Raw genomic sequence first — 52215 nt, 5'->3', positions numbered from 1 at the left:
CGCCGGCGCGCTGGATGCCCATGTCGCGCGCAAGGCAGCGGCGGCAGGCGTGGACCTGACCTTTTTGCGCACCATTCCCGGCGCGATCGGCGGTGCGGTCACGATGAATGCGGGGTGCTACGGGTCTTACGTGGCTGACCACCTGATCGAAGTCGATGTGATCTTGCGCGATGGGCGCCGCCAGACGCTGTCGGCTGCGTCTTTGTCGCTGGCCTATCGGTCGTCGGATCTGCCCGAGGGGGCGGTGGTTGTGTCGGCGCTTTTCCAAGGCGCGTCGGCAGATCCCGACGTGCTTGGCGCGCGGATGGCCGACCAACTGGCCAAGCGCGATGCCACCCAGCCCACCAAGGATCGCAGCGCGGGCAGCACCTTTCGCAATCCGGCCGGTTTTTCCAGCACCGGAAAGGCCGACGATGTGCATGACCTGAAGGCGTGGAAGGTGATTGACGATGCCGGCTTGCGCGGTTTTTCAATCGGCGGCGCCCAGATGAGCGAAAAGCACCCCAACTTCATGATCAACACTGGCACCGCCACCGCCGCCGATCTGGAAAAACTGGGCGAGGAAGTGCGAAAAAGGGTTTTCCAGAACGCTGGCATAAGGTTAGAGTGGGAAATCAAACGGGTCGGCGAACCGGCACCGGATAAATAGCCGCAAAAGCACGCGTCAAAGCGGGTCAAAGCGGTAGACAACCAAAGCGAAAGAGCCCCGATAACGGGGCCGAACGAGGCACACCGAGTGGGCATGTCAGCCAAGACATCCCCGAAAGTGGCGGTAATCATGGGTGGCCCCTCGGCTGAGCGCGAGGTGTCGTTATCCAGTGGGCGCGAATGCGCTGACGCCCTTCGCGGGGAAGGTTTCGAAGTGGTCGAGCTGGACGCCGACCGCTCTCTTGCCGTGCGCCTTGCCGACGTGATGCCAGACGTGGTGTTCAACGCACTTCATGGTCGCTGGGGCGAAGATGGCTGCGTGCAGGGCCTGCTGGAATGGCTGGGCATTCCCTATACCCATTCGGGCGTTCTGGCCTCGGCGCTGGCGATGGACAAGGAACGTTCGAAGATCACCTTTCGCCGCGCTGGCCTGCCGGTCGTGGAAAGCGTTCTGGCGCGCAAGTCCGACGTGGCGGCGCGCCATGTGATGGCGCCGCCCTATGTGGTCAAGCCGAACAACGAAGGCTCGTCGGTGGGGGTCTACCTTGTGCACGAGGCCGCGAACGGGCCGCCGAAGCTGTCAGGCGACATGCCACAGACGGTGATGGTCGAAACCTATGTGCCTGGGCGCGAATTGACGACCACGGTGATGGGGGATCGCGCGCTGGAGGTGACGGACATCATCACCGACGGCTGGTACGATTATGATGCCAAGTACACGCCCGGCGGATCGCGCCACGAGGTGCCCGCCAATATTCCCGCCGAAATTCGTGCCGCCTGCCTGGATTATGCCCTGCGCGCGCACAAGGCGCTTGGCTGTCGCGGTGTCAGTCGCACCGATTTTCGTTGGGACGAGACGCGCGGTCTCGACGGGCTTGTCCTGCTTGAGGTCAACACCCAACCCGGCATGGCCCCAACGTCCCTGTCGCCTGAACAGGCGCGGGCCGTGGGCATGACGCTTGGGCAGTTCTGTCGCTGGATGGTCGAGGACGCATCATGCAACAGGTGAGCGGTGACAAACGCGCCCGCCGCCGCGATCCCGCGCCCTCGCGTCTGGCCTATCGGGCCAACCGGCTGTGGCTGACGCCGGGCTTTCGGTTTTTGTTGCGCGCAGGTTTGCCCGCCGCCCTGACGTTTGGCGCGGCCGCCTTTTGGTTCGCGCAAGAAACCAACCGTCAGAACGTCATCGATACCATCGCCGAGGTGCGGCGCTCGGTCGAAGAACGCCCCGAATTCATGGTCAAGCTCATGGCGATCGATGGCGCAAGCGAAACGGTTGCCGCCGATATCCGCGCGCTGGTCCCCATCGAATTCCCGATCACATCGTTCGATCTGGACCTGCCCGAAATCCAGAACACAATCGAAGAGCTGGACGCCGTGTCGCGCGCCGATCTTCGGATCAAACCGGGCGGCATCCTGCAGATCGATGTCGCCGAACGGCTTCCCGCGCTGGTCTGGCGGCGGGCGGATGGGGTCGAAATGCTCGACCGGACAGGGCATCGCGTCGCGGTGCTGAATGCGCGCTCTGACCGCCCGGACCTGCCGCTGGTTGCGGGGGACGGGGCCCAATTCGCGGTCGCCGAGGCATTGGATATTCTGAACGCCGCCGGTCCGATAAAGCGGCGGTTGCGCGGCTTGGTTCGGGTGGGCGAACGCCGCTGGGACGTGGTGCTGGACCGGGGTCAGCGGATCCAGCTGCCCGAAGTCCAACCCGTGCGCGCCCTTGAACAGGTGATCGCACTGGACCGGGCGCAAGAACTTCTGGAACGCGACCTGACGGTCGTTGATCTACGCAACCCCCGACGTCCGACTCTTCGCATGGCCCCCGCGGCCAACGAAGAAATTCGGCGTATTCGGGCCATCGAATTCGGAACGGAGGATTGATGAAAGATCTATATGCCACGCAACGTGCCATGCGCAATATCCGCCAAGCCGCCATGCAGCGCGGGGTGATTGCCATTCTTGACGTGGGCACGTCGAAAATCGCGTGCCTGATCCTGCGGTTCGACGGCCCCGACCGGCTGCGCGAAAGCGATGGGGTCGGATCGCTGGCGGGGCAGTCGCGGTTTCGCGTCATCGGGGCTGCGACCACGCGTTCGCGCGGGATGCGCTTTGGCGAGGTCGAGGCCATGGGCGAGACCGAGCGCGCCATTCGCACCGCCGTTCAGGCCGCCCAGAAAATGGCGGCGACGCGGGTTGATCATGTCATTGCTTGTTTTTCGGGGGGTGGATCGCGCTCCTACGGGCTGGATGGCAGTGTCGAAGTGGCGGGCGAACAGGTCACAGAACAGGATGTCGCGCGCGTGCTTGCGGCGTGCGAGGTGCCCGATTACGGCGCCGAGCGCGATGTGCTGCACGCTCAGCCGGTGAATTTCGCGCTCGACCACCGGTCAGGCATGGGCGATCCGCGCGGACAGATCGGCAATGTTCTGACAACCGACATGCACATGGTCACGGTGGACCGGCCCACGATCCAGAACCTGCTGCATTGCATCAAGCGCTGCGATCTGGAAGTCGCGGGCCTGGCCAGTTCCAGCTATGTGTCGGGCATTTCGGCGCTGGTCGAAGACGAACAGGAACTGGGCGCGGCCTGCATCGATCTGGGCGGCGGGACCACGGGCGTGTCGATCTTCATGAAGAAGCACATGATTTACGCTGACAGCGTGCGGATGGGCGGCGATCATGTCACGGGCGACATTTCCATGGGGCTTTCGGTGCCCTTTGCCACGGCCGAGCGGCTCAAGACCTTTTACGGCGGGCTGGTTGCCACCGGCATGGACGATCGCGAAATGATCGAAATCGGCGGGCAAACCGGCGATTGGGAACATGATCGCCGGGCGGTCAGCCGGGCCGAATTGATTGCCATCATGCGGCCGCGGGTCGAAGAAATTCTGGAAGAAGTGCGCAGCTGTCTGGATGCGGCCGGCTTCGATCACCTGCCCAGCCAGCAAATCGTGCTGACCGGTGGGGGCAGCCAGATACCGGGGCTGGACACCCTTGCGCCCAAGATCCTGGGGCAGCAAGTGCGGATCGGCCGCCCGTTGCGCGTGCAGGGCCTGCCCCAAGCGGCAACTGGTGGGGCCTTTGCCAGCGCCGTCGGTCTGTGTTTGTTTGCCGCCCACCCGCAGGACGAATGGTGGGATTTCGAAATCCCGGCCGAACGGTATCCGGCGCGGTCGCTGAAGCGCGCCGTGCGGTGGTTCAAAGACAATTGGTGAGCGTGAACACGTGACTGCGCGGGCCGAGTTATCCACAAGAATCACTGGCGTTGCGAATATGCTGTGATATGATTCCCGTAACGACGGCAAACAAGCCGCGATCCGTGGGCGCGAGCAGTGTCCCAACAAAGTGAAAGCCGAAGCGCGCAACTTGTGCGCGAGGCGTAATTCTGACCTCTACGCCAGCTTGTGGTTGCGCGTGGCCTGTTGCTGCGTGAGCTCAGCCCACTAAATGTTGGAATTTGCGCAAAATCCCGCTGGTCCCAGGTCAATTGTCCACAACATTTTGTGGCTGCACTGTGTTTTTAGAGTGACGGCGAAGGGCAAAACACCTAGTATTCCAAGGAAATGGTGAATCTGGGCCTTGGCGGGCCCCTGGATAACAATCAGGCGGACTGGAAACATGACTTTGAATCTGACCATGCCCGAAAGGGACGAGTTGAAACCGCGTATTACGGTGTTCGGCGTGGGTGGTGCTGGCGGCAACGCGGTCAACAACATGATCGAAAAACAGCTCGCCGGGGTCGAATTTGTCGTCGCAAATACCGACGCGCAGGCCCTGCAACAGAGCCAGGCGCCCGCCCGCATCCAGATGGGTGTGAAGGTCACAGAAGGTCTGGGCGCGGGGGCGCGCCCCTCGGTTGGCGCCGCCGCCGCCGAAGAAACGATCGAAGACATCGTCGATCATTTGGCAGGCGCACATATGTGCTTTATCACCGCAGGTATGGGGGGCGGCACCGGGACAGGCGCCGCGCCGATCATTGCTCAGGCCGCGCGTGAACTTGGCGTGTTGACCGTCGGTGTTGTCACCAAGCCGTTCCAGTTCGAAGGCGCCAAGCGGATGCGTCAGGCGGAAGAGGGTGTCGAAGCCCTGCAGAAAATGGTCGACACGCTGATCATCATTCCAAACCAGAACCTGTTCCGTCTTGCCAACGAAAAGACCACCTTTACCGAAGCCTTTTCGATGGCGGACGACGTGCTGTACCAGGGCGTCAAAGGGGTCACCGACCTGATGGTTCGCCCCGGTCTGATCAACCTCGACTTTGCTGACGTTCGCGCCGTGATGGACGAAATGGGCAAGGCGATGATGGGAACGGGCGAGGCCGCAGGCGAAGATCGTGCGGTTCAGGCGGCCGAGAAGGCGATCGCGAACCCGCTGCTCGACGAGATTTCGCTGAAAGGCGCCAATGGCGTGCTGATCAACATCACCGGCGGCTACGATCTGACCCTGTTCGAACTGGACGAAGCGGCCAACCGGATCCGCGAAGAAGTCGATCCGGATGCCAACATCATCGTCGGCTCGACCCTGGATACCGACATGGAAGGCGAAATGCGCGTGTCGGTGGTGGCCACCGGTATCGATGCGGCCGAACGCCCCAAGGATGTGCCGATGCCGCGTTACACAACGGGCGCAACGGCGCAAGAGGCCCCGGCGCAGCAGGCCGAACCGGACGTCGCGCAACCCGAAGACCGCGTCGCTGCCAGTGCGTCGAGCGAGCCCAACCTGTTCGAAGAGTTCGACGCGTCGCACGCTGCCCGCCAAGAGCAGGCCGAGGATGTGTTTGAAGAGGCCGCAGATGAAATGCCGGCGCCGCTGTATCGGCCGCGTCAGGTGAGCGAAGAAGTGCAGCAACCGGCGCAACAGCCAGCTGACTATGCCGCACCGCGCCCTGCCGAAGGGGCGCCGGACCAGCAAGTCCTGTCCCGTTTGCAGGCGGCGGTTCAAAATCAACCGCGCGTTGCAACGCAGCAGCGCCCCGCGCCCGCAGCATCGGCCGAGCAGCAAGCGGAAAAGCCGCGTTTTGGCATTAATTCGTTGATCGGCCGCATGACCGGCGGCGAAGAAAAGCGCGCTGGCGAAGCGCCCGCGCCGCGTCACCAGCCGCAGGTTCAGGCCCGTCCGGCGGCCCAGCCCGCCCATGACGAGACGGATCCGGAACAGGACAAGATCGAAATTCCTGCCTTCCTGCGCCGTCAGGCCAACTGACATTTCGTCACAAAGTCGTATGGACAAGGCCGGGTGCACCCCGGCCTTTTCCTTTTGTTCCAATGCGTTAGAAGCCTGCGCGCCGGCGTGTTGCGGATAACCGCCAACCGGCGGGTGAAACATTTCAACCGGTTACAAAGATTGAGTTGAGATGCTGCGGGTGCAGCGTTACTTCATTCTTAACACGCGAGGCACCCGCCGACAGGTGTCGTATTCGCGCGAAAATCATGTGAGGTCACGTGCAGACAACGCTGAAAACATCTGTCCGCTTCGATGGGATTGGTTTGCATTCGGGCAAACCAGTCACAATGGTTGTGCGCCCGGCGCCGTCTGGGCGCGGGATCACGTTTCGTCGCACGGATATCGAAGTGGGCAACGCTCTGGTTCCGGCACGCTGGAATGCCGTCGTACCCTCCAAGCTGTGCACTTTGCTGCGAAACGACGCGGGGGCCGAAGTGTCCACGGTCGAACACATCATGGCGGCCCTGGCAGGGTGCGGCGTCACCAACGCACTGATTGACATAGATGGGCCGGAAGCGCCGATCATGGATGGCTCGTCCGCACCGTTCGTAGACGGTATCCTGTCGGTCGGTCTGGTCGATCAAGACGGGCCGACGGTTGTGCTGGAAATCCTTGAGACGGTCGAGGTCCGCGACGGCGATGTGGTTGCGCGGCTTTCACCGTCCAATGAAATGCGGATCGATTTCGACATCGATTTCGCGGATGCCGCGATCGGCCGCCAGTCGATGAGCCTGAACATGGCCAACGGCAGCTTTGTGCGCGAGTTGTCGCACTGCCGGACGTTCTGCCGTCAGTCTGACGTCGATGCGATGCGCGACAATGGCTTGGCCTTGGGGGGCACCCTGGAAAACGCGGTTGTGATCGACGGCGATACTGTGGTTTCACCCGGCGGTTTCAGGACTGCGGATGAAGCGGTGCGTCATAAAATGCTGGATGCCTTGGGGGATCTTGCGCTGGCCGGCGCCCCGATCCTGGGGCGCTACACAGGCATTCGCGCCGGGCACGCAATGACCAACAAGCTGTTGCGCAAGCTCTTTGCAACTGATGGTGCGTGGCGCTTTGTTCAATGCGATGCGTCGACGGCGCGCCGGTTGCCCGGCGTTGGGGTGCGCGCGCGTGATATTCCGGTTTATGCCTGAACCAATCATGGGGTGGCTGTCGCATCAGTCTGCCTGATATTTCAGTGAAATTGCGATCAGCATTTTGCACCGGATTTTTCTGTGCTAGAGAACCGGGACGAGAGGGGGGTTGACCCCTTGTAGCGGAGCGAGGTGGTGATTGTGGGATCCCGTCTGACAGGATATCGCAAGATCGTGGTCACGTGTGTCGTGGCCGGATTTCTGGCTGGTTGCGCGGGCGGCGATGAGCCTGCTTCGCTGGACACATTTTCCGCCGAAGAAATTTACACACGCGGCGAATACGAACTGGCGCAGGACAACCCCGAAGACGCGTTGCGCTATTTTTCGGAAGTCGAACGCCTGTACCCCTACACCCAATGGGCCAAGCGCGCCTTGATCATGCAGGCCTATGCGGCGCACCTGGATCGCAACTACGAAGATGCGCGCGCAGCGGCGCAGCGGTATCTGGATTTCTATCCCGGTGAAGAAGACGCGGCTTATGCGCAGTACCTGATGGCGCTGAGCTATTATGATCAGATCGATTTTGTCGGTCGCGATCAGGGCATTACCTATCAGGCGTTGCAAGCGCTGCGAAAAGTCATCGAAACTTATCCCGACACCGAATACGCCCGGTCTTCGGTGCTCAAGTTCGATCTGGCATTCAACCACCTTGCGGCCAAGGAAATGGAAATCGGGCGCTATTACCTCAAGCGCAAGCATTATACCGCAGCGATCAACCGCTTCCGGGTGGTGGTTGAGGATTTCCAGACCACGACGCACACGCCCGAAGCGTTGTTGCGGCTGGTCGAGGCGTACACAGCGCTTGGCCTGACAGACGAAGCGCAGACCGCCGGCGCCATTCTGGGCTACAACTACCAGTCGACCGACTGGTACGAGGACGCTTATGCCTTGCTCACGGGGCAGGGGCTTGAGGCCCGGTCCGCAGGTGACAACTGGCTGACCGCGATTTACCGGCAGGTCATTCAGGGCAAATGGCTCTGAGGCGCCGATGCTGACCCGTCTCGACATCCGGGACATGTTGATTATCGACCATCTCGGGTTGGACTTTCAACCTGGGCTGAATGTTCTGACCGGGGAAACAGGTGCGGGCAAATCGATCCTGTTGGATTCGCTGGGATTCGCGCTTGGCTGGCGCGGGCGCGCCGATCTGGTGCGCGAAGGGGCAGAGCAGGGCGAGGTGACGGCCGTTTTCGTCTTGCCGCCCGATCACCCTGGATGGACGGTTCTGGCCGATGCCGGTTTGGCGGTTGACCCCGACGAGGATCTGATCCTGCGCCGGGTCAATGCGCGCGACGGGCGCAAAACATCGTATATCAATGACCGGCGCGTGTCAGGTGACGTGCTTCGCCGCCTGTCTGACACGCTGGTCGAATTGCACGGGCAGCACGACGACCGTGGTTTGTTGAACCCGCGCGGGCACCGCGCCCTGCTGGACGTTTTTGGCCGTCTTGGTGACGATTTGGCCAAGGTACGCACCGCGTGGCGGCAGGTGGCCAAGGTGCAGTCAGAACTGGACGCGGCAGAAGCAGCGTTGGCCGAAATTCGTGCGGAAGAGGATTTCTTGCGCCACGCGGTAGAAGAGCTGGACGCGCTGTCGCCGGAGCCCGGCGAAGAGGCCACGTTGGACGCGCACCGCCGTCTGATGCAGGGCGCCGCAAAGATCCGCGAAGATGTCGCGCGGGCCTATCAGGCGATTTCGAACGAAGGGGCCGAAGGGCTGACGGCCGATGCCATCCGCTGGTTGGACGGGGCTGCGGGCAAAGCCGACACGGTGTCACTGGACCCGGGATTGGCGGCGTTGGCGCGGGCCTTGAACGAATTGGCCGAAGCGCAGGCGGCGATCGAAGACAGCCTGGAGGCGCTTGAATTCGACCCGCTGGAATTGGAACGCACCGAAGAACGGTTGTTCGCCATCCGCGGTCTGGCACGAAAGCACGCGGTGCAGCCCGACGATCTTGCCGGGTTCGCGCAGCAATTGCGCGACAGGTTGGCCGCGCTGGATGCGGGGCAGGACAACATTGACGCGCTGCGATCTGCGCTGTCCAAGGCCAAGGCGCGCTATGAGGACGCAGCCGCAAATCTGAGCGACAAGCGCAAGACCGCCGCCGCCAGGTTGGATGCGGCCATGGCAGATGAACTTGCCCCGCTTAAAATGGAGCGGGCGGCATTTTCCACACAGATCACCAAAGCAAACGCCGGTCCGGATGGCACGGACGACGTGTCGTTCACGGTGGCCACCAATCCGGGGGCGCCAGCGGGGCCTTTGGCCAAAATTGCATCGGGCGGCGAGCTGTCACGCTTTTTGCTGGCGCTCAAGGTCTGTCTGCGCAGCGATCAAAGCAGCGCCACGATGATTTTCGACGAGATTGACCGGGGCGTTGGCGGCGCGACAGCGGATGCAGTCGGGCGCCGGCTGGCCGCGCTGGCGCGCGAGTCGCAGGTGCTTGTCGTCACCCATTCGCCGCAGGTCGCTGCGCGCGGCGCGCATCACTGGCAAGTTGCCAAGACCGTGCAAGATGGCAAGACGCTCAGCCGCATCACCGCGCTGGATGCCCCGGCCCGCGTGGATGAGATTGCGCGCATGCTGTCCGGTGACACGATCACCGATCCGGCGCGCGCGGCGGCCGAGGCGCTGTTGGCGGGTTAGCCTGAGTGTGTTCCCCGCGGATCGGTTGACAGATGACCGCCTTGATTGCAGGCGAAATGCAGTTCAGCCCGTTCGGTGACATCAGTTTTCAGGCCAGTATTCAGGCCAGTATCCAGGGCGCGCACGCGATGGCAGACGCCTGTCCGCAGGCCAGCCCTAATTGCCGCGCACCAGTTTTCCGGGGTTCATGATTCCGTCAGGATCGAGCGCGCGCTTGAGGTCCCCCATCACATCCCAGGCCGCACCGTGTTCAGCCTCCATCAAGTCGGTTTTGCCCATGCCGATCCCGTGTTCACCAGTGATCGTGCCGCCCAGGCGCAGCGCCCGCTGGGCCATGTTCCTGGACAGGCGTTTGACCTCGGCCATTTCTTCGGGGCGGTCAGGTTCGAACAGCAGACAGGCGTGAAAGTTGCCATCGCCGACATGGCCCAGAATCGGCCCTTCAAGAAAGCTCTCATCGATTTCCGCGCGGGTTTCTTCCACCGCTTCGGCCAAACGCGAGATCGGGACGCACACGTCCGTCGTCAGCGCCTTGGCGCCGGGTCTCAACGCCAGTGCCGCATAATAGCCGTTGTGCCGCATCGCCCAGAGCGCGGTGCGATCTTCGGGTTTCTGGGCCACTTCGAACCCGTCGCCGTTGAAATCGGCGATGATTTCGGCAAAGCGGGCGCTGTCGTCTTTGACCCCCGCGTCCGAGCCGTGGAATTCCACCATCAGGTGCGGGTCTTCGGGAAAGCTCGCCCCGGCATAATCATTGAACGCCTTGGCCATGGTCGCATCGACAAATTCGATCCGCGCCATCGGGATGCCCATCTGAATCGTGGCAATCACCGCATCCACGGCATCGTTGAATTTGGAAAAGCGGCAGATGCCGGACAGGATCGTCTCGGGCTGGGCGACCAGGCGCAGGGTGATTTGCGTGATCAGACCCAGCGTGCCTTCGGCACCGACAAAAAGCCCGGTCAGATCGTAGCCAGCCGAGGATTTGCGCGCCCGTGTGCCTGTGTGGATCACACGCCCATCGGCCAGAACGACCTCTAGCCCCAGAACGTTGTCGCGCATGGTGCCGTAGCGCACTGCGGTGGTTCCCGATGCGCGCGTCGACGTCATGCCCCCCAAAGACGCATTCGCCCCCGGGTCGATCGGGAAAAACAGCCCCGTCGTGCGCAGTTCGTGGTTTAGCTCTTCGCGGGTAATGCCAGGCTGGACAACCGCGTCCAGATCCGCATCGTTGATGGCAACGATATTATTCATGTGTGAGAAGTCGACAACAACTCCGCCCCGCACCGCCAGCGCATGACCTTCCAGCGACGTGCCTGCGCCCCATCCAATCACCGGGACGCCGTGCGCGTGGCAAATTCGAACCAGCTGCGATACTTCTTCGGTGCTTTCCGGGTAGGCCACAGCGTCGGGCGGGGATGGGGGAAACCAGGCTTCGGATTGACCGTGATGGGCCAAATCGACCTTTGCACGGCTCAAACGATTGCCTAGTAAGGAAGAAATCTCGCTCAGTGCGGTGTCGATGCCCATCAGGCCCCTCTCGGTTTGGTGCTCCGCTCGTAACTCTATCGGTTAGGTCGGGGGTGGGAAAGTGCGCGGACCGCTTGCTGCGCGAAAATTGCCGAAAAGGTAAAAAGGATCGGTACGTGTGCTGAGACAGATCTGGAACGATGCCAAGGCGGAATTGGCGCATGCCCTGCGGGTGGTCCGGCAGAAGGGGCCCAGCCAGTTGCAGTTCTGGCTGATCGCGCTTGGGATCGGGATTTGCAGCGGGTTGGCCGCGGTGGCCTTTCGTCTTGGCGTGAACGAATTGCAGAGTCTGGTCTATGGCACCGACGATGTTCGCAGTCTGCACAGCTTTGCCGATGCATTGCCCTGGTACTGGGTCATGGCGATCCCGGTCATGGGTGGGCTGGTCGTGGGGGTGATCCTGAACTGGTTCACGCCAGATGGGCGGGTGCGCACGGTTGCGGATGTCATTGAAGGCGCGGCCCTTTACGAAGGGCGCGTGGAAGGGCGCGCGGGGTTGGCCAGCGCCGCGGCCTCGCTGATCACGCTGGGATCGGGCGGGTCATCGGGCCGCGAGGGGCCGGTCGTGCATTTGGCGGCGGTGATCTCGAGCTGGGTGTCGAACCGCATCCATGCCGACGGCGTGACCGGGCGCGACCTGTTGGGCTGCGCAGTGGCGGCGGCGGTGTCTGCGTCGTTCAATGCGCCGATCGCGGGGGCGCTCTTTGCGCTGGAAGTCATTCTGCGGCACTTCGCTGTCCATGCATTCGCGCCCATCGTGATCGCCAGTGCGGCTGGCACGGTCATTTCACGTCTGACCTTCGGAGACGTGACCGAATTCACCACCCCCAGCGGGTCCGAGCTGGGGTTTTACGTCGAATTGCCCGCCTATTTGCTGCTTGGCGCGCTGTGCGGTCTGGTTGCCGTGGCGCTCATGAAAAGTATTTTCCTGGCCGACCGGGTGGGCACGCGCGTGCAGCATCGGTTGCGCTTGCCGCCGGTACTGCGCCCGGCTGTGGCAGGGCTGTTGCTGGGGCTGTTGGCCATCGCTTTCCCCCATATCATCGGCGTGGGATACGAAACGACGTCGGCGGCGCTGACGGGCGATCTGGTGCTGCACGAGGCGGTCGTTTTCACCGTTCTCAAGGTTGTGGCGGTCGCCGTGACCCTTGGTGGGCGCATGGGCGGGGGCGTGTTTTCACCGTCGCTGATGGTGGGCGCTTTGACCGGGCTGTCGTTCGGATTGATCGCAACGGCCGTGTTCCCCGATGTGTCGGGCGCGGAAACGCTTTACGCCTTGGCGGGGATGGGCGCGGTCGCCGCTGCCGTGCTGGGCGCGCCGATTTCGACCACGCTGATCGTGTTTGAACTGACCGGCGACTGGCAGACTGGCTTGGCCGTGATGGTCAGCGTTTCGATTTCGACGGCCCTGTCGTCGCGTCTTGTGGATCGGTCGTTCTTTCTCACGCAGCTTGAAAAGCGCGGTGTCGAGCTGGCGCGCGGCCCGCAGGCCTATCTTTTGGGGCTATGCCGCGTGCATCAATGTATGCGGCGTCTGGACGACAAGGCCAGCGCATCCCAAGACGCGTGCCAAGAGCTGATCGCGCAGGGCATCTATGTCGAAGAGAATGCCACCCTGGAACGGGTTCTTCCGCGGTTCGAAAAAGAAGGCTGGAGCTTTATTCCCGTCGTCAAACTGACCGAAGGCAAACCGCCGGAACTGCGCGGATCTGTCTATGCCGTTGACGCACTTAGGTTTTTCAACAGTGCACTGGCGGCCACTGCCGCCGAAGAGCACAGCTAGCCGTTACAGTTGTTCGACCGCGACCTTGCGGGAATAAAAGGCGACGTGATCCTTGATGTCGGCGACATCAGCGGCGGGGTTTTCGTATTCCCAGGCCGAATCTTCGATCAGCATGGATTTGAGCTGGATCGAATAATGCGTCGCTTCACCCTTGTGGGGGCAAGTGGTGCGGGTCGCCGATGGTTCAAGAAGCGCCATGGCGACGTCATCGCGGGGGAAATAGATCACCGGCTTCAGGTCACCTTCGCTCAACTCCAGGGCGGCATTCGTTTCGGCCACGACAGCGCCGCCGGCGCGGACAACATAGGTGCCTTGGACTTTGCGTACAGTGATATCGGTGCTCATTTCTGTCTCCCCAGGATCTTCCGGCGGACCCTATCAGCAATCATATAGCAGGTATATGTCAAAGCGGCGCGGTGGCTTGCCGCAACCAAGCGCGGGCCGATTCGCCGACACGGTCTTCCAACAGGGCCCGGCACCTTTCATGATAGGCGTCGACCCACTGGCGTTCATCCCGACTCAGGGCGTCACGCGCGATCAGGTTTCGATCGATCGGGACGAAGGTCAGGGTCTCAAAGTCCAACATGTCGCGATCGTCGCCGCCGGGCAGGGGCGGGGCTTTGCGCACGGCGATCAGGTTTTCGATGCGGATACCGAACGCCCCTTCGCGGTAGTATCCCGGTTCGTTCGACAGGATCATGCCCGGCTGCAACGCCACATCCGAAACCCGGCTGAGCCGCTGCGGCCCTTCGTGCACGCACAAATAGCTGCCTACCCCGTGACCTGTGCCGTGGTCATAGTCTTGCCCGGCCATCCATAACGGCGCACGCGCAAGCGCATCCAGGTGCTGGCCCGCAACGCCGCGCGGAAAACGGGCCCGGCTGATGGCGATCATCCCCTGAAGGACGCGCGTGAAACACTGGCGCTCTTGGGCGCCGGCGGGGCCGATGGCGATGGTGCGCGTGATGTCGGTGGTTCCGTCCAGGTATTGCCCGCCACTGTCCACAAGCAAAAGGCCCGGTTCCACCACCGCGTTCGTCTGATTCGTGACGCGGTAGTGCACAATGGCGCCATGCGCCCCGGCGCCGCAAATCGTGTCAAAGCTGATATCCTGCAGCGCGTTGGTGGCGCGGCGGAACCCTTCGAGCGCTTTGACCACGTCGATTTCCGTCACCGTGCCCGGCGGTTGCGCATCCAGCCAACTCAGAAACTCAACCATCGCCGCCCCGTCACGCAGATGGGCGGCCCGTGCGCCTTCCAACTCGGTCTGGTTCTTGCACGCTTTGGGCAGGCTGCAAGGGTCGGCGCTGCGTTCAGACCGGACGCTTGGCGCCGGGGTTTGCGCTGTTTTCTCCAAGTGATCGTACACCGCGACCGGGCAGTTTGCGGGATCGATCTGATAGCACGTGGTCGGATGCGCGGCGATAAAGCCAAGCAGCCCATCCAAGGGACCTATCTGAACCTCGTCGCCCAGGTGCGCGATGACGTCCGGGCCAATCTGCGCATCGGTAAACAGGTGCACCGCGCCGGTTTCGTCAAGCACGGCAAAGGCATGCACGACCGGGTTTCGCGGGATGTCGCCCCCGCGGATATTGAGCAGCCAACAGATCGAATCCGGCTGGGTGAGAATGACGCTTTGGGCGTCGGCCTTGCCTGCTTTCAATGACTGCGCGATGGCGCTGCGCTTGTCCGCGTGATCGCGCCCTGTCAATTCTGTCGCCATGGCGCGAACCGGTGCGCGTGGCCGCGGCGGGCGGTCCTTCCAGATCGCATCAACCAGATTGTCCACCCGGGCGAACCTGATCTTTCCGGCCAAGGTGGTTTCCAACGCCTCGATTTCCGAAACCGTGTGCAACCATGGGTCAAAGCCGACGGTTGCGCCTTGTGGCAGGGCCTCCTCCAGCCAATCGGCCAGCTTTACTTCTGGCCAATCCACCGGCGTAAAGACGTCCAGATCGACTTGCTCACGCACCTGAACACGGTAGCGGCCATCGACAAACACCCCGGCACGATCTGCCAAGATCGCGGCAAAGCCGGCCGACCCGGAAAATCCCGTCAGCCAGTCCAGGCGCATGTCGCAATCTGCAACATATTCACCTTGAAACATGTCCGCACGTGGCACCAGGAACCCGTCCAAACCTTGCGCTTTCATGACCGCGCGCAATGCAGCCAGACGGGCGGAACCCGCCAGCGAAGACCCGGTACTGTCAAACGTTTGAAACATGATCTTCTTCTTCTCTTAGGTATGTCCGCCAGTGATAGCCCGAGCCGCCCCGAAAGGGGGCGGCGAGACATCCAGCGGCCCGAAGGGCCACCGCTTACATCAAGATACAGAGCGGATACCCATCACGCGGGCCCGCGCCCTTGGGTCGCTGTCGAACAGCGCGGCAAGTTGCTCGGTCATCGCCCCGGCCAATTGCTCGACGTCGGTAATGGTCACGGCGCGCTGATAATAGCGCGTTACGTCGTGCCCAATTCCGATTGCCAAAAGCTCAACGATTTTCTTCTTCTCGATCATCGTGATCACATCGCGCAGGTGTTTTTCAAGGTAATTGGCGGGGTTTACCGACAGTGTTGAATCGTCGACCGGCGCCCCGTCCGAGATGACCATAAGGATCTTGCGCGCTTCGTGGCGCGCCTGCATGCGCCGGTGGGCCCATTCCAGCGCCTCGCCGTCGATGTTTTCCTTCAGCAGGCCTTCTTTCATCATCAAACCGAGGTTCGCGCGGGCGCGGCGCATCGGCGCATCGGCATGTTTGTAAATGATGTGCCGCAGGTCGTTCAGCCGACCCGGCTGTTGTTCGCGACCAGCGCCCAGCCATGTCTCGCGGCTCTGGCCGCCTTTCCACGCCCGCGTGGTAAAGCCCAGGATTTCGACCTTGACCGAGCAGCGCTCTAGCGTGCGCGCCAGAACGTCCGCACAAATCGCCGCGATTGAAATCGGACGCCCCCGCATCGAGCCGGAATTGTCCAGCAACAGCGTGACCACCGTGTCGCGAAATTCCATGTCCTTTTCTTGTTTGAAGGACAGGGGGGTCGTGGGGTTGGCCACCACGCGTGCCAAGCGGCCTGCGTCCAGAATGCCTTCCTCCAGATCGAACTCCCAACTTCGGTTCTGCTGGGCCTGCAGGCGGCGCTGCAGTTTGTTCGCCAAACGCGACACCGCGCCCTTGAGAGGGTCCAGTTGTTGATCAAGATAGGCGCGCAGACGTTCCAGTTCTGCATGCTCGGCAAGTTCTTCGGCCAGGATTTCTTCGTCGAAATCAGTGGTGTAGACCTGATAGTTCGGGTCGGCTTCGGACACGGGTTGCGGTTCAGGTGGCTCAAGTGGCGCCTCCTGATCGGGCATTTCCGTCTCTTCGCCCATTTCCTGATCCGCGTTGTCATCCATGCTGACTTGCGCTTCAGAGGGGTCTTGAGTCTCTTCCTGGCTTTGCTCGGGTGCGGCTTCGTCGTCTTCGCCGTCCTGATCTTCGTTCCCGGCGTTTTCCTGGTCTTGTTCGTCTTCGTCGCTCTCGGCGGTATCTTCTTCGGGATCGGTATTGTCGGGGTCGTCCCCCAATTGATCGCCATAGCCGAGGTCTTCGATCACTTGTCGAGTCAGCTTGGCAAAGGCGGTTTGATCGGCCAGAACATCCTGAATTTCGTCGAAATTCGCGCCCGCGTTATCTTCGATGAAATCGCGCCACAGGTTCACAATCGTGTCAGCGCCCTCGGGCAGGTCGCGTCCCGTGGCCATCTGACGCACGAAATATCCGGCGGCCTTGTCCAAAGGTGCTTCTGTCGTGTCGCGCATGCCCGAATAGCCCTTGCGCATGGCGTCATTGGCGATCTTGGCGTCGATGTTCTGGGCGGTGCCGGGCATGTGGCGCGCGCCGACGGCCTCGCAGCGCGCTTCTTCCATCGCTTCGTAAATGCCGCGGGCCAGATCGCCTGTCGGGGCATAGCGCGCGTGGGTCGCTTCATTGTGGTATTTTTCGCGCAGGGCCATTGCATCTGCGGTCCCGCGGGCCAACAGCACCTCTTCGCGGCTCATACGGCGGCTGACCTGCGGCAGGCGTACTGAATCGCCCGCGCGGCCCGGCGGGTCGACCGAATAGGACACCGTCAGATCGGGGTTGTCGGCCATGACCTTGGTGGCTTCGGCCAAGGCCTTTTTGAATGGATCGGCCGGGTTGTCGATGGGCTTGCTCATGATGCTGTTAAATCATCGTCCGCGAAGGGCGGCAAGTGGCGACGGTGGGTGCAGGGTCGTTCAGCTGAGTGCCAGGCTTGCGCAGGCGCTAACGCTTTGTTCGGCGCGCGCCCTGGCCCACGCCGCGTCTTGCGCGTCGTCGTTGAACGTGGCCCGTGTCAACAGCGACCAGTGTGCGGCCTTGGCCGCTATGCGTTGGGCCAAGACCTGCCGACGGGCGTCAACCGGGGTTACCGCATCGAGCAGGGCAATCATGCTGGCGCGCAGGGTTGTGATCTGTTCGGGTGGCAGGTTGACCAGCCAGCTATATTCCATCTGCGCCGACAGGCGCCCGGCGCATTCGGCAAAGCGCTGAACCAACGTGTCGTTTACCGCATAGGTTGGCAACGCGCCAAGAAACGCGATCATTCCGGCGCCAACCAATGTTCTCAAACCGCCCATGCATTGATCATTTCAGCAAAAATCGCGCCCGTAAATCGGGCATACTGAAAACTTGCACGAAAGTGTTGCATCAAGGCCCGCTGGCGCAGGCCGTCCTGTGCCGACGGGGCGCCTGCCTGGACCATCTTGAACTTGGATCTGCCCGGCGAACCTGGCGCGCTCAGGTCGCGAACAGGTCGCGTGTCTCAGGCTGCGTGCGCGCAAAAGTAGCGCAGTCGCGGCGCATCATCGTTGTATCGCCATTGATGTCATGGTCGGGGCGGGCAAGGTCAGCGGCAAGTTCGGACTGGAATTGCGAAATCAAACCATCCACCTCGGGGCGATTGCCATAGATCGCCAGCGACACCGCGCGGAACGCGGCAGCGCGTTCCGTCGCCGTGCGGGCAGCGCGGCCTTTCGATGTTGTGGCTTCAGCCCCGAAAAACGCGGCGCAGTAGAGCGGCGTTTCAGACGCAAAGTTCCGCGGCACCTGACGTGGGGCGATCTGGCCCGATTGGGCGGCACAGCTGGCCAGCACGAAGAATGCGGCCAGCCTGCGGATCATTCGGCCGCAGTGCTCGCAGCGCTTTCAGGCAGTTCTTCGTCAAAGCAGCGCTGATAAAACTCGGCCACGGTCTGGCGTTCCAATTCGTCGCACTTGTTCAGGAACGACAGGCGGAAGGCGTAGCCCACGTCGCGGAAGATCGTGGCGTTCTGCGCCCAAGCGATCACCGTACGCGGCGACATGACCGTCGACAGATCGCCATTCATGAAGGCCGTGCGCGTCAGGTCGGCGACAGTCACCATCTGGCTGATCGCCTTGCGGCCTTTTTCATTGTTATAGATCGGGTTCTTGGCCAGCACGATCGCGGTTTCCGCATCGTGGCTGAGATAGTTCAGGGTGGCGACCAGAGACCAGCGGTCCATCTGGCCCTGGTTGATCTGTTGCGTCCCATGATAGAGCCCGGTGGTGTCGCCCAATCCCACGGTGTTGGCGGTCGCGAAGATCCGGAAATACTTGTGCGGGTTGATCACCTTGTTCTGGTCCAGCAGCGTCAACTTGCCGTCAACTTCCAGAACACGCTGAATCACGAACATCACGTCGGCGCGCCCCGCGTCGTATTCGTCGAACACGATGGCGGTCGGGTTGCGCAAGGCCCAGGGCAGGATGCCTTCCTGGAATTCGGTGAATTGCTTGCCGTCTTTCAGCTTGATCGCATCCTTGCCGATCAAATCGATCCGGCTGATGTGGCTGTCCAGGTTTACCCGCACACAGGGCCAGTTCAGGCGGCTTGCGACCTGTTCGATATGGGTCGATTTGCCTGTGCCGTGATAGCCTTGGATCATGACGCGGCGATTGTGGCTGAAGCCGGCCAAAATGGCCAAGGTCGTATCAGGGTCGAATTTATAGGTGCTGTCCAGATCGGGTACGCGGTCCGAGCGGTCCGCAAAGCCCTTGACGACCATGTCGGTGTCGATCCCAAAAACCTCGCGGACTGAGATCTCTTCGGTCGGTTTTGCGTCTACATCCATGGGGCCCTGCCAGTTTTTCGAGATCGTCAAGGCAGGGTACCCTGCCAACCCGGGCTTGGTGCCTCATATCTTATTTTTGTGCAAGACGTACGCGACGAAAATGTCACGCTATGTTCTGAGTGACGCGCATCTGGGCGGGCATCCACGGGGTCGCGCGCCGGGTGCGAAATGCGGGCACAGGCGCTGGCTTTTGCGACATGTCCGCCAGCAAGGCGTCCAACGCCGCTTCCAGCTGGTAGGACACTTCGGTCATACCGTTGTCATAGGTGTGGTTGCAAAGATCGGCGATCAGATCGAACAGCAAAGCGCGGTCGTCCTGCGCTTCCACTTCAATTTCGACCACATCGTCCAGCGCATCGAAGCTGGTATTCAAATTCTGCATGCTCGCCCCCAGGTCGCATGATGACGGTGTTCCACACCCATATCAGGAAGCAGATCTAAAACTGGTTAATGTCGGACCCTGGGACAAATACAATTTGAGTGACTTTTCTCAGACGGCCCTTTGCCGATGCCATGTCGGGTGCCATGAGAGAGGCCCCTGGCGGCGCCATCAGCCACGACCGGACCCATTTCCTGGATGAGCGTTGCTGGCAGTGATCTGCCGGACTCTGCCGATCACAATTGGACGTGACCAGATCATCCTGACGTATCGGCGCGGGCAGCATCGCCCCTGTGACCATCGCCACAGGTGGGCCAATGAACCAGTCTTTTCCGCAGGATCGGCGCTGTGCTTCTGCCCGCCCTTGCCCGCCGCTGTGACCCGCCCATCGCAACCGCCGGGCAGAAAATTTTCGTTTTGCAAGGAACCGTCACGCGGCGCGGGCGTTGACCCTTCGAGACAGCAGCCAATTCATCCCAAGCCCGGCTGCTGCTTGCGAAAGGTACACGTCCCCGTACCCCACCGTGAGGGCCTGCATATTCCCAGATCGCTTGTCCCTGCGATCATGTAGTGTCCGACAAACGGTAGAAGGCCAGTCCGATATTTCCGGGCTGGCCTTCGACCTATGGTCATCTGGCTTACTTGAAGTAGCGGCTGTCCTTGAGCTGGTCCCACGCCCAGACAACTTCCTGCAACTGTTCTTCCTGGCTGCGATCGCCGCCGTTCATGTCAGGATGCAGAACCTTGATCAACGCTTTGTATTGCTTGCGAACTTCTGCCTTGGTCCAATGGTCCTTGGCTTCCAGAATGTCGACGGCCTTGCGTTCGGTGGGGGGCAGTTTACGCGTGCCGGTCACTGATTTGCCCGGGTTTTGTGTGGCGTTGCCGCCCAGCACTTGATGCGGGTCGTCGATACCCAAACGCGACCACGCGCGTTCTTCCACGCCCGACTTGAAGGGTTGGGTTGGGCGTTCGCCCACCTTTTGTGCGGCCATCTGTTCTTCCATTTCGGCTTCTGTCGCGCCGGAAAAGAAGTTCCATTTCAAATTGTATTCGCGCACGTGCTCTTTGCAGAACCACTTGTATTCGTCCAGGTGATCGGGCGATCGGGGCGCGCGATACTGGCCTTGTTTCGTGCAACCTTCATGTTCACATTCGCGTTTCGAGGTTTCAAACGCACCCGACATGCCACGTCGACCGCGCGCGCGTTTCTTCTTGTCCGAGGACACCGACAAATCGAATCCGAACGGATCGCTCTTGGTCATTCTCATACCCTTTTCGATACCGGCGTAAGAGTTTAGACCAATGGGCAGAAAGTGAAAGAGGGAAGCGCAAAAAATGTCCATGACGGATCAAATTCGAGACCGCCTGCAAGCAGCCTTTTCGCCCAGCGTACTAGAGGTGGTCGACGACAGTGAGCGCCACCGTGGCCATGCGGGGTTTCAAGAGGGCGGCGAGAGCCATTTCAACGTGACGATTTCCTCGGCCGATTTCGCGGATATGTCGCGCATTGCTCAGCATCGCGCCATCCATGCGGCATTGGGCGACGATATCATGGCCAGAATTCACGCGCTTTCGCTGAGCGTGGACACAAAGGGGTAGGCCCTATTGGCCGGGCTGCGTTCGCCCCATGATCGCGCGGCCCCGGCCTGTTCGGCCACCGCCGGGTTTTTTGCCGTAAACTGGGGGCCCGTGAAGTTGCATTCCTGCACAGGCGGGGGCGCGGCGTTCGTCCAAATAATGTGGGCACAGACAACCCCGTCTGGGTTGCCTTTGGCGCCACTGCGGCTTGGCTTCGGCGACGGTTGTATTCAGATCGACCTATCCCGATTCACGACTTCTCGGGAAAAACCCGCGAAACGTCGCCTCTAGGCAAAGCAAAACGGGCCTTCCGAATTTTAGGAAAGCGCGCCCGATCCCGGCAGGTAATTGGTTGTCAGCGCATAAGGTGATGGCGAAATGGGATTTCGCGGCTGTTTGCAGCCGTTTTTTCGCGAACAGTGTCTGGGAAACGGCAGCTCGGTCTTTGGGCTGCAGACCACCGACCGGGCCGAGGGGTCCGTTGATCAAGTCGTCGGCGTGTCGTGGTCTTGGTCAGCGCCGTCGGTGTCGTGCCCGTCCCCCGCGTCGTCTTGTGTCTCTACCGGCGCGGTGTCGGGCGCTTGTGCGTCCGCAACCTGGCGCCGGAACACCAGCATGTTCTGGTAAATCGTTTGCTTGGATGCGATGCCGGACCGCTCTTCAGCGGGCAGGGTGTCGGTGCGAAGGTATTCCCACCCGTCAGCGGCTGCGTCGTTGATTACCGTTTCAAACGCATAGGCGAAGCGTGCTTCGGCCCCTTTGAGGCCCTTGCCCTTGTGACCGCGCCGGGGTGCGGGAACAACCTTGTATTCGAAACGCTGCATCGGATCACCTGACATTGGACAACACAGCGCAAGTTAGCCGCGCGACAGGGGATTGGCCACGCGCTGGCGGTGCTTGCGCCGCGCCTGTTGCCACGAAGCCGCGGAGAAGTCGCGGACGCGCGCGCCTAGAGGCCCAGCTTGGATTTGACCAGTTCGTCCACCGCCTTGGGATTGGCCTTGCCGCCCGTGGCTTTCATCACCTGACCGACAAACCACCCGGCCAGTTTCGGGTTCTGTTTCGCTTTTTCCACCTGTGCCGGGTTGCCGGCGATCACTTCATCCACGGCCGCTTCGATTGCGCCGGTGTCGGTGACCTGCTTCATCCCACGCTCTTGCACGATCGCTTCGGGATCGCCGCCTTCGGTGTAGACGATTTCAAACAGATCCTTGGCGATCTTTCCCGAAATGTCACCTTTCTTGATCAACGCGACGATCTTGCCCAATTGCTCGGCGCTGACCGGGCTGTCGGTGATATCCGCATCATCTTTTTTCAGACGGCCGAAAAGTTCGTTTATGACCCAGTTCGCGGCCAGCTTGCCATCGCCACCTTCGGCGACCTGCTCAAAGTAGGCGGCGTTGGCAGCGTCGGCAGTCAGCACGTCGGCGTCATATTCGGACAGGCCGAAATCCTTGACAAAGCGCGCTTTCTTGGCGTCGGGCAGTTCGGGCAGCGATGCGTTGATGTCATCGACCCAAGCCTGTTCGATTTCCAGCGGCAGCAGGTCGGGGCAGGGGAAATAGCGGTAGTCGTGTGCTTCTTCCTTGCTGCGCATCGAGCGGGTTTCGCCCTTGTCCGGGTCATACAGGCGCGTTTCCTGATCGACGCTGCCGCCGTCTTCCAGAATGGCGATCTGGCGGCGCGCTTCGTGATCGATGGCCTGTTGGATGAAGCGGGTCGAGTTCATGTTCTTGATCTCGCAGCGCGTGCCCAGATGGCCAAAATCCTGCGTTTCCTGGTAGCGTTCGTAATCGCCCGGCTTGCAGACAGACACGTTCACGTCGGCGCGCAGGCTGCCGTTCTGCATGTTGCCGTCGCAGGTGCCCAGATAGCGCAGGATCTGGCGCAGTTTCAGCACATAGGCGGCGGCTTCTTCAGGGCCGCGAATGTCGGGTCGGCTGACGATCTCCATCAGTGCCACGCCCGTGCGGTTCAGATCGACGAAGGACATGTTCGGATCCATGTCGTGGATCAACTTGCCGGCGTCCTGTTCAAGGTGGATGCGTTCGATCCGCACGCGCCGCGCAACGCCAGGCCCCATGTCGACGATCACTTCGCCCTCGCCCACGATGGGGTGATAGAGCTGGGAAATCTGGTAGCCCTGCGGCAGGTCGGGGTAAAAGTAGTTCTTGCGGTCGAACGCGGAATACAGGTTGATTTGCGCGTTCAGCCCCAAGCCTGTGCGCACTGCCTGTTCCACGCAGAATTCGTTGATGACGGGCAGCATGCCGGGCATGGCCGCATCCACGAAGGCAACGTTTGAATTCGGCTCGGCCCCGAATGTGGTCGACGCCCCCGAGAACAGTTTCGCCTTGGACGCCACCTGCGCGTGGATTTCCATCCCGATGACCAGTTCCCAGTCGCCCTTGGCGCCTGCGATGGTTTTTACTTTCGGGGCTTCAAAGGTCAGGTGGTCCAGCATGGGGCATCCTCGTTGTCCGCTCAGGGGCCCTCTTAAAACAGGGCCGGGGAGGGGGCAAGAGGGCCGGCCCACCCAGCTGTACCCCGGATGACGGTTTGCCCGCGCGAAGATTGTCTTGGCGCGCAGGGTCACGCGGCCTGATTGATGGCGTGGGCGCGTGCGGTCCCGCGTCCGGGGGGCAGTGCGGGTTAGATGGGTTGTGCACGAGTGGAGTAGGGTGTGGCCGACCCCCGCCCATCGCGGCTACATCGTCGTGGCCCAATGCCGATCAGGTGTCTTCATCGCATTTCGGGGCAAAGATCGTGGGGTCGCGGCGCCACTGCTGAAAAAGCCATTTCGGTTTTCATCCCTGTGGGATCGGCGGCGAAAAGCCGATGATGGCGCGCGCGCTCGACGGCGCCTTGCCGCTTGGGCATACTGGGGCATACTGGGCGGGCGTTGTAGTTTTGAGGTTAAAAATGCTGGGTAGACTGGTTGCCATGTCCGTCATGCTGGCTTTGCCCGTTACGGGATGCGGGCGAACGCAAGACCCGAATGTGACGGTTTCGGCGATGTCTTTCCAAACCGTTGGCTGGCGGGCTGCGCCTCAGTCGGGGGCCTGGACGCAGGCGGCGCTGGACGCACTCGAGGCCCACGGGGCGCCGTTGGTCGGGTTTTCGCCCACGGACATCGATGCGTGGTGCCCGGCGTATGACGACGGGGATGATGCGACGCGCAAAGCGTTTTGGGTCGGGTTCTTGTCGGCCTTGTCGCGCCATGAAAGCACATGGAACCCCAAGGCTGTCGGCGGCGGCGGGCGCTGGTTCGGGCTGTTGCAGATCGCGCCTTCGACCGCGCGGGGGTACGGTTGTCGGGCCACCTCGGGCAAAGCGCTGAAGAACGGCGCCGAGAACCTGTCCTGCGCGGTGCGGATCATGGCGCATACGGTGGTGCGCGACGGGGTGGTCGCCGAAGGCATGCGCGGTGTGGCCGCCGACTGGGGGCCGCTGCATTCCGAGCGCAAACGCACCGACATGATGGCCAGAACCCGCGCGCTACCGGCCTGTGGCGCCGGTTAGGCCGACAGCATCCGCCCAACCATTTCCGACATGTCGCGCGACAGGCCGCTGCTTGCCGCGATGCGTTCAAGTTCGGTCTTGATCATTGCTTGCCGGTCGGCGTCATAGCGGGGCCAGGTTTCAAACGCCGTCGACATGCGGGCGGCGGTCTGCGGGTTCATCGGGTCAAGTTGGATCAGCATATCGGCCAGCAGCCGGTAGCCCGCGCCGCTGATGTTGTGAAAGCCTGCGTGATGGGCGGCCAGCGCCCCGGCGACCGCGCGGAAGCGGTTGGGGTTTTTCCAGTCGAAATCCGGGTGCTCAGTCAGCTCACGCGCGATGTCTGCGACCGCATCGGGGGCGGCGCAGCTGATCTGGATGGCGAACCATTTGTCGATCACAAGGCGGTCGTGTTTCCATTTTTCGTAGAAGGCATGCACCGGTTCCGTGCCGCACCCGGCGTGGATCAGTTGCATCAGGGCTGACAATTCATCGGTCATGTTGTCGGCTTGCCCGAACAGCGCTGCGGCCCGCTTGCCGCCATCGCCCAGTGTCAGCAGCGACAGGGCGGCGTGGCGCAGATTGCGCTTGGCGACATCCTTTGGCGAAGGGGTATAGGCCCCCGGCGTTTCCATTTCGTCGTACAGCTCTTCCAGCACCCGGCTCAGCCCCATGCGGATCGAATCACGCAGCGCTTCGCGGTGGTCGCGGATCGCCGCAGGGTCGGGCACCACGCCCGCATCATGCAGGCTTTGCGCAAGGTCATCTTCAGACGGCAGTGCCAGAACCTTGGCGCGGAACGACGGATCCAGCGCGCCGTCCGATAGCACCGCGCCGATCCCGTCGATTAGCCCGCGGTCGGGGTCTTCGCCTTTTGCGATCATGCCGATCAGCACATCTTTGGACAGCGTGCGCCCGGCCTCCCAGCGGTTGAATTCGTCCGTGTCATGGGCCAGCAGGAACGCCCGTTCGGCGCGGCTTGCATCGCGCGTCAGGATCACGGGCGCCGAAAAACCACGCAGAATGGATGCCACCGGCTTGGCGCCAAGCCCGTCAAAGGTGAAACTTTGTTCGGCTTCGGTCATTTCCAGCACCGTGGTCGGCACGATCTCGTCCCCATTGGGCGACAGCAAACCGACCGCAATCGGGATCACCATCGGCTTTTTATGCGCCTGGCCGGGGGTGGCGGGGATGTCTTGGCGGAAGGTCAGGGTATAGGTGCCGTCTGCAAACGTTTCGGACACTGACAGGCGCGGCGTTCCGGCCTGCGCGTACCAGCGCTTGAACTGGGTCAGATCGCGGCCGGTCGCATCTTGGAACACCTTCAGCCAACCTTCGATCGTGGCCGCATCGCCATCGTGCCGGTCGAAATAGAGATCGAGCGCCTTGTAATACGCCTTGTCCCCGACAAGGGTGCGCAGCATGCCGATCAATTCGGCGCCTTTTTCATAAACCGTCGCAGTATAGAAATTGTTGATTTCGACAAAGCTATCGGGGCGCACCGGGTGGGCCAGCGGCCCGCTATCTTCGCGGAACTGGCGGGCGCGCAGGGCGCCGACCTCTTCAATGCGTTTGACACCGTGTCCGCGCAGATCGGCGCTGAACATCTGGTCCCGATAAACGGTCAACCCTTCTTTCAGGCACAGTTGGAACCAATCGCGGCAGGTGATGCGGTTGCCGGTCCAGTTGTGGAAGTATTCATGGGCAATGATGCTTTCGATCCGCTCATAGTTCGCATCGGTGCTGGTCTGCGGGCTGGCCAAAACGCATGAGCTGTTGAATATGTTCAAGCCCTTGTTCTCCATCGCGCCCATATTGAAATCGTCGACGGCCACGATGTTGAAAATGTCCAGGTCGTATTCGCGCCCATAGACCTGTTCGTCCCATGACATCGCAGTCTTGAGCGCCTCCATCGCGAAGGCGCACTTGTCTTCATCTCCGGGGCGGACCCAGATATTCAGATCGACCGGTTTGCCGGATCGTGTCGTGAAACTGCCGGGCAGGTTCACCAGATCGCCCGCCACCAGGGCGAACAGATAGGCAGGTTTCGGCCACGGGTCGGACCATTCGGCAAAGCCGTCGCCCGCGGCCCCCTTGTTCCCGTTCGACAGCAACACGGGCAGGTCGCTTTCGATGCGCACATCGAACGGCGCCAGCACGTCGGGGCGGTCGGGATAATAGGTGATCTTGCGAAAGCCCTCGGCCTCGCATTGGGTGCAATACATGCCATTGGACATATAAAGCCCTTCAAGAGCGGTGTTGCTTTCGGGGTTGATTTCAACTTCGGCCTCCCACACGAAAGGGGTGTCGGGGACATCGCATTCCAGCCCGCCTTCGACGATGCGCGGCTGGACATCGACACCGTCAAGGCGCGCGTGGATCAGGCGCAGGTTTTCACCGTGCAGGAAAAACCTTGTGCCGCTGCTTGCCGGATTGGGGCGGAAGGAAATGCGGCTGATCACGCGTGTCGCGCGCGGTTCCAGACGAAAGGTCAGATCGACCTTGTCCACCAGAAAATCAAAGGGTGCGTAGTCTGCCAGATAGATTGTCTGCGGCGCTGCGTCTTTCATTATTTTCCCCAAAGCATGAAACCAATTCGTTGCGGCGACGTTAGTCTTGCAACGGCGCGGCATCAACCAGCCGCGTCATAGAGAAAGGAGATGTCATGTCTGCCCCCAACACGAATATCGAAAAGCAGGAAAAACGCCACAAGCCATCTTTGATGGGGATCGGTATCGCCGTTGCGATTGGCCTTTTGATGCTGGCGGCCGTGCTTGGCACCGGGATGAGCAGCATTGACGAAGACACGCCAACGACCGTGCCGGCGCCTGTTTCCGACCAGTAAGTTCCCGGTTTCTGCGAAGGGTTTTTAAGACGGGGTTTCCGCGCAATTTCGCGGTGTAACGAATATTCTGTTGCCAAGGCCTTTTCAAATCACTTTTGGATGCCGGCTGCCTGAGCATCCCCAATACCGGCGGCGCCCCCCAGTGGCGCCGCCAATTTTATGTGCGCCTGTATTTTGGGCGCCTGCAGCGCGCGCGTGATTTACCGCTTTTCAGGACCTGTATGCGCACTATACTTGGATAGGACTGAACAAGAGGGTATCATGACGCGTCCCGTCGTCGGCATTATCGGCAACTTTCAAATGATCGGTGACAGCTATCCCACGCATGCGGGTGGCGTCATGAACACCGAAGCGGTTTCCTTGGTGTCCGGGTGTATCCCCATGCTGATCCCCGCCGACCCGCGCTTTGTGTCGGTGGACGAGTTGATGGAAACCTGTGACGGCTTTCTGCTGACCGGGGGGCGCCCCAATGTCCATCCCGAGGAATACGGAGAACACCCGACAGAAGCATACGGCGAATTTGATCGCCGCCGCGACGCGATCACGCTTCCCCTTGTTCGGGCGTGTGTCGAAACAGGGCAGCCGTTTTGTGGCGTGTGTCGCGGGTTTCAAGAGGTCAACGTGGCAATGGGCGGGTCGCTTTACCCCGAAATCCGCGATCTTCCGGGCCGGATGAATCACAGGATGCCGCCCGACGGCACGATCGAAGAGAAATTCGCCTTGCGCCACCCGGTGGAATTCACGCCGGGCGGGCCATTTGCCCAGCTTTTCGGTTCGACCGAGGTGATGACAAATACCCTGCACGGGCAAGGCATCAAGAAACCGGGCAAGCGGGTTGTCATTGATGGCTATGCCCCCGATGGCACGCCCGAGGCGATCTATATCGATGGCGCGCCGGGGTTCACCTTGTCAGTCCAATGGCACCCGGAATATCAAGCTGCATCCGACCCGGTCTCGCGCCCATTGTTCGAAGCCTTCGGTGACGCTGTGCGCGCATGGGCCAGAGACAAGAGCGCTGTTACCGTCCCGCTGACCGGCACCTGATTATCCATTTGACCTTCCGGTTGATGGAAGGACTAGGATCCCTTTGACGTGTTGAGGTGGGGGATGAAAGTGGCGGTAAAACCTATTGCGATCATTGCAGTTTTTGCCATTGCCGTTGGGGGATTCGTTCTTGCAACGCAGTGGGATGACGGGCCGCAGGCCCAACAAGCACGATCCGGCACCCGGCCGGTGGCGCAACAGGATGCGCCGTTGGTGAATATCGTAATGCCGGATGATCTTGGCGCCATGGCACAGATCGGGGCGCGGGTATTCAATGCCACCTGTGCTTCGTGCCATGGCGAAAACGCGGTTGGGCGCAACGGGGCCGGACCGCCCCTGATACACAAGATATATGAGCCATCCCACCATGGGGACGGGGCGTTTCACCTGGCCGTGCAAAACGGTGTGCGCGCGCATCACTGGCGCTTTGGCGACATGCCCCCGCAAACGGGGCTGACGCGGGCCGAAGTGGACGCAATCGTCGCGTTTGTGCGCCAAGTGCAGACCGAAAACGGCATCAACTGACGCCGTCAGATCGTTTTTGACATCCTGAAGTTGGTGATTGCGACGGATGCGCGGATCACGGATTGCCGGGCCTCGGTCTGCCAGCCGCGACGGGTCAGAAACGCGCGGGCCAAGTGGCTGGCGGCCGTTGTCATGATCGTCAGCCCTTGGGCGCGGCAATGGGCTTCTGCCTGCTCATAAAGACGTGCGGCCAGACCGGTCCCGCGCCGCGCGGGCGCGATGTAGAAAAAGTCGATGTGCCCATCGTGGCCCACTGTTAGAAAGCCCTCGATTCGCGCCCGCGATCCTTGGGCGACCCATGTGATTTGCTCGTCCAGACGTGCCGTCCAGTCCGCCGGCATGTGCGCGGGGCCGGCCCAGGCTTCGCGCTCGTCCAGCGCATAGTGCGGGGCGGTGCCCCAAAGCACCGCGTCCCGAAACACCGCATAGCAGGCGCGCGCATCTTTTTGGGCAAACGGGCGGATGATTGCTGGGGGCGACGACAGGCCGAACATTGCGCGATGCCTCAGACCCAACGCGGCCCAGGGCCGGGTCGGGGGAACGGCTGCGCCCTTTTCACGGTGGCCTGGCCTGCACAACGGTGCGTGCGAGCGGGAATTGTGGCAATCAACCCGGCGATGACATTGTCCCCCGTTTTACGTGATTTTGGCAAAGTGGCCTAGCAAGGCGGGGCACGCAAGCCCCCCGCGCGGTAATCGATGGCGGCTGAAAGGGCGCGCTTTTTGTCTTGCCGACCAGAGCGGGGGGCGCTGTCATCCTAATTGGGCGACATGGGTCAAGTCACAGTGAAAGGCCACGGTGAAAGGCCACGGCGCAAGGCGTCGGTATTTCCGCACCGCAGCGCCAGAGCTTTGCACGATCACGCGCCGGATCGGACCTGCGCAGACCCTGCGACCCGGCCGGCGCCAGAATATGACCGGCTGGGATCGGCACTTGCGCCAATGATGGGATTGCTGCTGGCGCCTGCGGGTGTTTCAACTATAAAAAGAAGGTTCATCCTGGGCGAACAGCCGCAACCGCGACAGCTTCGGTCAAGATCTCGAAGAACGGCGCGGGTGGTTTCGCGCTGGATCTGACGATGTGGAACCGGCTGCAAATCGGTTGCGCAATATTGTTGCGTGATGCTAACAGGGCGTGATGGTTTATGTCGCACCTGCGAAATGACAGGAACGGAAAGAGGATCAGACAGTGAAAATCGGGGCACCGAAAGAAACATTCGAGGGGGAGAACCGCGTCGCGCTCACCCCCGAAAGCGCGCTCCAGCTGCAAAAGCTCGGCTATGAGTGCTTGATCGAAAGCGGCGCGGGTGACGCGGCCGGTTTCAGCAACCAGGCGTATAAGGACGCGGGCGTCGAAGTCGTCAAGACGGGCGCGGCGCTGTTCAAGGCGGCCGACATCGTGATCAAGGTCCGTCCGCCCAGTGAAACCGAAGCCAAGCGTCTGACCAAGGGCCAGACGTTGATCAGCTTCTTCTATCCCGCGTCGAACGAAGCGCTGATGGAGCTGTGCAAGGACAAGGGTGCCAACGTCATCGCCATGGACATGGTGCCGCGCATCAGCCGTGCGCAAAAGATGGATGCGCTGAGCTCGATGGCCAACATCGCCGGCTACCGTGCCGTGATCGAGGCGGGCAACAATTTTGGCCGCTTCTTCACGGGCCAGGTGACGGCGGCCGGCAAGGTGCCGCCAGCCAAGGTGCTGGTCGTTGGCGCCGGTGTGGCCGGTCTGGCCGCGATTGGGACATCCACGTCGCTGGGCGCAATTACCTACGCTTTCGATGTGCGCCCCGAAGTGGCCGAGCAGGTCGAATCCATGGGCGCTGAATTCGTCTATCTGGACTTCGAGGAAGAGCAGCAGGATGGTGCTGCCACGGGCGGGTACGCGTCTGTTTCCAGCCCTGAATTTGCGGCGGCCCAGTTGGCCAAGTTCCGCGAACTGGCACCTGATATGGATATCGTGATCACCACCGCGCTGATCCCGAACCGCGAGGCGCCCGAGCTGTGGACCGAAGACATGGTCAAGGCGATGAAGCCCGGCAGCGTCATTGTCGATCTGGCCGCCGAGCGGGGCGGCAATTGCAAGATGACCGTCCAGGACGAGAAGATCGTTACCGAGAACGGCGTGACGATCATCGGTTACACCGATTTCCCATCGCGCATGGCCACGCAAGCCAGCACGCTCTACGCCAACAACGTGCGACACATGCTGTCCGACCTGACCCCCGAAAAGGATGGTCAGATCAATCACGACATGGACGACGACGTGATCCGCGGCGCGACCGTTACCTTTGACGGCGCCGTGACCTTCCCGCCGCCGCCGCCCAAGGTGCAGGCCATCGCGGCGCAGAAAAAGGCCGAACCGGCCAAGGAACTGACCCCTGAAGAAAAGCGTGCCGCAGAAGTGGCCGCGTTCAAGGCACAGACCAAGCAGCAGGTGACCCTGCTGACGATCGGGGCCTTGGTGCTTCTGGGCGTTGGGCTGGTCGCGCCCGCCAGCTTCATGCAGCACTTCATCGTGTTTGTGCTGGCGGTGTTCGTGGGCTTCCAGGTGATCTGGAACGTCAGCCATTCGCTGCACACGCCGCTGATGGCAGTCACCAACGCGATTTCATCGATCATCATCCTGGGGGCGATCATGCAGATCGGATCGGGATCGTTCATCGTGATCGTGCTGGCCGCGCTATCGGTCTTTATGGCCGGGATCAACATCTTTGGCGGGTTTCTCGTCACGCGGCGCATGCTTGCCATGTTCCAGAAATCCTAAGGGGGGCCGAAGACAATGGAATTCGGATTCACTACCGCGGCCTATGTGGTCGCAGCAGTTCTCTTCATCCTGTCGCTCGGCGGTCTGTCGGGGCAGGAAAGTGCGAAGCGGGCCGTCTGGTACGGCATCGCGGGTATGGCTCTGGCTGTCTTTGCCACATTGATCGGCCCGGGGCAGGGCCTGTGGCTGCTGTCGATCCTGCTGATCGCGGGTGGCGGCGTCATCGGCTGGTACGTGGCAAACAAGGTCGAAATGACCGAAATGCCGCAGCTTGTCGCCGCGATGCATTCGCTGGTTGGCCTGGCGGCCGTTTTCGTCGGGTTCAACGCACATTTCGAAATGGGCCATGTGGCCGGGATCCTGGCGGGCGCACCCGCTTCGCTGACCGAAGCCGGTGTGCAGGCCTGGGTGCATGAGCAGCATCTTGGTACCTTTGCCGAGCTGATTGCGCACAAGACCAGCGTCGAGTTGAACATTCTGAAGGTCGAGTTGTTCCTGGGCATCTTCATCGGGGCGGTCACCTTTACCGGTTCGGTCATCGCCTATGGCAAACTGGCAGGCAAAGTGTCGTCGGTTGCGAAAAAGCTGCCCGGTGGACATGCGCTTAATGCCGGTGCGGCGATCCTGTCGGTGCTGTGCCTTGTCTGGTACTTCAACACCGGTGGCTTCCTGCCGCTGATCATCATGACCGCGGCCGCCCTGTTCATCGGCTATCACCTGATCATGGGCATCGGCGGCGCCGATATGCCGGTGGTCGTGTCGATGCTGAACAGCTATTCGGGATGGGCCGCAGCCGCGATCGGCTTCTCGCTTGGCAATGACTTGCTGATCGTTGTCGGCGCGCTGGTTGGTTCGTCTGGTGCGATCCTGTCCTACATCATGTGCAAGGCGATGAACCGCAGCTTTATCAGTGTGATCCTGGGTGGCTTTGGCGGCGCTGCCGGTCCCGCCATGGAGGTCGAGGGCGAGCAAGTCGCGATCGACGTCGACGGTGTGGCGCAGGCCCTGGAAGAAGCCGACAGCGTGATTATCGTGCCGGGTTACGGCATGGCCGTGGCGCAAGCGCAAGCCAACGTTGCTGAACTGACGCGCAAGTTGCGCGCCAAGGGCAAAAACGTGCGCTTCGCGATCCACCCGGTGGCGGGCCGTTTGCCGGGGCACATGAACGTGCTGCTGGCCGAAGCCAAGGTGCCCTACGATATCGTGCTGGAAATGGACGAGATCAACGACGATTTCCCGGACACCGACGTGGTGATCGTGATTGGTTCGAACGATATCGTGAACCCGGCCGCGCAAGACGACCCCAACAGCCCCATCGCCGGAATGCCGGTGCTGGAGGTCTGGAAAGCCAAGCAGGTCTTCGTTTCGAAACGCGGGCAGGGTACGGGGTATTCGGGCATCGAGAACCCGTTGTTCTACAAAGAGAACACACGCATGTACTACGGCGATGCGAAGGATTCGATCGGGGCTCTGCTGAGCAAGATCGACTGATCCAATCGTCTATCGACCAAATTGAGAGGGGGCCTTTGGGCCCCCTCGCTGCTTTTGCGGGGCAGAAATGGTTTTGCGGGGCAGAAATGGCGCGCGGCCCCGCAGCGCCAAGTCAATATGACGTCACCGCCCCCGGATACGCGGGTCCAGCGCATCGCGCAGCCCATCTCCGATGTAGTTGACAGCCAGCACCGTCAGCGAAATCGCCAGCCCCGGCCAGATGACCCGCTCGGGGTATTGTTGCAGGTAATCGGTGCTGTCATAGAGCAGCCGCCCCCAGGTCGGGAAATCGGGCGGAAACCCAAGGCCGAGAAAGCTGAGCGCGCTTTCCGTGATGATCGCATTGGCAATGCCCAGCGTGGCCGAAACCAGAATGGCCGACATCACGTTGGGCAGGATATGGCGCGTGATCGTTCTGCGTGGCGGTGTGCCGATTGACCGGGCGGCCAAAACGAATTCACGCTCTTTCAGCCCCAGCACATCCCCGCGCACAATGCGGGCGGTCTGCATCCAGCTGGTGATTCCGATTACGAACACGATCAGGATGAAAATGCCCATTTCCGGTCCGAAGGCGCTGCGCAAAACCTCGCGGAACAGGGTGATGATAACCAACAAAAGGGGGAGCAGGGGCAAAGCCAGGAACAGGTCGGTAAACCGCATGAGCCACCCGTCAAGGCGTCGGAAGTACCCGGCCAGAACACCGATCAGCGTGCCTACGATCAGGCTGAGGGCCATGGCCGCAAGCCCGACCGCAATCGACACCTGTCCACCGGCCAACATGCGCGACAGGGTATCGCGGCCCAGCTGATCGGTTCCCAGCGGATGGGCCAGCGTCGGGCCCTGATTGCGGGCGCGAATATCGATGTAGGTCGGATCGATGCGCCACAAAAACGGCCCCAGATAGACCGCCAAGATGATGAATATGAAAAAGGCAGCGCCGACCACAGCGCCCTTATGGGTCTTGAACTGGTACCACACGTCCCACCACTGGTTGCGCGTCTTGTCGGCGCCGACCTGCATGGCCATGCCTGCGGGAACGGCGCCAGCGGAAATGGGGGCACCTTCGGGAAGGTTGTCCTTGGGATCGGTGCGGCTGGGGTCAGTCATAGCGGATCCTTGGGTCAAGCACGCCGTAGAGAATGTCGGCGAGCAGGTTGAACAGAACGATCAGGACAGCAAAGATGAACGTCAATGTCTGAACCATGGGAATGTCGTTGGCGTAGATGGCGGTGATCAGCAGCTGGCCCAGGCCGTTCACCTTGAACACCTGTTCGGTGATGATGGCCCCGCCGAACACCTGCGGCACGTTCAGCGCCAGCACCGTGATCACCGGGATGACTGAATTGCGCAGAACGTGTTTCAGAACGACCGTGCGTTCGCTCATGCCTTTGGCCCGCGCTGTGCGCACATAGTCCTGGCTGAGGTTGTCAAGCATCGAGGCGCGCATGAACCGGCTGATCTGGGATGCATTGTACAGACCCAGCACCATCATCGGCATGATCATCTGTTTCAGCTGCTGGACGAAACTGCCCCAATCGGTGACCTCCAGGGTGGTGTCGTAGATCGACGGGAACCAACCCAGATGGACCGAAAAGATCACGATCAGCAGAACGCCGGTAAAGAAGGTCGGAACCGAAAATCCGATCATGGAAATCAACGTTCCGAGCTGGTCGAACCATGAATACTGCCGGTAGGCCGAAATGACCCCGATCGGGATTGCGATCAGCGTGCCGACGACATAGCTCATGCCGACCACCCACAAGGTCTGCGGCATCCGCTGGGCGACGACATCCATCACCGGGCCGCGCGTTTGCCACGAAATCACGCGCTGCTGGCCTTCGGCCCAGGCTGTGCCGAACATCCCGTCAAATATATGCAACGGTTCGACGACAAAGAACTGGTAGAGCCATTTCACGAAACGGATGTGAACCGGTTCGCCCAACCCAAGCGCAAGGCGCATCTTTTCCTTCACTTCGGGCGGCACGGTCAGGGGCACCTGGCTCATGGGGTCGCCCGGGGCCAGATCGAGCAGAAGAAACACGATCAGACTGATGAACAGAAGCGTCGGGATCGCGATCAGCAATCTTCGGATGGCATAGGTCAGCATGGCGCCTCGGGTCAGAAGTCTGGGTTCTGGGTGTCAGGAGTCTGTGTGTGGGGCAGGGTATGAGGGGGCGCGGACGAACCCGCGCCCCCCGGAGGGCAAAAGGCCTGGATCAGTCTATCCGGTGCCAGTCCTTGATGTTCCAGATTTCACTGTCCCAGTCGTTCATTTCCACGCCGCCCAGTGACAGGGCGTGCGCCGACGGGTTGCCGCGCCAGACCAGCGGGATGATCGAATAAGACGCCATCAGCATATCGTTCTGCTTTTTCACGATGGCTGCACGATCCTCTAATTTGGCCGTCATCGACAGCTCGCGCACCAGCGCGTCATACTCGTCGCTGCAGAAGCGTTGCATGTTCGATCCTTGCCACTGGCTTTCGGGGCTTGGGATCTCGTCGCATTTCCAGTTGGCCATATAGGCTTCGGGGTCCACGCCGGCGAAGTTGTTGGTGTACATTTCCAGGTCGGCATAGAGCTTCTGGAAGGTATCGGGGCTGCCCGGGTCGCCGCCAAAAAAGACCGACGCGTCAATGTTGCGCAGTTCGGTTTCGACGCCGATCTCGCTCCACCACTGTTTGATCAACGCCTGCGTGTCCTGCCGCACAGCGTTGGTCGATGTCTGGAACAAAACGGACAGGCGCACCCCGTCCTTGGCGCGGATCCCGTCCGGGCCGGGAACCCAACCGGCATCGTCCAGCGCCTTTTTGGCGCCTTCGATATCCTGCGTCAGACAGTCGTCATTGGCTGTCGAGGTATAGATTGCCGGGGCAGGCAGCACGTTACAGACCGGTTTGCCACCAGCGCCGTACCCGATTTCCACCAGCAGGTCGCGGTCAATCGCCTTCGACAGCGCCTTGCCGACGGCCGGATCGGTCAGGAACGGATGCGGGCCGCCAGCCAGGGTTGAGCGTTGATCGCCAAGGGCAGGATCAGGGTTGGTTTGGTTCAGGTGCAAACGCTCGACCGAGGTCGCGAAGGCCACGACGACCTTGCCCTTGCCCTTGCTTTCCATGTCGTCCAGCACGGTGGGATCGATCTGCAGGTTCCAGGCATAGTCATATTCGCCCGTTTCCATGACCGCGCGCGCCGCCGATGTGGCATCCCCGCCGCCCTTGAAGGTGACGGTCGCAAAGGCGGGCTTGTCGGCCTCGCGGAAGTTGGGGTTGGCTTCCAGCGTGATCACGTCATTGGGCTTGAATTCGCTGACCATGAAGGGACCGGTGCCGATGGGGCCAAAGTTGGCGTCGGTGCATTCGGGGGCCTTTGCGCCCAGGCAATCCTGGAACTGCGCCTTCTGGATGAGCGGGCTCTCAGAGCCGACAAATGCTGTGTAGGGAAAGGGTTTGGCTTCAGTGAAGTTGACCTTGATGGTCAGATCGTCGACCGCTTCGACGCTGCTGACGCCGTCAAAATAGCTGGATTGCGCACAGCCGCCTTCGGGGTGGGTGCAGTATTCCCAGGTGAACACGGCATCGGCTGCGGTCAGGGGCGTGCCGTCTGACCACGAAACGCCTTCTTTCAGGGTCCAGGTGATCGATTTGAGATCTTCGGCCACGCCGCCGTTTTCAACGGTGGGAATGTCTGCGGCCAGCCAGGGCACCATGTTGCCGCCAGCGTCAAACCGCACCAGAGGTTCGATGATCATTGACGCCGCTTCCACCTCTTTGGTGCCGCCCGACAGGAACGGGTTCAGGGTGGATGGCGCTTGCCAATAGATGATGTTGAGCTGACCGTCCGCTCCGCGCTCGGCAAAGGCCGCAGGGGCCAGAGCCACCGCTGCGGCGGCGCCCATCAATGTGGTTTTCAAGGTCATTTGTATTCCTCTCCTGATTGGGTTTGCTCGGGTGACCTCAGGCGCCGGTTGGCTCCGGGCTGACAGTTTGTTCGTGTAGGTGGCAGGCCGTGAAATGGCCCGGTGCGTATTCGCGAAACTGGGGTTCCACGTTTCGGCAGATCTGCATGACCCGTGGACAGCGGGTACAGAAATTGCACCCTTTGGGCGGATTTGCGGGCGAAGGCACGTCCCCCTGCAGGATCACCCGTTCAACCGTGTTGCTGGCGTTGGGATCGGGATCGGGCACGGCGGACAGCAGCGCCTGCGTGTAGGGGTGCATCGGCGCGTCATACAGCGGATTGCGCGGCGCCAGTTCGACGATCTTGCCCAGATACATGACGGCGACGCGGTCGGCGATGTGGCGCACCATTGACAGATCGTGGCTGATGAACAGGTAGGTCAGGCCAAACTGGTCCTGCAGGTCTTCCAGAAGGTTCACGACCTGCGCCTGGATCGAAACATCCAGGGCGGCAATCGGTTCGTCGCAAACGATGAACTTCGGGTTCAGTGCCAGAGCGCGGGCGATCCCGATACGCTGGCGTTGCCCACCCGAAAACTCATGCGGATAGCGGCCGGCAAAACTGCGGTTCAGCCCGACTGCGTCCAGAAGATCATTGACCCGTTCGCGTTTTTCGGCGCCGCTGAGAGAGGTATGTTCATCCAGCGGTTCGCGGATGATGCGTGCAACCGTCATGCGCGGGTTGAGCGAGGCTTGCGGATCTTGAAACACCATTTGCATCAACGGGCGCATGCGGCGCAGTTTGCGCGCGTCTGCCTCGCCCACATCGGTGCCGTCGATCTGCACCGCCCCTTCGGTCAGGTCATACAGGCGCAAGATGGCGCGCCCGGCCGTGGATTTGCCACAACCGCTTTCGCCGACAAGACCCAGGGTTTCGCCCTCGTAGATGTCAAAGGTGATGCCGTCGACCGCCTTGACCGCCCCCACCGTACGGCGAAGCAAGCCGGCGGTGATCGGAAAATGGATCTTGAGGTTCGCGACTTCGACCAATTTGCGCCCGCCACCGTCAAACATCGCGCGCGCCCCCGGTTTCGGGATCCCAGAAACAGGCGACATCGTGGCCCCGGCCCAGATCGATGCGGGGCGGGTTGGCTTGGGTGCAGCGGTCGAACGCGTGTTTGCAACGGGGGGCAAAGCTGCAAGCGCTTGGCGCGGACGCAAGGATTGGGGGCTGCCCTTCGATCACGTGCAAACGATCCGCGCCCGACCGGTGCACCGATGGAATGGTCTTGAGCAGCGAGCGTGTATAAGGATGCTGCGGTTCAGCAAAAAGCTGTTTCACCGGCGCATGTTCAACGATCTGCCCGCCGTACATGACCATCACCCGGTCCGCGATATCCGCAATCACACCCAGGTCATGGGTAATCCAGATCACCGCCATGCCCAGCTTGTCGCGCAGATCTTTCATCAATTCGATGATCTGGGCCTGAATCGTCACGTCCAGCGCCGTGGTGGGTTCGTCTGCGATCAGCACTTCGGGATCGCAGGCCAGCGCAATCGCGATCATCACGCGCTGCCGCATGCCGCCTGAAAACTGATGCGGATAATCCTTCAGGCGCTGCTCGGCATCAGAAATTCCCACCAGCGTCAATAATTCGCCCGCGCGCGTCCGCGCTTTTGCCTTGGACATGCCCATGTGCTTGCGCAAGGGTTCCATCAACTGAAAGCCGACGCTGAATACTGGATTCAGAGATGTCATCGGGTCCTGGAAAACGAAGCCGATCCGCTTGCCCCGCACTTGGCGCAGGTGTCTGTCATTCACGCTCAGCAGGTCTTCGCCGCCGAACATGACCGGACCGCCGCCAATGTCGGCTGCGTCTGGCAACAGCCGGATAAGCGACATCATGGTGACCGATTTGCCAGACCCGCTTTCGCCGACAACGCCCAAAAGTTCACCAGACCGCAGATCGAAACTGACCGAATTCACCGCGTGCACCTGACCGGCCCGCGTCTTGAACGTGGTCTTCAGGCCTTGGACTTCCAGAACCGGCGTGGCCCCATCCGTCATACGGTTCACCCCCAAGGTGTTGATTTTATTTTATTTATTATAATCCCCGCGCCATGCTAGACTGGGGTGTTTCAAAGACGTTACCACTAATTTGCCCTCTAACAAGGCTGTTGGCACCCCAACGGCATATTATTTTACCAAACGATCAATCGAGAGGCGCTTGATCTTGACCTTTGCGCATGGCGCGAACAGGGTTGGGACGAAATCCAACGATGGACCCCATGACAGCCCCCCTGAGCCCACGCGAAATCCTCGCCAAACTTGTGTCGTTTCCCACTGTCAGCCGGGACAGCAATGTCCCGCTGATCGACTGGGTGGAAGCGTATTTGGCCGATCACGGCATCCAAAGCGTGCGGGTACCAGACCCCGACATGCCCAAGACCAGCCTCTATGCCCATGTTGGCCCGAACGAAGATGGCGGCGTCCTGGTATCGGGCCACACGGATGTTGTGCCGGTCGACGGTCAGGACTGGATGTCGGATCCGTTTGCGCTGAGCGAACGGGACGGGCGCCTTTTCGGGCGCGGCGCGTGTGACATGAAGGGCTTTGACGCGCTGGCCATCTGGGCGCTGGTCGAGGCGCAGCGGGTCGGTGTAGCGCGGCCGTTGCAACTGGCCCTCAGCTACGACGAAGAGGTGGGGTGCACCGGCTGCGTCGCCATGGTGCGCCAGATGGCGGCCAGCCTGCCACGGGCAAGCGCGGTGATTGTTGGTGAGCCGACGATGATGAAGGTGGTGACAGGGCACAAGGGGGCAGGCGGGCTGTCATTGCACCTGCGCGGGCATGAAGTCCATTCGTCGATCATGCACACCGGCGTCAGCGCCGTGATGGAAGCGGGGCGATTGATCGATTGGTGCAATACGGTGAACGCGGACAATGCGGCCAAGTTGCCGGGGCCGTTGGCCGACCCGTTCGACCCGCCCTATACCACGCTGCATGTGGGCCAGATCCGGGGCGGCACGGCGCATAACATCACCGCGGCCGACTGCTGGATGGACATCGGCTTTCGCGTCGTGCCCGGTGAATCCGAATCCGATTGGGTGGAACGGATCCGGGCCAAGGTGGCCGCGGTCGAGGCGGATATGAAAGCGGTTTGCCCTGCGTGTTTCATCGACGTGCAGCCCAGTTTTTCCTACCCCGGGCTTGCCCCTGAAGGCGGGGCCGCAGAGACGCTGGCGCGCCGCCTGACGGGCGACAATTCACCCCGTGTGGTCAGCTACGGGACCGAAGCGGGCCATTTCCAGCAAGCAGGCTATTCGGTCGTGGTGTGCGGGCCGGGCGACATTGCACAAGCGCATCAACCCAATGAATTTCTGGATATATCTCAACTCGAAGCGGGGCAGGCGTTCATGCGCCGCCTGATCGAACATCTCAAGGATTGACCCAATGCCCATACGCAACCGCATTGCAGAACTGCAGGACGAAATCACGGGCTGGCGCCGCGACTTTCACGAGAACCCTGAACTTTTGTTCGACGTCCACCGCACCGCTGGGATCGTGGCCGACAAGCTGCGCGAATTTGGCTGCGACGAGGTGGTCACCGGCATCGGGCGCACCGGTGTTGTCGGGGTGATCAAGGGCAAGAGCCAGACCTCGGGCCGTACAATTGGCCTGCGCGCCGATATGGATGCCCTGCCGATCAATGAATCGACAGGGCTGGACTATGCCTCGAAAACACCGGGCCTCATGCACGCGTGCGGGCACGACGGGCACACGGCGATGCTGCTGGGCGCGGCAAAATACCTGGCGGAAACGCGTAATTTCAACGGAACCGTCGTGGTATTGTTCCAACCGGCCGAAGAGGGCGGCGGGGGTGGCCGTGAAATGGTCGAAGACGGGGCAATGGACCGCTGGTCGATCGACGAGGTCTACGGCATGCACAACATGCCCGGCCTGCCGCTGGGCAGTTTTCATATTCGGTCCGGGGCGCTGATGGCCGCCACAGACGAATTCGAAATCGACGTGCTTGGAAAGGGCGCACATGCCGCCAAGCCGCATGAGGGGATTGATCCCACAGTCATCGCGAGTCAGATCGTTCTGGGCCTGCAAACCATCGCCAGCCGGTTTACCGATCCGATGAAACAGGTGGTGGTATCGGTCTGCGCGTTTGCCACCGACAGTATGGCGTTCAATGTCATTCCGCAAAAGGTCACGATGAAAGGCACGGTGCGCACGCTGGATTCCGACGTGCGCGATCAGGCCGAAAAATTGGTGCGTCAGATCGTGCCCGGCATCGCGGCCAGTTTCGGGGCCACGGCCGAAGTCGACTATCAACGCGGTTATCCGGTCACGGTCAATTCGGCCGAACACACCGAATACGCCGCCCAGGCTGCGCGCAAGGTCGCGGGCGATGTCGATACCGACACGCCGCCGCTGATGGGGGCCGAAGATTTTTCCTATATGCTGAACGCGCGGCCGGGGGCCTATATCTTCATGGGAAACGGCGATACCGCGATGGTCCATCACCCCAGTTACAATTTCGATGACGCCGCCATCCCGTCCGGGGTCAGCTGGTTCGCAGAGCTCGTCGAGCAGCGCTTGGCTGATTAGGGGGTTAGCCGCCGGTGTGGCTCATGTGGCGGGACATCTTTCCGCCCGCCTCGCCGCGCGAATAGTCGAAATCGTGCCCTTTGGGTTTCAATCCGATTGCCTTGCGGATGGCATCTTGCAGCGGCGCGTTTGACCCAGGGGTGTTGCGTAGCGGGCCGCGCAGGTCGGATTTCCCCTCTTGTCCGAGGCAGGTGAAAATCTCGCCCGTACAGGTCACGCGCACACGATTGCAGCTTTCGCAGAAATTATGGGTCAGGGGCGTGATGAACCCGATTTTCTGGCCGGTTTCTTCCAGCCGGACATACCGCGCCGGCCCGCCCGAACGCTCGGACAGATCGGTCAGGGTGAACCGTTGCGCCAGCTGGGCGCGCAGATCGGTCAGCGGCCAGTACTGGCCTATGCGTTCCTCTTCCCCCAGATCCCCCATCGGCATGACTTCGATAAAGGTCAGGTCCATGTCACGCGCGTGGCAAAAGGCTTGCAGATCAAACAGTTCGTCTTCGTTAAAGCCTTTCAGCGCCACCGCATTCAGCTTGACGCGCAGACCGGCGGCCTGCGCAGCGTCAAGCCCCTTGAGCACCTGAGGCAAGCGGCCCCATCGGGTCACGCGGGCAAATTTGTCTTCGTCCAACGTGTCCAGCGAAACATTCACGCGCCGCACGCCGATGTCGCGTAGCTGCGTGGCGAACCGCGCCAACTGCGAGCCGTTGGTCGTCAGGGTCAACTCATCCAGTCCACCGCTGTCCAGATGCCGGCCCATGGCGCCAAAGAATTTTATGATATCGCGCCGTACCAGAGGTTCGCCCCCGGTGATGCGCAGCTTGCGCACCCCCATCTGGATGAACGCGCTGCACAACCGATCCAGTTCTTCCAGTGTCAGAAGTTCCTTTTTCGGCAGGAAATTCATGTTCTCTGACATGCAATACACACAGCGGAAATCGCAGCGGTCGGTGACCGAAAGGCGCAAATAGGTGATTGCGCGGGCGAATGGATCCACAAGGGGGGTCATTTGCCCAACGTAGGTCTCTAGCCGGGCCGCTGCAAGTTGTCATCTGTGTGGACGCCCCCCGACTTTAGCCCTAGATATGCTCTATGAAATGCGCTTGGGGTCTTGTTGTTCTTGTCGGGCTTGCGGCCTGCGCCGCGCCTGTCCCGCCCGTTGCCCCCCCCACCGAAGGATCCCCAACTGTTGACGCGCCGCCGCCGCGACCGGATGCACGAACGGCTGATAGTCTGGATACAACCACGCCAGAACAGCGCGCCGAGGCGACAAGACCGGTGCAAGACAGTGGGGAAAGATTGCTGGGTGAAACGATTGCGTCTCTTGGCAACCCAACCAAGCCAGGGTTCTGGATAGAGACGCCATTGGCAACAAATGCGGGCCAAGGGCGCGTCGTTTATCCAGACACGGGCAAATCGGTCGCGGTCGAACTGATTCCCATTGATGGCGATGCGGGCGCGGGCAGCCGATTGTCTCTGCCCGCCATGCGGCTGCTGGAAGCTGCGTTGACCGGATTGCCGACCGTGCAGGTCTACGGCCCCTGATCCGCCTTACCCTGGATTGGACCGTCGGTCTGCCCGACGCCGCCGCGCAACGCAAAGCATCATCCCGGTGTTCCGTTGGGGGCCAGTTCTGCGCAATGTCGGCGGAAATCAGGCCCGGGTGCGCCATTCCTGCGGTGATTGCCGCCAACTCATGCGTATGACGTGCGGTCGGTGCCGGTCATAATTTGGCCAGCATCAGGCAATAGGTTCAGCCGAAACACGACATACGGCTCATGGCGGATTTACGTGAAGACCATCCTTTATACACTTCTTATTGCTTCTCTTTTCCTTGTAGCGCCTGCCGCCGTTTCTGAACTGGCTGGTGGCGACGCCAGCGCAGCTTTTGCCAAGGATGGCAGCGACCACAGCGGGAATGAAAACCCAGGCGGGGTTGGTGGTGGGGACATCAGTGGCAACGCGAAGGACGAAACCGCCAAGGGGTTTGATCTGGGTGCGTCCCTGGGGTTGGTGAAAGCCACAGACGACAAGGTCGGTGCGCCGCGGCGGGCCCCCAAAAAGCCAAGTTGGAAACCGAGGAAGCTTCGCTGAGGGGGGTTAGCCCTGTGGCAGGTATTTCCCGGCCTCTTTGCGCGCAAAGGCACGCAGGCGTGGCCCGTGAACATCAAGGAACGCCTGTGTTCGCGCAGGATCATGCTTGGACAGATCGCGCAGCCACCACGCGATGGCCTTTTGAATAAACCAGTCGGGATCCTCAGCCAGGTCGCCCGCCCATCCAAGAACCCGGTCGCGAATGGCCAGGTCAGCTTGACTGGGGTGGTTCTGCTTGGTCCACGGCAGGGTCATGACAAAGGCGGCGCGGCGGGTCCACATATGGGGGCTGTTGATCCAATCGGCGATTTCGTCCGTGCGGGATGGCGCAGCGACCAGTCGCTTTTGTCCAGCCATGCACGCGTGATCGGCGATGGCCCAACTGTCGAACGTGGGGACCCATCCCTTGATCAGTTGCCACACGGCGTCATCCGGCCTGATGCGTGCCTGCGTCAGCAATTTCGCTGCGGCCAGGCGGGCTTCGAAAATATCTGTTTGCCACAGGGCGTCGGCTAAACTGACGCGATCCTCCAGCGTCATCGCACGCCGCCAGCACTTGGCAAGATCATTGAGAAACGGATTGGGTACGCCAAGATATTCGCGCTGAGCCTTGTGATAGGCTGCGGCCCCCTCGGCGCGCCCGGGTTCGATCCCTTCGCGAATTGCGCTCAACGCCTCGTCCAGTGTCATTCCACTGTGACCGACTTGGCAAGGTTTCGCGGCTGATCCACATCGGTGCCTTTGGCCACAGCGGTATGATAGGCGATCAATTGGGCCGGAACCGCATAGAGAATGGGGGCGAGAAGCGGTGATACGGCCGGCATGGTGACGCTTTGCCAAACACCGTCTTTTGCATCCTCGATCCCTTGGGCATCGGACACAAGCAGGACGCGCCCGCCGCGAGCCATGACTTCGTGCATGTTCGATACGGACTTTTCAAAGAGCGCATCGCGCGGCGCGAACACGATCACGGGGGTGTGTTTGTCAACCAAAGCGATCGGCCCGTGTTTCAATTCGCCTGATGCATAACCTTCGGCATGTATGTAGCTGATTTCCTTAAGTTTCAGCGCGCCCTCTAGTGCAATGGGATAGAGCGATCCGCGTCCCAGGAAAAGCACGTCGCGCGTTTCGGCCAGCTGTCGCGACACTGTATCCATCGTTTCGCTCTGGTCCAGTGCCTGGCTCAGCGCAGCAGGCAGGCCGCGCAGATGCGACAGGTGATCTGCCAGCGTGCGGTCGTCGATCTGACCGCGCTGGTGGGCTGCCTGCAACGCCAGGATCAGCAGGACGGTCAGCTGGCAGGTGAACGCTTTGGTCGATGCCACGCCCACTTCGACCCCCGCGTGGATCGGGAACGCCAGGGCGCTTTCGCGCGCGATCGAGCTTTCCGGTGCATTGATGACGGACACGATGGTGTCGGCCTTTTCGTGGCAATAGCGCAGCGCGGCCAAGGTGTCGGCGGTTTCGCCCGACTGGCTGACGAAAATGGCCAGCGTGCGGGCCGGAATCGGTGGTTCGCGATAGCGAAATTCAGAGGCGATATCGACCTCGACCGGAATTCGCGCAATCTGTTCGAACCAGTATTTGGCCGTAAGGCAGGCATAAAAAGCGGTCCCGCAGGCCACCATGGTAATCCGGTCATACGCATTGAAATCGATCGGGCCGGGCAGGGTGATCGCATCGCCCGCGTCAGCCAGATAGTGGGTCAGCGCTTCGCCGATCACGGTGGGCTGTTCGGCAATTTCCTTGGCCATGAAATGCTTGTGCCCCGCCTTTTCGACCGAGGCCGTGCCAAGTGACACAGTTTTCATCGGGCGATTGGCGCGGTTGCCGTGGGCGTCGAAAATCTCTGCGCCACTGCGGCGAACGACGGCGCGGTCGCCGTCTTCAAGATAGGTGATCTTGTTGGTCAGCGGCGCCAAGGCGATGGCGTCTGATCCAATGAACATCTCGCCGGTGCCGTGACCGATCGCCAGGGGTGATCCTTTTCTGGCCGCAACCAACAGGTCCGCTTCCCCGTCGAACAGGAAACACAACGCGAATGCGCCTTCCAGCCGATCAATCGTGGCCATCGCCGCTTCGCAGGGCGACAGGCCCGCGTCGATGTAATTCTGTGCCAGCAGCGCGATGGTTTCGGTGTCGGTCTGGGTGACGAATTTGTATCCCTTTTCGGCCAACTGGCTGCGCAGGTCGCGGAAGTTTTCGATAATGCCGTTGTGAACCACGGCCACGGGGCCTGCGCGATGCGGGTGCGCGTTGGTCTGTGAGGGCGCGCCGTGGGTGGCCCACCGGGTGTGCCCGATCCCCGCATGACCGGGCAGCGGGTCATGCACCAGCGCGTCCGACAGGTTCACCAGCTTGCCGACCGCGCGGCGGCGATCCAATCGCCCATCGGCGTTCACAGTCGCAATGCCGGCGCTGTCATACCCGCGGTATTCCAACCGTTTGAGCGCTTCGACCAGGGTGGGGCTGACTTCGTGGTTTCCCAAAACGCCGACGATTCCGCACATGGGTTACTCCTTTCGCGCCTTGGCCGCGCGCAACTTGTCCATAAGACGCACCGCAAGGCCCGCTTTGTTGTCCTGTCTGGACCGCGCCACCGCCAGATCGCCAGGCGGCACGTCGCGCGTGATCACCGAGCCCGAGCCTGTCATGGCCCGATCGCCCACATTGACCGGGGCCACCAGCATCGTGTTCGACCCGATGAATGCGTGCTGACCGATAACGGTGCGGTGTTTGAAGACGCCGTCGTAATTGCAGGTGATGGTTCCCGCCCCGACGTTCGTACCCGCGCCTATGTCGGCGTCGCCGATGTAGGTCAGGTGGTTGATCTTGGCGCCTTCGCCGATCTCGGCATTTTTCACTTCGACAAAATTGCCGATATGCGCGTCGTTTCCGATTTCCGCCCCGGGTCGCAGGCGGGCGTAGGGGCCGACCGTCGCGCCAGCGCTGACGTGGCACCCTTCCAGATGCGAAAAGGCACGGATGCGGGCGCCGGATTCAACCGTCACGCCTGGTCCGAATACGACGTTGGGTTCGATAACCGCGTCCCGGCCGATCACCGTGTCAAAGGCGAAGAACACCGTGTCCGGGGCTTGCAATGTGATTCCCGTTTCCAGCGCTTCTGCGCGGCGCATATCTTGGAAAACAGCCTCGGCGGCGGCCAGATCGGCGCGGGTGTTGACCCCCATTGTTTCGGCTTCGCTGCAGGCGATGGCGGTGGCGGAAAGGCCCCGTGCGCAGGCGGCCTCGACAACGTCGGTCAAATAGTATTCCCCTGCGGCGTTGTCATTTCTGGTGCCATCAATCAGGTCGAACAACGGATCAGCAGAGCAACACAAAACGCCAGAGTTACAGAATGTTATGGCGCGTTCTTCATCTGAGGCATCTTTGAATTCCACGATTCGTCTGAGCGTATCCCCTGCCATGACCAACCGCCCGTACCGGCCCGGATCGGCGGCCTGAAACCCAAGAACGACGATATCGTGATGCGCGCGCGCGTCCGCCATGGCCTGAAGGGTTGTCGCGCTGATAAAGGGGGTGTCGCCAAACAGAACATAGGCATCGCCATCGAACCCGGCCAGCGCGTCGCGGGCCTGTGCGGCTGCGTGGCCGGTGCCCAGCTGTTCGTTCTGCACGACAACCGTGATGTCCGGATCGTGCGCCATTGCAGCCGCGCGCACGGCGTCGGCGCCGTGCCCGGCGACAAGTACCGTGCGTGCCGGCGCAAGGGTCGCGCCCGCGGCCATTGCATGCACGAACAGCGGCGCGTGGCCAATCTGGTGCAGGACTTTGGGCAGGTCGGATTGCATCCTTGTGCCTTGGCCGGCGGCGAGGATTATGAGGGCTGCGGACATGTTCTGCTCTTTTCTTTGGTTGCCAGCCGTTTTAACCAAGTGCGGGTCTGCTGCAAGCCTTGCCCGCTTCACATGTATTTACGACAGGTTACATCGGCTGGAACATGCGCACCATTGTCTTTGATCTTGATGGCACTCTGGCCGATACCAGCGGTGATCTTCTGGCCGCCGCCAACGCATGCTTTGCGGATATGGGGCACGGGCCGTTGCTGGGGCGCGAAGATCAGGCTGTGGCCTTTTCTGGCGGGCGCGGCATGTTGGCCGAAGGGCTGCGGCGCACCGGGCACAGCGATCCCGGCCCGGTGATCGACCGCTACTACCCGATCCTTCTGGACGCGTATCGTGATGCGATCTGCGTACACACCACGCTTTATCCCGGTGCCGTTGACGCGATCAAGGCGCTGCGTGCGTCCGGGGCCAGGACCGCGATTTGCACGAACAAGCCGGAAGGTCTGGCCCGTATCTTGCTGGATCAGCTGGGGGTTGCCGACTTGTTCGATGCCCTGGTCGGGGCAGACACGCTGCGCACCCGCAAACCCGACCCGGCGCCGTTCGTGGCTTCGGTTCAGCGGGCCGGAGGGCGTGTCGAAGCGTCGTGCCTGATTGGCGACACCCAAACCGACCGCGATACAGCACGCGCTGCGGGTGTGCCGTGTGTGCTTGTGTCCTTCGGCCCCGAAGGCGCGGAGATTGCCAGGCTGGCGCCGCACGCGCTTTTGGATCATTTCGACGATTTACAACGGGTCGTCGCGAAGGTGCTGGATTGACCCGGCCCGCCCAAGCGGCCAAAGCTGACCCCATGAGCGAAAGATTTACAGGCAGTTTCACGCAACAAGAACCGATCCCGCAGGCCGGGATCGACGCCGCGCTGCGCGTGATGCAGTCGGGGCGGTTGCACCGCTATAACGTCGCCCCCGACGAGGTGGGCGAAGCCGCATTGCTGGAACAGGAATTCGCACAGGCCATGGGGGTGGACTATGCTCTGGCCGTCGCATCGGGGGGCTACGCGCTGGCCACGGCGCTGCGCGCGCTTGGCATCGGGGCGGGGGACACCGTTCTGACGAACGCTTTTACCCTGGCCCCTGTCCCCGGCGCGATCGCGTCTGTGGGTGCGCAGCCGCATTTCATTGAAGTGACCGATGATCTGACCATCGATTTGCGGGACCTGGCCGAACAGATTGCGGCAACGGGCGCGGGTGTTCTGATGCTCAGCCACATGCGGGGACATATCTGCGACATGGACCGGTTGATGCGGATCTGTGATGCGGCCGGCGTGGTGGTGATCGAGGATTGCGCGCATACAATGGGCGCCACCTGGCGGGGGGTCATGTCGGGGCGTCACGGCGCCATGGCGTGCTATTCGACGCAGACCTACAAACATCTGAATGCGGGCGAGGGCGGGCTGATCACCAGCGCCGATCCCACGCTCATGGCGCGCGCGATCCTGCTGTCTGGTAGCTACATGTTGTTTGATCGGCACAAGGCCTCACCGCCACCGGAATATTTCACGAAGCTCCAGCCCGAGGTTCCAAACGTCTCGGGCAGAATGGACAATCTGCGCGCGGCCATCCTGCGCCCGCAGCTTGCTGCGCTGCCCGCGCAATGCGCCGCCTGGACTGAGCGCTACCGCGTTGTCGAAGACGGATTGCGTGACACACCGGGCCTGCGCCTGATCGACCGCCCTGAAGAAGAGTCGTTCGTGGGATCGTCGATTCAGTTCCAACTGCCCGGGTGGACCCCGGACAGGATTATGCAAGTGATCGAAAGGACCGGGGCCCGGGGCGTTGAATTGAAGTGGTTCGGCGCCAAAGAACCTTCGGGCTTCACCTCACGCTACGACAGTTGGCGCTATGCCAGGCCGCGGCATCTGCCCAGAACCGATCGTGTCCTGGCGGGGCTGATGGACATGCGGCTGCCCTTGACGTTTTCGCTGGACGATTGCGCCCTGATCGCGCGTATCATCCGCGCCGAGGTGGGGGCGGTTTATCAACCAGCATAAAGCGTGGCGCCGAAGGTTGAACCGCCCAGGTTGAAGCGTGGCCGGTTGGGGGGCAATGTGATTGACGGATGCTGCGAGTCTCCGTTAAATGAACAAGTGTTCAATAAATGCCCATGGGGGGGAGGAGAATCTATGTTCACGTCCGAGATGAAGATTGACCTTGGCGATGACGTCAACGCGTTGCGCGACATGGTTCATTCCTGGGCACAAGAGCGCGTCCGGCCGATGGCTGCGGACATCGACAAATCGAACGAGTTTCCGGCCGAGCTTTGGACCGAAATGGGCGAATTGGGGCTGCTTGGCATTACGGTGCCCGAACAATATGGCGGCGCGAACATGGGCTATCTGGCCCATGCGGTCGCGGTTGAGGAACTGGCAAGGTCCAGCGCATCTGTCAGCCTGTCCTACGGCGCGCATTCGAACTTGTGTGTGAACCAGATCCGCCTGAATGCCAGCGATGAACAGAAGGCAAAGTATCTTCCCGATCTGGTCAGCGGTCGCCACGTCGGCGCTCTGGCGATGTCCGAGGCGGGCTCTGGCAGCGACGTGGTGTCGATGAAGTTGCGGGCTGAAAAGCGGAACGACCGGTATGTTCTGAACGGCACCAAGTACTGGATTACGAATGGGCCTGATGCCGATACGCTGGTGGTCTATGCCAAGACCGATCCGGACAAAGGCCCCAAGGGAATCACGGCGTTTCTGATCGAGAAATCGATGAAAGGTTTCAGCACCAGCGCCCATTTCGACAAGCTGGGGATGCGTGGATCGAATACGGCCGAGCTGGTTTTTGAAGATGTCGAGGTGCCCTTCGAAAACGTGCTGGGCGAAGAAGGCAAAGGTGTCCGCGTTCTGATGTCGGGGCTGGACTATGAACGTGTTGTTCTGGGGGCCATCGGTCCGGGGATCATTGCGGCCTGTCTGGACGAAATCATGCCCTATATGGCCGAACGCAAGCAGTTCGGCCAACCGATTGGCAATTTCCAATTGATGCAAGGCAAGATCGCCGACATGTATGCAGCGCTGATGACGTCGCGCTCTTATATTTACGAGGCCGCCAAGGCGTGCGACGATGGTCGGATCACCCGGCAAGATGCCGCGGCCTGCTGCCTCTATGCCTCCGAGCAGGCGATGGTGCAGGCGCACCAAGCTGTTCAGGCCATGGGCGGCGCAGGGTTCATGAACGAAAGCCCGGTCAGCCGTCTGTTCCGCGATGCCAAGCTGATGGAGATCGGCGCAGGCACGTCCGAAATCCGCCGCATGCTGGTTGGGCGCGAATTGATGGGTGCCATGGGCTGATGCGTCGCCCGGTCGCCACCTATGTCGTTTTGTGCGTCGCATTCGGCCGGTCCATTGCGGGCCGGCTGAACAGGGCGGCGCAGGGCTGCGGCACCCGCGCCGACAGGGGGGCTGCGCAGGTGCGCTTGGGGGGCAAGATCAACATGTCGCGTCCCCGGGTTTTCACAACGTGGCTTGCAGACAAAGGCCGCGCGGTCGGTGTCGATGCGGCGTTGAAAGTACATGTCAAACCGCGACTGGCGGCCTATCGCTTTGCGAAAATGATCGCTTTTCTGAACGCGTCGCCAATGATCGCCCGCCGCAGGATGATCGCCAAGGGATTGAAACACCGGGGCACGGCTGAGGCGATGGCATGATCCGTTTGCTTTTCCTGTTGCTCTGGCCCGTGGCCGCGTCTGGGCAAACGCCCTGGGTGGATCAGCCGTTTATCAGCGCATGCTATGCCAACGCCCCTGCGGGGCAGACGGCGCCACCATGTTTGCGCCAGGCCGCAGATGCGTGTCAGACGGCACCGGGCAACGGCACTACCCATGGCATCGCAGGGTGCCTTCAGGCAGAAACATCGGTGTGGGACGCTCTGTTGAACGCGGCCTATCAGGCGAAAATGTCCACGTTGGCGCTGCAAGAGCCACATCTGCCCGACCAGTTGCGTGCGGCGCAGCGGGCATGGATCGCTTTTCGCGACGCAGAATGCGATTTGAACTACGAACTATGGGGCGGGGGATCGATGCGCAGCATTGCGGCAGCAGACTGCCTGCTGGCAGAGACTGCCGAGCGCGCCCTGGAACTACGGGATTTGGGGAAAATGGAATGAAGCTGAAATCTCAGGCACTGCCATCATCGGATGGGTTCAAAGCGAACCGCGCGGCCCATCTGGACGCGCTGGCCCAAGTGGCCAGTGCCGCCGAAATAGCGACCGCAGGGGGCGGCGAAAAGTCCCGCGAGCGGCATGTCGCGCGGGGCAAGATGTTGCCGCGCGACCGGGTTGCGAACCTGCTGGATCCCGGGTCTCCATTCCTTGAGATTGGCGCGACCGCGGCGCACGACATGTATGACGGCGTCGCACCAAGCGCCGGTGTCGTGGCAGGCGTGGGACGGGTGCAGGGGCGCGACGTGATGGTCGTGTGTAATGACGCCACCGTAAAGGGCGGCACATATTACCCCATGACGGTCAAGAAACACCTGCGCGCCCAGGAAATCGCCG

At 61.4% G+C, this 52215-nt stretch carries 47 protein-coding genes (1 of these 47 only partly in view); 25 read left to right on the top strand and 22 right to left on the bottom strand.

Going from position 1 to position 52215, the window contains the following annotated elements; translation table 11 throughout:
- From ACP2AV_RS09635 to recN, 8 genes are all read left to right on the top strand, one after another.
- On the top strand, positions 1-649 hold a 649-nt coding region (locus ACP2AV_RS09635; RefSeq protein ID WP_426372467.1), incomplete at its 5' end, for an FAD-binding protein.
- 93 nt (positions 650-742) lie between these two features.
- Positions 743-1657, top strand: coding sequence for a D-alanine--D-alanine ligase (locus ACP2AV_RS09630; protein WP_426372466.1), 915 nt, complete (start codon positions 743-745; stop codon positions 1655-1657).
- On the top strand, positions 1645-2532 hold the full coding sequence (locus ACP2AV_RS09625) for a cell division protein FtsQ/DivIB (protein ID WP_426372465.1): 888 nt from the start codon (positions 1645-1647) through the stop codon (positions 2530-2532). Before ACP2AV_RS09630 ends, ACP2AV_RS09625 begins: the two co-directional genes overlap by 13 nt.
- On the top strand, positions 2532-3866 hold the full coding sequence (ftsA, locus tag ACP2AV_RS09620; protein WP_426372464.1) for a cell division protein FtsA: 1335 nt from the start codon (positions 2532-2534) through the stop codon (positions 3864-3866). The genes ACP2AV_RS09625 and ftsA overlap by 1 nt, the downstream gene beginning before the upstream one ends.
- Before the next feature lie 403 nt (positions 3867-4269).
- The gene (ftsZ, locus tag ACP2AV_RS09615; protein ID WP_426372463.1) at positions 4270-5853 is read left to right on the top strand and encodes a cell division protein FtsZ; all 1584 of its coding nucleotides are present in this window, start codon (positions 4270-4272) and stop codon (positions 5851-5853) included.
- 239 nt (positions 5854-6092) lie between these two features.
- On the top strand, positions 6093-7013 hold the full coding sequence (gene lpxC / locus ACP2AV_RS09610; protein ID WP_426372462.1) for a UDP-3-O-acyl-N-acetylglucosamine deacetylase: 921 nt from the start codon (positions 6093-6095) through the stop codon (positions 7011-7013).
- A gap of 132 nt (positions 7014-7145) precedes the next feature.
- The gene (locus ACP2AV_RS09605; RefSeq protein ID WP_426372461.1) at positions 7146-7994 is read left to right on the top strand and encodes an outer membrane protein assembly factor BamD; all 849 of its coding nucleotides are present in this window, start codon (positions 7146-7148) and stop codon (positions 7992-7994) included.
- Between the two features lie 7 nt (positions 7995-8001).
- Complete coding sequence (recN, locus tag ACP2AV_RS09600) at positions 8002-9660, top strand: DNA repair protein RecN (protein ID WP_426372460.1); 1659 nt, start codon at positions 8002-8004, stop codon at positions 9658-9660.
- Positions 9661-9816: 156 nt separating this feature from the next.
- Here the strand turns inward: recN and ACP2AV_RS09595 are convergent, their stop codons facing one another.
- Positions 9817-11190, bottom strand: coding sequence for an FAD-binding oxidoreductase (locus ACP2AV_RS09595; protein ID WP_426372459.1), 1374 nt, complete (start codon positions 11188-11190; stop codon positions 9817-9819).
- 118 nt (positions 11191-11308) lie between these two features.
- Here ACP2AV_RS09595 and ACP2AV_RS09590 point away from each other — a divergent pair, with 118 nt between their 5' ends.
- A complete protein-coding gene (locus ACP2AV_RS09590) occupies positions 11309-12973 on the top strand; it encodes a chloride channel protein (protein ID WP_426372458.1) in 1665 nt (554 codons plus the stop codon).
- Positions 12974-12976: 3 nt separating this feature from the next.
- Here the strand turns inward: ACP2AV_RS09590 and ACP2AV_RS09585 are convergent, their stop codons facing one another.
- The 8 genes from ACP2AV_RS09585 to ACP2AV_RS09550 all read right to left on the bottom strand — a co-directional run bounded on the left by ACP2AV_RS09585 (position 12977) and on the right by ACP2AV_RS09550 (position 20765).
- Positions 12977-13318 carry a DUF427 domain-containing protein gene (locus ACP2AV_RS09585; protein WP_426372457.1) on the bottom strand — a complete coding sequence of 114 codons (342 nt, stop codon included), beginning with the start codon at positions 13316-13318 and terminating at the stop codon, positions 12977-12979.
- Positions 13319-13376: 58 nt separating this feature from the next.
- Positions 13377-15197 (bottom strand): aminopeptidase P family protein, encoded by a 1821-nt coding sequence (locus tag ACP2AV_RS09580; RefSeq protein WP_426372456.1) that lies wholly within the window; start codon positions 15195-15197, stop codon positions 13377-13379.
- Between the two features lie 99 nt (positions 15198-15296).
- Complete coding sequence (gene cobT / locus ACP2AV_RS09575; RefSeq protein WP_426372455.1) at positions 15297-17168, bottom strand: cobaltochelatase subunit CobT; 1872 nt, start codon at positions 17166-17168, stop codon at positions 15297-15299.
- 60 nt (positions 17169-17228) lie between these two features.
- Positions 17229-17609: a hypothetical protein gene (locus ACP2AV_RS09570; RefSeq protein ID WP_426372454.1), complete on the bottom strand. Its 381-nt coding sequence runs from the start codon at positions 17607-17609 to the stop codon at positions 17229-17231.
- A 160-nt stretch (positions 17610-17769) separates the two neighbouring features.
- Entirely contained in the window at positions 17770-18153 is a 384-nt protein-coding gene (locus ACP2AV_RS09565; protein ID WP_426372453.1) for a hypothetical protein, read from the bottom strand.
- Positions 18150-19121, bottom strand: coding sequence for a cobaltochelatase subunit CobS (gene cobS / locus ACP2AV_RS09560; protein WP_426372452.1), 972 nt, complete (start codon positions 19119-19121; stop codon positions 18150-18152). The genes ACP2AV_RS09565 and cobS overlap by 4 nt, the downstream gene beginning before the upstream one ends.
- 103 nt (positions 19122-19224) lie before the next feature.
- The gene (locus ACP2AV_RS09555) at positions 19225-19503 is read right to left on the bottom strand and encodes a hypothetical protein (protein ID WP_426372451.1); all 279 of its coding nucleotides are present in this window, start codon (positions 19501-19503) and stop codon (positions 19225-19227) included.
- Positions 19504-20138: 635 nt separating this feature from the next.
- Positions 20139-20765: a J domain-containing protein gene (locus ACP2AV_RS09550; protein WP_426372450.1), complete on the bottom strand. Its 627-nt coding sequence runs from the start codon at positions 20763-20765 to the stop codon at positions 20139-20141.
- Between the two features lie 73 nt (positions 20766-20838).
- Here ACP2AV_RS09550 and ACP2AV_RS09545 point away from each other — a divergent pair, with 73 nt between their 5' ends.
- Positions 20839-21102 carry a BolA family protein gene (locus ACP2AV_RS09545; protein WP_426372449.1) on the top strand — a complete coding sequence of 88 codons (264 nt, stop codon included), beginning with the start codon at positions 20839-20841 and terminating at the stop codon, positions 21100-21102.
- A 464-nt stretch (positions 21103-21566) separates the two neighbouring features.
- Here the strand turns inward: ACP2AV_RS09545 and ACP2AV_RS09540 are convergent, their stop codons facing one another.
- Together ACP2AV_RS09540 and gatB are read right to left on the bottom strand one after the other, a co-directional pair.
- Complete coding sequence (locus tag ACP2AV_RS09540; RefSeq protein ID WP_426372448.1) at positions 21567-21905, bottom strand: DUF4177 domain-containing protein; 339 nt, start codon at positions 21903-21905, stop codon at positions 21567-21569.
- A gap of 125 nt (positions 21906-22030) precedes the next feature.
- Complete coding sequence (gene gatB, locus ACP2AV_RS09535) at positions 22031-23545, bottom strand: Asp-tRNA(Asn)/Glu-tRNA(Gln) amidotransferase subunit GatB (protein ID WP_426372447.1); 1515 nt, start codon at positions 23543-23545, stop codon at positions 22031-22033.
- A 458-nt stretch (positions 23546-24003) separates the two neighbouring features.
- Here gatB and ACP2AV_RS09530 point away from each other — a divergent pair, with 458 nt between their 5' ends.
- Complete coding sequence (locus ACP2AV_RS09530; protein WP_426372446.1) at positions 24004-24603, top strand: transglycosylase SLT domain-containing protein; 600 nt, start codon at positions 24004-24006, stop codon at positions 24601-24603.
- Here ACP2AV_RS09530 and pepN read toward each other — a convergent pair.
- Positions 24600-27152 carry an aminopeptidase N gene (gene pepN / locus ACP2AV_RS09525; protein ID WP_426372445.1) on the bottom strand — a complete coding sequence of 851 codons (2553 nt, stop codon included), beginning with the start codon at positions 27150-27152 and terminating at the stop codon, positions 24600-24602. The two genes, ACP2AV_RS09530 and pepN, sit on opposite strands and share 4 nt — an antisense overlap.
- Before the next feature lie 95 nt (positions 27153-27247).
- Here pepN and ACP2AV_RS09520 point away from each other — a divergent pair, with 95 nt between their 5' ends.
- The 3 genes from ACP2AV_RS09520 (at position 27248) to ACP2AV_RS09510 (ending at position 28996) form a co-directional block, all read left to right on the top strand.
- Positions 27248-27427, top strand: a complete 180-nt coding sequence (locus tag ACP2AV_RS09520) for a hypothetical protein (protein ID WP_426372444.1) — start codon at positions 27248-27250, stop codon at positions 27425-27427.
- Between the two features lie 261 nt (positions 27428-27688).
- Positions 27689-28471 carry a gamma-glutamyl-gamma-aminobutyrate hydrolase family protein gene (locus tag ACP2AV_RS09515; RefSeq protein ID WP_426372443.1) on the top strand — a complete coding sequence of 261 codons (783 nt, stop codon included), beginning with the start codon at positions 27689-27691 and terminating at the stop codon, positions 28469-28471.
- A gap of 69 nt (positions 28472-28540) precedes the next feature.
- Positions 28541-28996, top strand: coding sequence for a c-type cytochrome (locus ACP2AV_RS09510; RefSeq protein WP_426372442.1), 456 nt, complete (start codon positions 28541-28543; stop codon positions 28994-28996).
- Positions 28997-29001: 5 nt separating this feature from the next.
- On the opposite strand, the gene ACP2AV_RS09505 is transcribed toward ACP2AV_RS09510, so the two are convergent.
- Positions 29002-29490: an N-acetyltransferase family protein gene (locus ACP2AV_RS09505; protein WP_426372441.1), complete on the bottom strand. Its 489-nt coding sequence runs from the start codon at positions 29488-29490 to the stop codon at positions 29002-29004.
- A gap of 694 nt (positions 29491-30184) precedes the next feature.
- On the opposite strand from ACP2AV_RS09505, the gene ACP2AV_RS09500 reads away from it, so the two are divergent.
- Both ACP2AV_RS09500 and ACP2AV_RS09495 read left to right on the top strand, forming a co-directional pair.
- Positions 30185-31759: a Re/Si-specific NAD(P)(+) transhydrogenase subunit alpha gene (locus tag ACP2AV_RS09500; protein ID WP_426372440.1), complete on the top strand. Its 1575-nt coding sequence runs from the start codon at positions 30185-30187 to the stop codon at positions 31757-31759.
- A gap of 15 nt (positions 31760-31774) precedes the next feature.
- The gene (locus ACP2AV_RS09495) at positions 31775-33250 is read left to right on the top strand and encodes an NAD(P)(+) transhydrogenase (Re/Si-specific) subunit beta (protein WP_426372439.1); all 1476 of its coding nucleotides are present in this window, start codon (positions 31775-31777) and stop codon (positions 33248-33250) included.
- Positions 33251-33373: 123 nt separating this feature from the next.
- Here ACP2AV_RS09495 and ACP2AV_RS09490 read toward each other — a convergent pair whose 3' ends face one another.
- From ACP2AV_RS09490 to ACP2AV_RS09470, 5 genes are all read right to left on the bottom strand, one after another.
- On the bottom strand, positions 33374-34357 hold the full coding sequence (locus ACP2AV_RS09490; protein WP_426372438.1) for an ABC transporter permease: 984 nt from the start codon (positions 34355-34357) through the stop codon (positions 33374-33376).
- Positions 34350-35357 (bottom strand): ABC transporter permease, encoded by a 1008-nt coding sequence (locus ACP2AV_RS09485; RefSeq protein ID WP_426372437.1) that lies wholly within the window; start codon positions 35355-35357, stop codon positions 34350-34352. The genes ACP2AV_RS09490 and ACP2AV_RS09485 overlap by 8 nt, the downstream gene beginning before the upstream one ends.
- Positions 35358-35466: 109 nt before the next feature.
- Positions 35467-37167, bottom strand: coding sequence for a peptide ABC transporter substrate-binding protein (locus ACP2AV_RS09480; protein WP_426372436.1), 1701 nt, complete (start codon positions 37165-37167; stop codon positions 35467-35469).
- Positions 37168-37204: 37 nt separating this feature from the next.
- A complete protein-coding gene (locus ACP2AV_RS09475; RefSeq protein WP_426372435.1) occupies positions 37205-38221 on the bottom strand; it encodes an ABC transporter ATP-binding protein in 1017 nt (338 codons plus the stop codon).
- On the bottom strand, positions 38214-39215 hold the full coding sequence (locus ACP2AV_RS09470) for an ABC transporter ATP-binding protein (RefSeq protein ID WP_426372434.1): 1002 nt from the start codon (positions 39213-39215) through the stop codon (positions 38214-38216). The genes ACP2AV_RS09475 and ACP2AV_RS09470 overlap by 8 nt, the downstream gene beginning before the upstream one ends.
- 221 nt (positions 39216-39436) lie before the next feature.
- Between ACP2AV_RS09470 and argE the strand changes: the two genes are divergently transcribed.
- Positions 39437-40597, top strand: a complete 1161-nt coding sequence (argE, locus tag ACP2AV_RS09465; RefSeq protein WP_426372433.1) for an acetylornithine deacetylase — start codon at positions 39437-39439, stop codon at positions 40595-40597.
- Positions 40598-40601: 4 nt separating this feature from the next.
- Positions 40602-41765 carry a M20 aminoacylase family protein gene (locus ACP2AV_RS09460; RefSeq protein WP_426372432.1) on the top strand — a complete coding sequence of 388 codons (1164 nt, stop codon included), beginning with the start codon at positions 40602-40604 and terminating at the stop codon, positions 41763-41765.
- A 4-nt stretch (positions 41766-41769) separates the two neighbouring features.
- Here the strand turns inward: ACP2AV_RS09460 and moaA are convergent, their stop codons facing one another.
- A complete protein-coding gene (gene moaA, locus ACP2AV_RS09455) occupies positions 41770-42774 on the bottom strand; it encodes a GTP 3',8-cyclase MoaA (RefSeq protein WP_426372431.1) in 1005 nt (334 codons plus the stop codon).
- A gap of 356 nt (positions 42775-43130) precedes the next feature.
- Here moaA and ACP2AV_RS09450 point away from each other — a divergent pair, with 356 nt between their 5' ends.
- Positions 43131-43310 carry a hypothetical protein gene (locus ACP2AV_RS09450; protein WP_426372430.1) on the top strand — a complete coding sequence of 60 codons (180 nt, stop codon included), beginning with the start codon at positions 43131-43133 and terminating at the stop codon, positions 43308-43310.
- A gap of 555 nt (positions 43311-43865) precedes the next feature.
- Here the strand turns inward: ACP2AV_RS09450 and ACP2AV_RS09445 are convergent.
- From ACP2AV_RS09445 to glmU, 3 genes are read right to left on the bottom strand one after another with little or no spacing between them, the layout of a single operon-like run.
- Positions 43866-44549, bottom strand: a complete 684-nt coding sequence (locus ACP2AV_RS09445; RefSeq protein ID WP_426372429.1) for a DNA alkylation repair protein — start codon at positions 44547-44549, stop codon at positions 43866-43868.
- Positions 44546-46369, bottom strand: coding sequence for a glutamine--fructose-6-phosphate transaminase (isomerizing) (gene glmS, locus ACP2AV_RS09440; protein ID WP_426372428.1), 1824 nt, complete (start codon positions 46367-46369; stop codon positions 44546-44548). The genes ACP2AV_RS09445 and glmS overlap by 4 nt, the downstream gene beginning before the upstream one ends.
- Before the next feature lie 3 nt (positions 46370-46372).
- Positions 46373-47716 (bottom strand): bifunctional UDP-N-acetylglucosamine diphosphorylase/glucosamine-1-phosphate N-acetyltransferase GlmU, encoded by a 1344-nt coding sequence (gene glmU / locus ACP2AV_RS09435; RefSeq protein ID WP_426372427.1) that lies wholly within the window; start codon positions 47714-47716, stop codon positions 46373-46375.
- 104 nt (positions 47717-47820) lie between these two features.
- Between glmU and ACP2AV_RS09430 the strand changes: the two genes are divergently transcribed.
- The 6 genes from ACP2AV_RS09430 to ACP2AV_RS09405 all read left to right on the top strand — a co-directional run.
- Positions 47821-48483: an HAD-IA family hydrolase gene (locus tag ACP2AV_RS09430; protein ID WP_426372426.1), complete on the top strand. Its 663-nt coding sequence runs from the start codon at positions 47821-47823 to the stop codon at positions 48481-48483.
- 32 nt (positions 48484-48515) lie between these two features.
- A complete protein-coding gene (locus ACP2AV_RS09425) occupies positions 48516-49715 on the top strand; it encodes a DegT/DnrJ/EryC1/StrS family aminotransferase (RefSeq protein WP_426372425.1) in 1200 nt (399 codons plus the stop codon).
- Between the two features lie 132 nt (positions 49716-49847).
- Entirely contained in the window at positions 49848-51011 is a 1164-nt protein-coding gene (locus ACP2AV_RS09420; protein ID WP_426372424.1) for an acyl-CoA dehydrogenase family protein, read from the top strand.
- Complete coding sequence (locus tag ACP2AV_RS09415) at positions 51011-51367, top strand: hypothetical protein (RefSeq protein WP_426372423.1); 357 nt, start codon at positions 51011-51013, stop codon at positions 51365-51367. The genes ACP2AV_RS09420 and ACP2AV_RS09415 overlap by 1 nt, the downstream gene beginning before the upstream one ends.
- Positions 51364-51825, top strand: coding sequence for a lysozyme inhibitor LprI family protein (locus ACP2AV_RS09410; protein ID WP_426372422.1), 462 nt, complete (start codon positions 51364-51366; stop codon positions 51823-51825). The genes ACP2AV_RS09415 and ACP2AV_RS09410 overlap by 4 nt, the downstream gene beginning before the upstream one ends.
- A protein-coding gene (locus ACP2AV_RS09405) for a carboxyl transferase domain-containing protein (protein ID WP_426372421.1) crosses the window boundary here: on the top strand, positions 51822-52215 show its beginning. Its footprint extends 1205 nt past the window's final position; the window shows 394 of its 1599 coding nt (coding positions 1-394); the start codon lies at positions 51822-51824; its stop codon lies off the right edge, out of view. The genes ACP2AV_RS09410 and ACP2AV_RS09405 overlap by 4 nt, the downstream gene beginning before the upstream one ends.

This window comes from Aliiroseovarius sp. PTFE2010 (assembly GCF_049943335.1).
Taxonomy (GTDB): Bacteria; Pseudomonadota; Alphaproteobacteria; order Rhodobacterales; family Rhodobacteraceae; genus JBNFVY01.
This window is presented reverse-complemented; position numbering and strand designations above follow the sequence as displayed.

Excerpts from the sequence above, each read along its gene's own strand:
- ACP2AV_RS09480 (WP_426372436.1), bottom strand. The coding sequence starts at position 37,167 with ATGACCTTGAAAACCACATTGATGGGCGCCGCCGCAGCGGTGGCTCTG.
- ACP2AV_RS09520 (WP_426372444.1), top strand. The coding sequence starts at position 27,248 with ATGTCTGCCCCCAACACGAATATCGAAAAGCAGGAAAAACGCCACAAG.
- ACP2AV_RS09410 (WP_426372422.1), top strand. The coding sequence starts at position 51,364 with ATGATCCGTTTGCTTTTCCTGTTGCTCTGGCCCGTGGCCGCGTCTGGG.
- ACP2AV_RS09540 (WP_426372448.1), bottom strand. The coding sequence starts at position 21,905 with ATGCAGCGTTTCGAATACAAGGTTGTTCCCGCACCCCGGCGCGGTCAC.
- ACP2AV_RS09580 (WP_426372456.1), bottom strand. The coding sequence starts at position 15,197 with ATGTTTCAAACGTTTGACAGTACCGGGTCTTCGCTGGCGGGTTCCGCC.
- ACP2AV_RS09595 (WP_426372459.1), bottom strand. The coding sequence starts at position 11,190 with ATGGGCATCGACACCGCACTGAGCGAGATTTCTTCCTTACTAGGCAAT.
- ACP2AV_RS09430 (WP_426372426.1), top strand. The coding sequence starts at position 47,821 with ATGCGCACCATTGTCTTTGATCTTGATGGCACTCTGGCCGATACCAGC.
- glmS (WP_426372428.1), bottom strand. The coding sequence starts at position 46,369 with ATGTGCGGAATCGTCGGCGTTTTGGGAAACCACGAAGTCAGCCCCACC.
- ACP2AV_RS09515 (WP_426372443.1), top strand. The coding sequence starts at position 27,689 with ATGACGCGTCCCGTCGTCGGCATTATCGGCAACTTTCAAATGATCGGT.
- ACP2AV_RS09485 (WP_426372437.1), bottom strand. The coding sequence starts at position 35,357 with ATGCTGACCTATGCCATCCGAAGATTGCTGATCGCGATCCCGACGCTT.
- ACP2AV_RS09470 (WP_426372434.1), bottom strand. The coding sequence starts at position 39,215 with ATGACGGATGGGGCCACGCCGGTTCTGGAAGTCCAAGGCCTGAAGACC.
- ACP2AV_RS09555 (WP_426372451.1), bottom strand. The coding sequence starts at position 19,503 with ATGCAGAATTTGAATACCAGCTTCGATGCGCTGGACGATGTGGTCGAA.
- ACP2AV_RS09550 (WP_426372450.1), bottom strand. The coding sequence starts at position 20,765 with ATGACCAAGAGCGATCCGTTCGGATTCGATTTGTCGGTGTCCTCGGAC.
- ACP2AV_RS09415 (WP_426372423.1), top strand. The coding sequence starts at position 51,011 with ATGCGTCGCCCGGTCGCCACCTATGTCGTTTTGTGCGTCGCATTCGGC.
- ACP2AV_RS09530 (WP_426372446.1), top strand. The coding sequence starts at position 24,004 with ATGCTGGGTAGACTGGTTGCCATGTCCGTCATGCTGGCTTTGCCCGTT.
- ACP2AV_RS09625 (WP_426372465.1), top strand. The coding sequence starts at position 1,645 with ATGCAACAGGTGAGCGGTGACAAACGCGCCCGCCGCCGCGATCCCGCG.
- ACP2AV_RS09565 (WP_426372453.1), bottom strand. The coding sequence starts at position 18,153 with ATGATCCGCAGGCTGGCCGCATTCTTCGTGCTGGCCAGCTGTGCCGCC.
- ACP2AV_RS09460 (WP_426372432.1), top strand. The coding sequence starts at position 40,602 with ATGCCCATACGCAACCGCATTGCAGAACTGCAGGACGAAATCACGGGC.
- cobT (WP_426372455.1), bottom strand. The coding sequence starts at position 17,168 with ATGAGCAAGCCCATCGACAACCCGGCCGATCCATTCAAAAAGGCCTTG.
- ACP2AV_RS09505 (WP_426372441.1), bottom strand. The coding sequence starts at position 29,490 with ATGTTCGGCCTGTCGTCGCCCCCAGCAATCATCCGCCCGTTTGCCCAA.
- ACP2AV_RS09570 (WP_426372454.1), bottom strand. The coding sequence starts at position 17,609 with ATGGGCGGTTTGAGAACATTGGTTGGCGCCGGAATGATCGCGTTTCTT.
- glmU (WP_426372427.1), bottom strand. The coding sequence starts at position 47,716 with ATGTCCGCAGCCCTCATAATCCTCGCCGCCGGCCAAGGCACAAGGATG.
- ACP2AV_RS09420 (WP_426372424.1), top strand. The coding sequence starts at position 49,848 with ATGTTCACGTCCGAGATGAAGATTGACCTTGGCGATGACGTCAACGCG.
- gatB (WP_426372447.1), bottom strand. The coding sequence starts at position 23,545 with ATGCTGGACCACCTGACCTTTGAAGCCCCGAAAGTAAAAACCATCGCA.
- ftsA (WP_426372464.1), top strand. The coding sequence starts at position 2,532 with ATGAAAGATCTATATGCCACGCAACGTGCCATGCGCAATATCCGCCAA.
- ACP2AV_RS09585 (WP_426372457.1), bottom strand. The coding sequence starts at position 13,318 with ATGAGCACCGATATCACTGTACGCAAAGTCCAAGGCACCTATGTTGTC.
- cobS (WP_426372452.1), bottom strand. The coding sequence starts at position 19,121 with ATGGATGTAGACGCAAAACCGACCGAAGAGATCTCAGTCCGCGAGGTT.
- ACP2AV_RS09495 (WP_426372439.1), top strand. The coding sequence starts at position 31,775 with ATGGAATTCGGATTCACTACCGCGGCCTATGTGGTCGCAGCAGTTCTC.
- ACP2AV_RS09630 (WP_426372466.1), top strand. The coding sequence starts at position 743 with ATGTCAGCCAAGACATCCCCGAAAGTGGCGGTAATCATGGGTGGCCCC.
- ACP2AV_RS09545 (WP_426372449.1), top strand. The coding sequence starts at position 20,839 with ATGTCCATGACGGATCAAATTCGAGACCGCCTGCAAGCAGCCTTTTCG.
- ACP2AV_RS09425 (WP_426372425.1), top strand. The coding sequence starts at position 48,516 with ATGAGCGAAAGATTTACAGGCAGTTTCACGCAACAAGAACCGATCCCG.
- ACP2AV_RS09490 (WP_426372438.1), bottom strand. The coding sequence starts at position 34,357 with ATGACTGACCCCAGCCGCACCGATCCCAAGGACAACCTTCCCGAAGGT.
- ACP2AV_RS09445 (WP_426372429.1), bottom strand. The coding sequence starts at position 44,549 with ATGACACTGGACGAGGCGTTGAGCGCAATTCGCGAAGGGATCGAACCC.
- argE (WP_426372433.1), top strand. The coding sequence starts at position 39,437 with ATGACAGCCCCCCTGAGCCCACGCGAAATCCTCGCCAAACTTGTGTCG.
- recN (WP_426372460.1), top strand. The coding sequence starts at position 8,002 with ATGCTGACCCGTCTCGACATCCGGGACATGTTGATTATCGACCATCTC.
- moaA (WP_426372431.1), bottom strand. The coding sequence starts at position 42,774 with ATGACCCCCCTTGTGGATCCATTCGCCCGCGCAATCACCTATTTGCGC.
- pepN (WP_426372445.1), bottom strand. The coding sequence starts at position 27,152 with ATGAAAGACGCAGCGCCGCAGACAATCTATCTGGCAGACTACGCACCC.
- ACP2AV_RS09475 (WP_426372435.1), bottom strand. The coding sequence starts at position 38,221 with ATGTTTGACGGTGGCGGGCGCAAATTGGTCGAAGTCGCGAACCTCAAG.
- ftsZ (WP_426372463.1), top strand. The coding sequence starts at position 4,270 with ATGACTTTGAATCTGACCATGCCCGAAAGGGACGAGTTGAAACCGCGT.